Origin of the sequence: Pseudomonas graminis (assembly GCF_013201545.1) — a bacterium.
In the GTDB taxonomy this organism is placed as follows: domain Bacteria; phylum Pseudomonadota; class Gammaproteobacteria; order Pseudomonadales; family Pseudomonadaceae; genus Aquipseudomonas.
In genome coordinates this window covers 5,132,994-5,190,004 of the sequence record NZ_CP053746.1, presented here as the reverse complement: position 1 = coordinate 5,190,004, position 57,011 = coordinate 5,132,994, and the positions used below count along the sequence as shown (strand labels likewise).

Genomic DNA, 57,011 nt, shown 5'->3' with positions numbered 1-57,011 from the left:
AGCGGCACTTCGAGCTCTTCGGCGACCATCATGGCAATGCCGGTCTGCACGCCCTGGCCCATTTCGATCTTCGGCGAAATCAGCGTAACGGCGCCGCTGTGGTCAATGCGCACAAACGCGCCATAGCCTTGTTCGGCGTTGTCGCCCAGGCTCGCGCCTTGGACCAGGTCGGCGGCGAAGCTACGGGTGACTGACGCCGGCAGGTAGGTGCCGATGACCAGCCCGCCCAGCAGCGCACTGCCTTTGAGCAATCCACGACGCGAGAGCATCGCGGCAGATGATTGTGATTCGGACATGATGACTTCCTTCAGGCCTGGCTGACGCTTTTGATGGCGGCGCGAATGCGGGTGTAAGTGGCGCAGCGGCAGAGGTTGCCCGACATGGCGTTGACGATCTGTTCGTCGTTGGCTTTGGGGTGTTCCTGCAACAGCGCGACGGCGGACATGATCTGCCCCGACTGGCAGTAGCCGCATTGCACGACTTCATGGTCCAGCCAGGCTTTCTGTACCGCCTGACCCACGGCCTGCTCGCCGACTGCTTCGATGGTGGTGACCTTGCGGCCCGCCACGGCGCTGACCGGCAGCACGCATGAACGCACGGCCTGGCCATCCAGGTGCACGGTGCACACGCCGCACTGGGCAATGCCGCAACCGTATTTGGTGCCGGTCAGGCCCATCACGTCACGCAGGACCCACAACAATGGCATGTCGTCGGCGACATCCAGGTCGTGCTCCTGGCCGTTAATCATCAATTTCTGCATTGCAACCTCAGACGGTCATCACGGTTGACGCACTGCGCCACGATCAGGTCGTGAGGCGGCATCAAGGCTTCGGTTTGTTTTAACAATTAGCGCCGTGCCAGTGGCCAGCGCTTTTTAGAGGTCTGCTCGGACATCTTGGGGTTCGGGACGAGCCAGCGGGACGAATGGTAGTACGTTCGTCATTGGAAATGTTTGATTGCACTGAAAATATTTCTCGGGGACAGTTAAATACCCTCGCGACAACATGACGCGCTCCGTGAAAGTGCAGTCCCTCGATATGCCGCACCAAAAAGGGCGTTTACCTGGGTTTGGTAGATGCATGAAAAGTTGCGGGCTAACAGGATATACAACGGTCTATTACGAGAATTGATGTAATCAATTCGGGCATCGATGACGGTGATGGGCTTTATCGATTTTAAGTATTTATCATCTGCGCCGATCACGAACAGAATGGCCCCAGAAGCAAACGACAAGCGCTTTGCTCCCTTACTACTTGATGAACTTCTGGAGAACGACCATGAAAGTATTAGCCTTCGCTGCCCTGTCCCTCGTCAGTGTATTTGCCGCTGCAGGCGAACTCCCGGCCACCAGCCAACAGCACTCGACCCAGGTTGAACAATACAACCGTCACAAAGGTATCGACGTCGCTGAAGTGATCAGCATCAAAAATGCCCAGGACCCGCAGAAAGTTGATGGTCCGGTGCAATCCACCATGGTTTATGTTGACCATGCCGGCGTGACCCACACCCTCGACTACACCATCATGGGCTATGGCCGTCAAAATGGTTGATCGCCAGTGCCCTGGCGGCTTCAACTACAAACGCTACAAAAGAAACGCTGCATTGAATGCAGCGTTTTTTTTTGCCTGACTATTTTATTGGAACATCTCGCTGTTTGTGTCGGCATGAACTAGCGCTGGCGGCCGATTTATTTAAATGCCTCATTTATGCCTTGGCGTGGATAAGCATCATGCCTGCCGCTGGATGAAGTCCAGAAACGCTCTCAAGGGCGATGGCACATAGCGCCGCCCCGGGTAATACAGAAACGGTCCGCTGAAACTTGGCCACCATTTTTCGAGCACCGGCTCCAGCGCGCCGCTGTCCAGATGGGGGCGCAACCAGTCTTCGAACAACGAGACGATGCCCAGGCCGTCGATGGCGGTTTGCACGGCAAGATCGACTGCGCCACCAATCCGAACGGTCAATGGGCCGGTCGGGTCGACACGAAGGTTTTCGCCGTCCCGCTCGTATTCCCAGAGCGGTACCGACCCGCTGGGGAATTTGCCACGCAGGCAACTGTGATTGAGGAGATCCCGCGGATGCTCGGGTCGGCCCCGGGCATTGAGGTACGCCGGCGATGCAGCGGTCGCGAAACGCTGAACGCGCCGGCCGATGGGCACGGCGATCATGTCCTGTTCCAGGCGGTCGTCGTAGCGGATGCCAGCATCGCAACCGGCCGCGAGCATGTCGACGAAGCTTTCCTCAGTGACCACTTCCATGCGGATGTCCGGGTGCGCTTGCAAGAACGGGGTGATGATTGCCGGCAGTATCAGGCGAGCGGCGCTGACCGGTACGTTTAGCCGCAGGGTGCCGGAAGGGCGGTCGCGGAAATCATTGACCACGTCCAGCGCCGATTCGACTTCCCCAAGCGCCGGGACAATCCGTTCCATCAGCCGCGCGCCGGCTTCCGTCGGCACGACGCTGCGGGTGGTGCGGTTGAGCAGGCGCACGCCGAGGCGCGACTCCATGCGTCGAACGGCGTCGCTGAGGCTGGATGCCGACTTGCCACTCAACCGCGCCCCTTCACGAAAGCCGCCTGCGTTGACCACGGCCACGAAGGCCAGCAAATCCTGAATTTCTGTCGCCATTGTCCGCTCACTCGTACAACCCGTGCCGATTGCACCTGATTATCAGCGCATCGGTCAACGCCTATAGTCGCTGCACACACTTGATCAAGAGGCGTCACCCATGAGCCAGGCCAGCAAGGCAGGACAGTTTTCATTCGGCGGTCGCACCGTCAATCGCATGGGCTACGGCGCCATGCAGCTGGCGGGACCGGGCGTATACGGACCGGCGAAAGATCCCGCGACCGCGATTGCCGTGTTGCGCGAAGCGGTCGCTTCCGGGGTTAACCACATTGACACAGCCGACTTCTATGGCCCTCACGTCACCAATCGGCTGATCCGCGAAGCCCTGCACCCGTACGCTGATGAGCTGCTGATTGTCACCAAGGTCGGCGCGTCCCGAGGTTCCGACGCTTCATGGAATCCCGCCAACAGCCCGGCAGAACTGGTAAGCGCGGTGCACGACAACCTGCGCAATCTCGGCGTGGATGCGTTGCACGTGGTGAACTTCAGGGCGTGGGGCACCGGGCATTCACCGGATGAAGCGTCGATTGCCGAACCGTTCAGCGCGCTGGCCGAGTTGCAGCGACAGGGGCTGATTCAGCATCTGGGCCTGAGTAACGTCAGTGCAAAACAGGTCACCGAAGCGCAGCGCATTGCCGAGGTGGTCTGCGTGCAGAACCACTACAACCTGGCGCACCGGGATGACGAGCAGCTGATCGCCGAGCTTGGCAAACAGGGAATCGCTTACGTGCCGTTCTTTCCATTGGGTGGATTTACGCCTCTGCAGTCGCAGACCCTGTCAGATGTCGCCAAGCGCCTTGAAACTTCGCCGATGTGCGTCGCGCTGGCGTGGCTGCTGCAGCGTGCGCCCAACCTGCTGTTGATCCCGGGCACCTCGTCGGTGGCGCACTTGCACGAAAACCTCGCTGCCGCCGATCTGGTAATCCCGCAAGACATGCTTGCCGAACTCGACGGGCAGGGCGCCTGAAGCTGTCTCGGCATGCGCCGGCCCTACGTCTGGCGCATGGGGGGCCACTGGAGGAATGCATGCTTTCAGTGGGACCGGCTTTAGCCGGGAAGAGGCCGGAGTGAGCACCAACAATTTTGCGGTATGACGACCGACGCCTTCCCGGCTGAAGCCGGTCCCACAGGGGATCTGCGATGTGTCAGTGAGACTGGAGAGCCTCACTGACTGCCGGGGATTGCCTCAATCCAGGTCCGACGCATCATGCCGTTCCGGCACTTGCGTGGCTTCATCGCCCCAGGTGCGGTTGACGCGCATGCCCCGAATGACCGCCGGCCGTTGTGCAATGGTTTCGGCCCAGCGTTGCACGTGGGTGTATTCGTGGGCGGCGAGAAATTCGGCGGCGCCGTACACGGTGTTGCGCACCACTTGCCCGTACCACGACCACACGGCGATGTCCGCAATCGTGTAGCTGTCGCCGGCCAGATAGGCGCTTTCGCTCAGGCGCCGATTCAGCACGTCGAGCTGACGCTTGGCTTCCATGGTGAAGCGGTCGATCGCGTATTCGAACTTCTCCGGCGCGTACACATAAAAGTGCCCGAAGCCGCCGCCGAGATAGGGCGCAGCGCCCATCTGCCAGAACAGCCAGTTCAGGGTTTCGGTGCGGCCGGCCAGGTCCTTGGGCAGCAACTCGCCAAACTTCTCCGCCAGGTACAGCAGGATCGAGCCGGATTCGAACACGCGAATGCCCGGTTCAACGCTGCGGTCCAGCAGCGCGGGAATCTTGGAATTGGGGTTGATGTCGACGAAGCCGCTGCCGAACTGATCCCCCTCGCCAATGCGAATCAGCCAGGCGTCGTATTCGGCGCCGCTGTGGCCGAGGGCAAGCAGCTCCTCAAGCAGAATCGTCACCTTGACGCCGTTGGGCGTGGCCAGGGAATAAAGCTGCAGCGGATGCTTGCCGACCGGCAGGACCTTTTCGTGGGTCGGCCCGGCCGTCGGGCGGTTGATGCTGGCGAACTGGCCGCCGGAGGGCGCTTCGTGTTTCCACACGGTAGGCGGGACGTAAGGTGCCTTGCTCATTGAACACTTCTCCTGAGGGTCAGTTTTAGCGGGAGGGATCGAGGCGCGCTGGCCTCGACCCTTTAACACTGTTTATCGAGCAGAAGACAACGGCGGCGTGCGCGGCGGAATCTGGCGCCGGCTGCCGATGGCTTCGAACGCTGAAGCGAAACGCAGCAGGGCGGAATCGTCGTACGCCCGGCCGGCGAAGGTCAGGCCGACGGGCATGCCAATGTCGGCCATCACGCCCATTGGCACAGTGACAGTGGGGACGCCAAGGTGGCGGATCGCGAGGTTGCCGTTGGCCACCCAGACGCCGTTACTCCAGGCGATGTCCGCCGACACCGGGTTGACGTCGGCATCGGCCGGGGCCACGTCGGCCACGGTCGGGAACAGCACCGCATCCAGCCCAAGCTGCTGCATCCAGTCTTCGAGGTCAATGCGGCGTGTGTGTTCCAGTCCGCGCAAGCCGTCCGCCAGTGTGTCGATCCGGTCCCACGGCGTGATGCCGCGCTGGGCCATCTTCACGTATTCGTCCATGCCGGCGGCGAGATCGCCCTCGCGGTTGGGCAGGGTGCCGGGGTCGTGGGGGAAGATCAGCGGGCCGTTGACGTCGGCCAGGCGGTTCAGTTTCGGGTCGCCGTTGGCCTGCAGGAAATCATCGAAGGCCCAGGCAGTCAGGTCCCACAGTTCGTGGTGCAGAAACTCTTTGGAGACGATGCCGCGGTTGTACACCGTCGGCGCGCCGGGGCGATCGCCCTCGCAGTTGGACACCAGCGGGAAATCCACCTCGATGACTTCAGCGCCCTGGGCTTCGAGTGCCCGGCGCGCCTGTTCCCACAGGTCGATCACCGAAGCGCGGGTGATGATGCGCTGGCCGGTAGGGCCGCCAATGCCGGGCGCTTCGGACGTACCCGCTCCAGGGTCGGCATTGATGTACATCCGCGGCACGCCAAAGCGTTTACCGGCCAGTGTTTGCGGGCTGGCGGCGAGCTCGGCGTAGGACGCCGGGCGTACGGAGTCGACGGCGGGAATGGGCACCCACGGCTGCAAGCGCCACAGGTCGCCGCGAGTGTCGGGGTCTTCGGCGACCACCACGTCCAGCACTTCGAGCAGGTCGACCATGGTCCGGGCGAAGGGCACGACCACGTCCATGGTCGGCGTCAGCGGCCAGTTGCCGCGCACCGAAATCACCCCGCGCGACGGCGTGTAGGCGCACAGACCGTTGTTCGACGCAGGGCCACGGCCGCTCGACCAGGTTTCTTCAGCCAGCCCGAACGCCGCGAAACTCGCCGCTGTTGCAGTGCCGGCGCCGTTGGACGATCCAGAGGCAAACGGCGCTGTCAGGAAATCTGCGTTGTAGGGGCTTTCGGCGCGGCCGTACACGCCGCGCTGCATGCCGCCATTGGCCATCGGCGGCATGTTGGTCTTGCCCAGACAGATCGCGCCGGCGCCACGCAGCCGCTCGATGGTGAAGGCGTCGCGGTGGGCGACCAGTTCGGCAAACGCCGGGCTGCCCGACGCGGCCGTAAGGCCTTTGACCAGGTAGCTATCTTTGGCGGTGTAAGGAATGCCGTCGAGGGGGCCGAGGGTTTCGCCTCGCGCACGACGGTCATCGGAAGCCTGCGCTTCTTCCAAGGCCTGGGGATTGCGCACGACCACGGCGTTGAGGGCGGTGGCGGTGTCGGTGCCGTCATAGGCGTCGATTCTGGCGAGGTACGCCTGGACCAGTTCGACGGCGGTGGTCTGGCCCGCTTCAAGGGCTGAGCGCAACTGCGCGATGGAGACTTCGGTGACTTCGATCATGACTGCGACGACCGTAGGCCGGAGAGTAGAGAGCAGGGCGTGTGAACAAGAATTGGCATATCGCTTCCCGTTGCGCGGCAGGGCCGGACTGGTTTTGAGCCGACTGAGGCGTGGGTGGGCAACGCGGCTCAGGTCGGCAGGCGTATTCGTGTGACGCACATTATGCCTACGTCATGTGTTTGTCGCGAGGCGTGCGCCGGGGCTCATGACCCTACCCACGCAGGACGTGCGACGGTCGCCGGACACGCGCTATGGCGAAAGGCTTACACGTCGTCGGGCAATGTCGCCCTGTACAGCGAAGCGCCACAAGCGCAACCTTGGATCCATCAACCGAGGCGCTGGATGTGCTTCGAAGGTCATGGATGATCCACCATTTGCCGGGACGGCTACTGACAGGATGTTGGAATGGTGTTGATAGAAAAGAACCCGCTCAGGCGGGTTTTTTATTGGCCGCAGGAAAGTGCGCTGGCCGCTTGGCACGACTTCTGTGGTTAACTCCTGCGCATCATTTTTTCTGTGGCAGGTTTTGCAATGACTCCCCATCACGGCGCGCACCGGCAAGTCATCGGCATGTGGTTGATGGCGGGCGTGGCGCTGATGTTCGCCAGTCATGATGCGATTTCCAAGACGCTGATCTATTCCCTGCCGGTGATCTTCGTCGCGTGGGCCCGCTACCTCGTCCACTCGACGCTGGTGACCACTGTGCTGCTGCGCAATGGCGGCGCGAAAGTCTTCCACACCCGGCGGCCCTGGCTGCACCTGCTGCGCGCGGTGGTCCTGCTCGCCGACAGCCTCTCGTTCCTGTTCGGCCTGACCCACGTGCCGATTGCCGAGTCTACGGCGCTGGTTTTCCTTGCCCCGGCATTCGTCACGATCCTGTCGCCTCTGATGTTCGGCATCAAGGCCGATCGCTGGCAGTGGCTGTCGGTGGTGCTGGGCTTCATCGGCGTGCTGGTGATCATCAACCCGGCCAGCGATGCCTTCTCACTGTGGATGCTGTTTCCCCTCGCGACTGCGCTGTTCTTCGCGCTGTATCAGATGCTGACGCAACTGGCGGGGGAGACCGACAGCCCCTCGGTGTGCAGCTTCTACGTCGGCGTGTTCTGCACCCTGATTCTCAGCGCCATCGTGCCGTTCTACTGGGCCGATCCCGATTGGCTGCAGTTGGGCTTGTTGCTCGTGCTCGGCGGTCTGGGTTTGTGCGCGCACTTTCTGATGGCGAAGTCTTATCGCTACGCGTCCTCGTCCGTCCTTGCGCCGTTGGGCTATCTGCAGATCATCTTCGCGGTCGCTTACGGAATTCTGCTGTTCGGCAACTACCCGGGCACGGCGTCGATGTTCGGCATCGGGCTTATCTTCCTCAGCGGTCTGCTGGTATACGCCAGACGCCAACCCGTGGCGCCTGTCAGTCAGGTCTGATCAGGACCTATCTGAGTGTCAGGCGTTTTCATTGCCCGGACGGGTGAAGGAAAAACGGTGGATATCAACCCGCAACTGCCAGCCCTGATTCGCCCAATAGGTTGCTGCGGCCGGGTTGGTCTTGAGCACGTCGATATGGCATTTGTGAATGCCTTCCGCCTCCAGACTGACCAGACAGCGGTCGACCAGCGCCTTCCCGATTCCCTGCCGCCGATACTCAGGCAGCACCAGCAAATGCTGCAAATACCCGCGCCGGCCATCATGGCCCGACATCACACACCCGCAGATGAGTGAACCGTCCTCCGCCACAAAACTCAGTCCAGGGTTGCGCAGCAGATACCGCTCAGTGGACTCGCGGGAGTCCGCGTCACGCAAGGAAATACCCGGCGTGTCACGCATGAGTTGGGTGATGGCGTCGTAATCATCAACGGTCATGGGGCGGATGATGGGCATGGCTGGCGCCTGAAGTGGAGAGAGGGCAGGGAGCGTAGCAGCGCGATTGGTGGGGTGTCATGTCGGCCGCAGGGTGACGCGGAGCGTCACAGGATGTATTCCCATGCGGAGCATGGGAACGATCGGACATCTTGTGACGCTCATGCCGGCCTCTTCCCGGCTGAAGCGGGTCCCACTAACAGCAGCGGGTGCATCAGTGAAAGCGGTGGAGACCCCCTACCGTAGGACTGGCTTTAGCCGGGAAGCTCTTGATCTGCTCTAAAAGCGCTTTTGATCTTCATACGCAGATAGTTCAGACGACACAAATCGCGACTTGGGTGCAGGCTGAACGCAGACGGCGCGGGCCCACGGAGCGAGACCGGAGTGAAGGAACCCTGACGGAGGAAGGGCCCAACCAGGAGCACAAGCCCTTGGTTACTTGGGTTTTATCAAGTAACTCGCCGAAGGCAGAAACGATCTGCCGTTAGGCAGATGCTCTTGATCTAACCATCTGGCACCTCTCATCTGATCCGTATTTATAAGCCATACCTGAATCTGTACTGAAACAGATGCAACCCCCAAAATCACCTCACTCCCGGCAGACCGATCAAGCCCCACCGGTCCCCATCATCCGGCCCGAATCCTCAGTACTACTTACTTGCGTAGGAGAAACCCATGGCCAAGCTCGCCATTTTCCTGTTCGGCTTTCTCGCCCTGACCCTCATGATCGGTGCGCTCGCCACAATCTCCCCGACCTGATCCCCCCGCGCTCCCCCGCAACCTGACGGCAGACACTACTCTGCCGTTTCCGCGTTCCCCTGAAAAAAACGTTAAATCCAAAACCCTCAAACGCCATTCATCCGCCAACCCCAATCCTCACTCTTGACGCCTATTTGTAACGGGACAATACTCAGCGCAGATTCATATAGATGACTACATAACTACAACAGCGAAGCGCCTCCATGAACCGACTCTCCAGCGATGTCCGCTTGCCGCTCTATCAACGCCTGCGAGACCAGCTCGCCGAGCAGATTGCCCATAACCGCTGGCGGCCGGGCGAAGCCATCCCCACCGAAGCCGCGCTTTCCAGTGAGTACTGCCTGTCTACTGGCACCGTGCGCAAAGCCATCGACATGCTGGTCAACGAAAACATCCTCGAACGCCAACAGGGCCGCGGCACCTTCATTCGCCGGCCGCAGTTCCAGTCCTCGCTGTTCCGCTTCTTCCGCTTTCAAAGCGTCTCGGGCGAACGCCAGGTGCCGGAAAGCCGCATCCTCTCCATCGAAGCCGTCACCGCGCCCTCGGCCGTTTCCCACGCCCTCGGTCTGTCGCTGGACGCGCCGGTGATTCGCCTGATCCGCCTGCGTCTGCTCGACGCTCAGCCTGTGCTCGCCGAAGAAATCTGGTTGCCCCAGGTGCAGTTTCAGACCCTGCTGGAAATCGACCTCAGCCGCCAGGGCCCGCTGCTCTATCCGATCTACGAAGAGCAATGCGGCCAGGTCGTGGCCTACGCCGAAGAAACCCTGACTGCCGAAGCCATTAACGAGACCCACGCGCGGCTGCTGCAAGTGCCGGTCAATAGCCCGGTGGTGGTGATCGAGCGCCTGGCGCGCAATTACGCCGGCGAGCCGCTGGAATGGCGCCGCTCGCGCGGCCATGCCAGCCACTTCCGCTACAGCGTCGACATCCGCTGAACCCCGCCTGAGAAGCCCGAATTCTGCACCCAAGCCTGTCACTCAGAACGGGCTCTACACCACCTGCCGCGTCACTTCATAAGGACAAAAACATGTTCAATTGGTATCGCCAAGTCACTCCTCGGGAGCGCAAAACCTTCTGGGCCTGCTTCGGCGGATGGTCGCTGGACGCCCTCGAAGTTCAGATGTTCGGCCTGGCGATTCCGGCGCTGATCGCCGCCTTCGCGTTGACCAAGGGTGACGCCGGCCTGATCAGTGGCGTGACGCTGATCACCTCGGCGCTGGGTGGATGGGTCGGCGGCACGCTGTCCGACCGCTACGGCCGGGTGCGCACGCTGCAGTGGATGATCCTCTGGTTCTCGTTTTTCACCTTTCTGTCGGCGTTTGTCACCGGCTTCAGCTCGCTGCTGATCGTCAAGGCGCTGCAGGGCTTCGGCATCGGTGGCGAGTGGGCGGCAGGCGCGGTGCTGATGGCTGAGACCATCAACCCGAAATACCGTGGCAAGGTCATGGGCACCGTGCAGAGCGCGTGGGCGGTGGGCTGGGGCCTGGCGGTCGGCGTGTTTACCTTGATCTATTCGTTCGTGCCCCAGGACATGGCCTGGCGGGTGATGTTTCTGGTCGGGCTGCTGCCGTCGCTGCTGATCATCTGGGTGCGTCGCAACGTCGAGGAGCCCGACAGCTTCCAGCGCCTGCAAAAAGACAATGCCATCCCGCAGAGCTTTTTCAAATCACTGGCCGGCATCTTCCGCCCGGAACTGATCCGCGTGACGCTGCTCGGCGGCTTGCTCGGCCTCGGCGCCCACGGCGGCTACCACGCGGTGATGACCTGGCTGCCGACGTTCCTGAAAACCGAACGCAACCTGTCGGTGCTCAACTCCGGCGGCTACCTGGCGGTGATCATCGTCGCCTTCTGGTGCGGCTGTATTGCCAGCGGCTTTCTCATCGACCGCATCGGCCGCCGACTGAACATCGTGCTGTTCGCCCTGTGCTGCGTCATCACCGTGCAGTGCTACGTGTTCCTGCCGCTGACCAACACACAAATGCTGTTCCTCGGTTTCCCGCTGGGCTTCTTTGCCGCCGGCATTCCGGCCAGCCTCGGTGCGCTGTTCAACGAGCTCTATCCGGCTGACGTGCGCGGGGCAGGGGTGGGCTTCTGCTACAACTTCGGCCGTGTGCTGTCCTCGGTCTTCCCTTTCCTGGTGGGCCACATGAGCGAATCGATGTCGCTGGGTTCCGCCATCGGCATCGACGCCGGAATCGCCTACGGCGTCGCGGTGATTGCCGCATTGTGCCTGCCGGAAACCCGCGGTCGCAGCCTGGAAGCCGGCCCCACTGCAAGCGCCGCCGCAGACGCACCCAGCGAAACCGCCCGCGCCTGATTTCCCCTTCCGCGCGATGCCTTTTGCGTCGCGCATCTTCTGATAGATGAGATCCATGTCCGACCTCTTTTCCGTCTCCCCCCCGTCGATCCTTGGCATCGACGGCCACGCACACGTCTTCAGCAGGGAGCTGGACCAGACATCGGCACGACGCTATTCACCGGACTACGACGCCACGCTGGCGATGTACCAGGATCAACTTCATCGGCATGGCCTGACTCATGGCGTGCTGGTGCAACCGAGCTTCCTCGGGACCGATAACCGCTATTTGCTCGATGCCCTTCAGCAGGCGCCGGATCAACTGCGCGGCGTGGTGGTGGTTGAGCGCGACATCAGCCGGGCGGCCCTTGAGGAGATGGATCGGCTGGGCGTCGTCGGCGTGCGTCTGAACCTGATGGGCAAGGCGCTGCCGGACTTTTCCGAGCCGCAGTGGCAGGTGTTTTTCGACCACATCGCGGCGCTCGACTGGCATGTAGAAGTGCACCGCCAGGTCGCTGACATGCCGGCATTGCTGGCCGGTCTGATGCCGTTCGGCGTGAAGATCGTGATCGACCACTTCGGTCGGCCTGACGCCCGGCTGGGCCTAGAACAGCCCGGCTTTCTCCAGATGTTGGAGCTGGGCCGGAGCGGACAGCTGTGGATGAAGGTTTCGGGCATTTACCGTCTGGAAGGCAGTGCTCAGGAAAACCTCGATTTCGCCCGTGACGCGCTGTCGTTGCTGGTGGAAACGTTCGGCCCGCAGCGGCTGGTCTGGGGCAGTGATTGGCCCCATACCCAGCATGAAAGCAGTGTCAGCTACGGCTCGGTGGTCGAGCAGTTGCAGGCGCTGGGCTGCACCGCGCCATTGATGCGCTCGTTGCTCATCGACGCACCCCAGGTGCTGTTTGATTTCCCGCCGACCGAGGCCTGATCCGGCTTCAGGCGCGCGTTTCTCGCCGTTGATCAAGGCCGGCTGATGTGCGGCCGGTCGGGATCGTCCCCGGGGCTGTGAATGCTGATCCTGCGGGCCTTGGCCCCCTGGGGTTCGACCCGCAGCAGGAAGACAATCAGCAAACCATTCTTGAAGGTCGCGCCCTGCACCTCGATGTGATCGGCCAGATGGAAGACCAGCCGGAACGGCCCATGGGCGATGCCCTGATGCAGGTACGTCACGCCGCCATCGGTGTGGGCTTCAGCCCCGCAAACGGTGAGCACGTTTCTTTCCAGGGTCAGGTCGAGGTCAGCGGCCGCAAGCCCGGCTGTGGCGATCACGATTCGGTAATGATCGGTGCCGTATCGTTCGACGTTGTGAGGGGGGGCGCTGGCGTTTATTTCGCTGTGCAAGGCAGATTCAAAAAAATCGTTGAAGCGATCAAAGCCCACTGATTGCCGGAACAACGGGGCCAGTGAAGCGGTGGTGGCCATGCCTGAATCTCCTGGAGATTGCCACGGTGATCAAGACGCCGGTCGACGCCGGCTCTGCACTTGATGCTGTTGTTAGAGTTGAGCTCAAGCGCCAGAAAATACAAGCACCTCCGTTAAATACTCCGCCAACAGAACCACTCTATCGTCGCCCAAACATTTGCCTATTAGACGGCTGGCCTGAGTCGTCTAGTCTTGTGCGAGTGCTAGCCTGGGCTGTCTCGCTGATGGCCGAAAAAGTAAAAAGCAAACAAGAAGGTGAGTAGACCATGTCGACCGAATCGAAATGTCCGATCAACCACGCAGCCGGGGGCGGAACCACAAACCGTGACTGGTGGCCGAACCAGCTGAACCTCAAGATCCTGCACCAGCACTCGCCATTGACTGACCCGATGGGCGAGGGCTTCGACTACGCCAAAGAATTCAAGAGCCTCGATTTCGCAGCCGTCAAACGCGACCTGCTGGAAGTGATGACTCAATCCCAGGAATGGTGGCCGGCCGATTTCGGTCACTACGGTCCGCTGTTCATTCGCATGGCCTGGCACAGCGCCGGGACCTACCGCACTGCTGACGGCCGTGGCGGCGCAGGGGCCGGGCAGCAGCGTTTTGCACCGCTCAACAGCTGGCCTGACAACGTCAACCTCGACAAGGCTCGCCGCCTGATCTGGCCGGTGAAGCAAAAGTACGGCAGCAAGATTTCCTGGGCTGACCTGATCGTTCTGACCGGCAACGTCGCGCTGGAATCCATGGGCTTTAAAACGTTTGGCTTCTCTGGTGGACGCGCCGATGTCTGGGAACCGGACGAGGCTGTGTATTGGGGGGCCGAAACCACCTGGTTGGGGGGTGAAGACCGCTACGGCGCGCACAAGGACATGCAGCAGCCCGGCGAGGGCACGCTGGTTGCCGAACCCGAGCACCACAGCGAAGAACAGACCCGCACTGCCAATGGCGAGCGCAATCTCGAAAACCCGCTGGCCGCCGTGCAGATGGGCCTGATCTACGTGAACCCGGAAGGGCCGGAAGGTGTGCCTGACCCGGCGGCATCGGCGCGTGACATCCGCGAGACCTTCGGTCGCATGGCCATGAACGATGAAGAAACCGTTGCCCTGATTGCCGGCGGCCACGCTTTCGGCAAGACCCACGGTGCCGGTCCCGCTGACAACGTCGGGCCTGAGCCGGAAGCGGCCGGTCTGGAAGAGCAAGGACTGGGCTGGCGCAGCAGCTTCGGCTCCGGCAAGGCCGGCGATGCCATTACCAGCGGCCTTGAAGTGACCTGGACCTCGACGCCGACCCAGTGGAGCAACGAGTACCTGGAAAACCTGTTTGGCTTCGAGTGGGAACTGACCAAGAGCCCGGCTGGCGCCCATCAATGGAGACCGAAAGATGGCGCTGGCGCGGGCAAGATCCCCCATGCCTTCGACCCTGCCAAACGTCAGGAACCGCGCATGCTGACGTCCGATCTGGCGCTGCGCGTGGACCCGGCCTACGAGCAGGTCTCCCGACGCTTCCTGGAAAACCCTGACCAGTTGGCCGACGCTTTTGCCCGCGCCTGGTTCAAGTTGACCCACCGGGACATGGGGCCGCTGGCCCGTTACCTCGGCCCGGAAATGCCAGGCGAAGAACTGCTCTGGCAGGACCCGATTCCCGAGGTCAACCACCCGCTGGTGGACGACAACGACATTGCTGCGTTGAAGGACAAAATCGTCGCGTCCGGTCTGTCGGTTTCGCAACTGGTCTCCACTGCCTGGGCGGCGGCGTCCACCTTCCGTGGTTCCGACAAACGCGGCGGTGCCAATGGCGGCCGTCTGCGTCTGGCCCCGCAGAAAGACTGGGCGGTCAACCAGCCGGCCAATCTGGCTGGGGTGCTGCAAACCCTGGAGCGTGTCCGCGATGAATTCAACGGCGGCCAATCCGGCGGCAAGCAGATTTCGCTGGCTGATCTGATCGTTCTCGGCGGCAGCGCGGGTATCGAGCAGGCGGCGAAAAATGCCGGTCACTCCGTCACTGTGCCATTCACCCCGGGCCGTATGGACGCTTCCCAGGAGCAGACCGACGTCGAGTCGTTCGGCTTCCTAGAGCCCATCGCTGACGGTTTCCGTAATTATCTCAAGGGCCATTACCGCGTCTCGGCAGAGAAGCTGCTGGTCGATAAGGCGCAACTGCTGAACCTGACTGCGCCGCAGATGACGGTACTGATTGGCGGCTTGCGGGTCCTGAACATCAATGTCGGGCACAGCCAGCACGGCGTCCTGACCGACAGGCCGGGCACGCTGAGCAATGATTTCTTCAAAAACCTGTTGGACATGGGTGTCGAATGGAAAGGGGTGTCGGGCGGCGACCAGTTGTTCGAAGCCCGCGACCGCAACACCGGCGCCGTCAAATGGACCGGCACCCGGGTCGACCTGGTGTTCAGTTCACACGCCCAGTTGCGGGCGGTGTCTGAGGTGTATGCCAGTGCGGACGGGCAAGCGAAGTTCGTCGCGGACTTCGTTGCGGCCTGGACCAAAGTGATGGAGCTGGACCGCTTTGATCTTGCCTGAGGCGCGTGCCTCTTAGCCCTCAAGCTGCAATAGACAACGCCTCCCTTGTGGAGGCGTTGTCTATTGCGCAGGGGCTAGCTGCCACCCACCCGGTCCCGCACATCAAGAGACCTGGCAGAAACATCCAGGCGACCCACGATCCGTGGGAGCCGTCCCGCCGCTACGCGCCGCGCTGTCGCGCAGCAAACAGGGTGCTCGACTCATCCCTGTTGTGACGCTGACACTTTGAAAAGCACAGAGCGGCTGCCCCGTCAGGGGCAGCCGCTTTTTGCTTTGCTAGGATTGAGGAGCGCGGGACAGAGGCCGGTACTCACATTGGTGTGACAGCACCCGCGTGGGAGAGTGGCCCGCACGGTATCGGCGTAGAGTCCTTGTCGGCACGGCTAGCCGTGACCACGTATGAGAGAGTGAACCCTTTCGCCACCGTGTGCCCCGCGCGCCCATCATCCTGCGAGGAAACAGCATGGCGCGCAAGCAATCCAGACAGCGTTTTGAGCTGGTCCATCCCCATTGTGCCGGTATCGACATCGGCAGCCGTGAGCATTGGGTCGCCGTTGATCGTGACCACGAGCAACCGGTACGCAGCTTTTCCACCTTCACCGACGACCTCGTCAAGCTGGCCGATTGGCTTGAAGCGCTGAAGATCGAGGTCGTGGCCATGGAAGCCACTGGCGTCTACTGGATTCCACTGTTTGAGCTTCTTGATGCGCGTGGCTTCAAGGTCTATTTGGTCAACTCACGCGCAACGCGGCAGATTTCCGGCCGTAAATCCGATGTCCTCGATTGCCAGTGGATATGGCAACTGATGAGCCATGGCCTGTTGCGCGGAGCATTTCGCCCTGACGATGCGATTTGTTCTATGCGGGCGCTCATTCGCCAACGAGCCAGCAAAGTTCGTAACCAAGCTCAAACCTTGAACCGTATGCAGAAAGCGCTGAGCCAGATGAACATCCAACTCGCCAACGTGATCAGCGATATTTCGGGCGTGACCGGTATGAAAATCCTTCGCGCAATCATTGCCGGCGAGCGCGATCCGTCTGTTCTGGCCGACCTGATTGATCGGCGGATCAAGGCCAGCAAAGAGACTGTAGCCCGCAGCCTCCACGGTAATTGGCGTTTAGAGCACCTGCATGCGCTCGAACAAGAAGTGCAATGCTATGACTTCTTTGAACAGCAGATTGGGGCATGCGACAAGGCTATTACGGATGCGCTGAGTCAATTGCCCGAGCGCGAGGAGGCCCCGCAACCCTCACGAAAAATCCTGCGTAGCCCTCACCGCTGCGCAGCAGATCAGGCGGCCCTACATCAGTCACTTTGGCGCGTCATGGGCGTTGATCTCACCGCCATACCAACCATAGGCGTCGATACGGCCCTGATCATTGCCGGCGAAATTGGCCCGGATTTGTCCCGATTTCCTACGATGGAGCATTTCTGCTCATGGCTAGGTGTGGCGCCACCGACACGGATTTCGGGTGGTCGCCAACTGTCGGGTAAAAGTCAGAAAACCCTCAACAACGCAGCCCAGGCACTCAAGCAAGCGGCGTCCAACGCGCGAAATGACAAAAGCTTTATCGGCGCCAGCCACAGGGCTCGGCTGGCGCGGATGGATACCAGTTGCGCCATCAAGGCCACGGCTCACCAACTTGCACGCTTGATCTACGCCATGCTGACCAAGGGGCAGCCCTATGTTGAGCAGGGGATCGAAGCGTTTGAAGAACGGAGCAAGGAAAAGCAGTACCGGGCCTTGCTGCGCAAGGCCCGGAAACTGGGGCTGGACTTGGTAAAGGCTTCTTGAATTGTGTAACGAAATCAGAGACTTATTTTTTGTTTGATGAGAGCGAGCTTGCTCGCGAAGGCTGACTTTCAGTCCCCGAGCAAGTGGCTCAATGCCCCGGCCTCTTCGTCAGCAAGCTCACTCCCACAGGTCCTCCGAACTGGCCGAAATATCGAGGCAGCCCACGATCCGTGGGAGCGAGCTTGCTCGCGAAGGCTGACTTTCAGTCCCCGAGAAAGTGACTGAATGCCCCGGCCTTTTCGTGAGCAAGCTCACTCCCACAAGTGCTGCGACAGCTGAAAATCCCGAGCCGAACCACCTGCCGGTGGGAGGTGGGCTTGCTCACGAAGGCTGCCTGATGGGCAATGAGTCAGGCAGGTCATTGCTGGGTGTTGGCAGCACATCAAACGATTCATTTCCAGACGCCTCGAACTCTACCCCTGAACCCGATAACCAAGTCGCGTCCCACAGCGGATAATCTCCCGCCCGACTGGCTAACCCTGCCCGCAGTGGATTGGCCACGATGTAGCGGGCGAAGTGAATGAGATCATCCTCATGGCGTGCAGCTGCATCGTGATATCCAGACTGCCAAAGTCGACCCTGTTTGCCGGTGAGCCTATTCACTGAAATGGCGGTCTTGGACTTGACCCGCTGAACAATGCCCGCAAGCGAGCCATGTTGAAGCTGCATTAACCAGTGAAAATGGTCGGGCATCACCACCCATGCCAGCGTTCTTGTGAATCCGCACTTATCCATTTCTCGCATTTCCTTGACGAGCAGCCGGCCTACGCGCCAGTCCCTGAAGTCATTTCTCATACGGTCGAGCCGGGAGGTCACCAGATAGATCCTCCCTTTCTCTGAATACCGCCCTGTGCGCAAGCTATGGGAACGAGCTTTCGTGGCCATGCTGTTTACCTCGGGTTTGGGTGCACAAACCACGTTAGCCTCTTCATGAACCACACCGATGGGGGTGTATTACGCGGTGTGTTCTGTTGGCCCGCGAACACCCGAACGTGGGAGCGAGCTTGCTCGCGAAGGTTGACTTTCAGACCCCGAGCAAGTGGCTGAATGCCCCGCCTCTTCGTGAGTAAGCTCACTCCCACAGGTCTTCCGAACTGGCCGAGATATCGAGTCATCGCGTGTTCCCGCGGCCTCGTGTTTGTTGCGCGACATCGCGGTACGAATCCGCATCCGTGAATGCTCAGCAACGCATCCTGTTTCTCTTTGTGACGTCGGATAGGCGCAGTCGAAGCGCCCGTGAATACTGCGCGGCGCTTGATTGTCGAGACCTCATAAAAGGATGGTGACTTGGATACGGATGATCGACGGATATCAGACGAGGCAGTGGTGTTTGCCAAGGCGAACAGGAAGGAGATTGCGAAGAGGCTGACGGATCCTTCGGTATACCTATAAGAGGATTCGCCCGTATCGGTGTTTATGGCGGGCTCACCTGGGGCAGGTAAAACTGAAGCATCCCTGGAGTTTCTCGGCCGATTCGGCGGCTCTGTGTTGCGCATCGACCCAGACACCTATCGCGCCGAATTGCCCGGATACACGGGCAGCAATTCTTCGCTCTTTCAACGGGCGGTTTCAGTATTAGTGTCTGCCGTTCACGATGAAGCGCTGCGGATGCAGCAATCTTTTCTGCTGGATGGCACAGCATCGAATTTCGACACCGCTTCACTCAACATTCGGCGCTCGCTCAAGCGAGGTCGGTTCGTGCTGGTGCTTTATGTTTATCAGAATCCCGAGAGAGCCTGGGAGTTTGTTCAGGCGCGAGAAAAAGTGGAGGGCCGGAATATCCCAATGCATGGCTTCGTGAATCAATACTTTGCCGCTCGGGAAGTGGTGAATCGTTTGAAATACGAGTTCGGCCATGCAGTGACCGTTGATATTTTTATCAAGAATCATGACGGTTCTACCAAGTCTTACCACCAGAACATCCAGCAAATTGACACTCACATACCCGAAACCTATGATCGGGCTTCGCTTGAACGCAGGCTGAATTCCAGTAGGTTTGAATAATGGCTGCTCCGCAAAAACTCAAAACAGTGAAGTCGACGCCGTTTTCCGACTTCGTCCGCAACGCCACCTTCGAAGAGAAGGAGCGCGTTTATCTGGAGGTCATGGAGAAAGCCTGGGCGCGGCAGGAAAAGATCATAGAACAAGCCCGAAAAATGTAAGGCCCCCAATAGACAAAGCCGCCCTTGAGGCGGCTTTGTCGTCTTTGCTTGCAGCTTGCAGCTTGCAGCTTGCAGCTTGCAGCTTGCAGCTTGCAGCTTGCAGCTTGCAGCTTGCAGCTTGCAGCTTGCAGCTTGCAGCTTGCAGCTTGCAGCTTGCAGCTTGCAGCTTGCAGCTTGCAGCTTGCAGCTTGCAGCCCAAAGACCCCACCCCTTCACCCCAATGCCAGCACCCGTCGACACTCCAGCACCAGACTTGCGCCGCCGGACGGGCTGCTGCCGATGCGCAGTTTGAAGCCGTGCAGGTTGACGATCGCGGCGACGATGGACAATCCCAGGCCGAAGCCGCTTTGCTGATTACCGTTTTCGCTGCGATAGAAGCGCTTGAACACGGCTTCGCGTTCGGCATCGGGGATGCCGGGGCCGGTGTCCTGGACTTCGATGAACGTGGTGTTTCCTTCGGCGCGGGCGATGAGCAGCACTTGGCCGCCCGGTGGGGTGAATTTGATCGAGTTGCTGAGCAGATTCGACAGCGCCTCAAACAGCAGCGCGCGGTCACCCACCAGCGGCGGCAGGTGCTCGGCGACTTTCAGCTGCAACGAGACGCGGCCTTCTTCGGCCAGTGGCAGATAGAAATCGTGCAGCTCCTGCAATAGCGGCTGCGGATCGAGCTGACCGAAGGCCGAACGCCGCTGGTGATCTTCGAGTTCGGAGATCCGCAGCAGTCCGCGAAAGCGCGCCATCAGCGTGTCGGCGTCGGCGATCACCTGGGCCATCTGCTCGCCCAGCGCCGAATCTTCCGGCGACTGCTGCTGGATTCGATAGAGCTGGGCGCGCAGCCGGGTAAGCGGGGTGCGCAGGTCGTGGGCGATGTTGTCGCAGACGCCCTTGACCTCGTTCATCAGGCGCTCGATGCGGTCGAGCATGGCGTTGACGATGTCGGCGAGCATGTCCAACTCATCGCGACGGTCCGAGACCGGCAGGCGGCGGGCCAGGTCGCCGGTGACGATGGCCTCTGCGCTGGCCTGAATCGCCCGGATGCGTCGCAGCGGGCGGCGTCCCAGCAAGTGCCAGCCGGCGATACCCGGAATGATCGTCAGCGAAATGCCCCACAGCAGCGCGCGCAGAATCAGCGTGGTCACGGCGAACAGCGAACCGTTGTCGCGCACCAGGATCAGCCAGCGATCATCGAGCGTATGAATGGCCACGGCGTCGCAGCCCGAGCTGGGCAGGTCCGGGTCGTCGGAGTCGATGCAGGTGTCCAGCTCCTGGATCTCCCCGGTCAGCTTGAGGCCGTCGGGAACGGTCTGGATCGGGCCGCTGATGGGCTTCATGTCCTTGTCGAACAAGCCGTACGCGTCGACCGAGCGTATGTCGAATTTGTCGCTGGAGCGCAATGCGTCGTCCAGCTGCGCGCCTTCAAAGCGCGAGAACAGCTGCTGACGTTGCATCAGCGAGTGGCGGGCGAGGGTGTTGAGGTAACTGGTGACTTCCCAGTACAGCACCCCCATGAGGATGCTGCTCCAGGCCACAAACAGAAAACTGTACAGCGCCAGCAGCCGGCTGCTGGAGGAGCGCCAGCCCTTAGACGGGTTCGGCAATGACATAACCTGAGCCTCGAACGGTACGTATCAGCGGCGTCAGGGTAGGGGGATCGATTTTCTTGCGCAAGCGACCGATGTGTACGTCGATCAGGTTGGTGCCGGGGTCGAAGTGGTAGCCCCAGACTTCTTCGAAAATCATCATGCGGGTGATGATCTGCCCGCAGTTGCGCATCAGGAATTCGAGCAGCTTGTATTCGGTCGGCAGCAGGTTAAGCGGTTGACCGGCGCGGGTGGCTTCACGGGTGATCAGATTGAGTTCGAGGTCGGCAACCTTGAGCATGGTCTCGGCCTGGGTACCCGGGTTGCTGCGGCGCAGCAGGACTTCCACTCGCGCGGCCATTTCGTCGGAGGCAAAGGGCTTGGACAGATAGTCGTCCCCACCGGCCCGCAACCCGCGCACACGCTCATCGACGTCCGACAGCGCGCTGATCATCAGGATCGGCGTAGCGATGCCCAAGGCGCGCATGGTGGTGACAATCGCCAGACCGTCGACTTCCGGCAGCATGCGATCAAGGGTGATCAGGTCGTAATCGCCGCTGACCGCGCGGACCAGGCCCTCGCGACCGTTGTCGACCCAGTCCACCTGGAGACCGTGGCTGCTCAGTTCGGCAACGATCTCCTTCGCGGTGACGGCGTCGTCTTCGATTGTCAGAATTCGCGTCATGTGAGGTCAGGACCACGTGAGAGGACAGAAGCCTGCATTTTGCCTTTAAACGTAGTCGGGATTTCTTAAAAATAATTTAAGAAGGGCATGAGGGGCTTTTTGGTGCTAGCCAGCGCGCCGGGGGGAGGGGGCAGGAGCTCGATTCCTGATAGGTCAGCGATCAGTGTGGGAGCGACCGGGGTGGTGCTCCACCTCGCTCGCGAATGCGTTGTATCAGGCGACCCTTGACTGTCAGGTCCGACGCCTTCGTGAGCAAGCTCACTCCCACATGACCTGTGTCAGACTCAGGTACACCGGTCACTCCCACATGACCCGTGTCAGACTACAAGCACACCGGTCACTGCCACATTTCCTGCAGCTTCAAGCGCCTTTGCGTTCGGATTCAGCGTCTGGCTGACGCAGCTCTTGCTTCAGCTTTTCGTCCAGCGCTTTCTTTTTGCCCTTCTTTTCCGGCGTTTCGCCTTCGCTGCGGATCTGCGCATGGCTGATCAACGCGAAGATGAAGCTGCCCCCAATGATGTTGCCACCCAGGGTCGGGCCTGCAAATGTGAGCCAGAAATCTTTCCACGGCAGTTCGCCGGCGAACACCAGGTACGAGACTTCCGCCGATCCGACCACGATGTGGGTGAAATCCCCCAATGCCATCAGGTAGGTGATCATCACGATGATGGCGACCTTGGCCGATTCCATGGACGGGATCATCCACACCATGGTGGCGATCATCCAGCCGGAGATAATGCCCTTGGCGAACATCTGCCCGCTGTCGTTCTCCATCACTTTGCGGCCGATTTCGAGGAAGGCCTGGTCGGTCTTGGTGTCAAAGATCGGCAGGTGCAGCATCACGTAGGCCACCAGCAGCGTGCCGCACAGGTTACCTACCAGCACCACGGTCCACAGCCGCAACAGGCGGACGACGTTGTTCAGCGTCGGCTTGCTCATCACCGGCAACACGGCGGTCAGGGTGTTTTCGGTGAACAGTTGCTGACGGGCGAGAATCACCGCCAGAAAGCCTGCGCAGTAGCCGAAGCTGGCGATGACTTTGAAGCCTTCGGCATCGGGCAGGCGAGAGTTCAACAGCCCCATCGCCATCAATGACAGGCCCATGGTCAAGCCGGCTGCGAGGGCCGACCAGAACAGCGCAGCGACGTTGCGTTCCAGTTCCTGATCGCCCTGCATGCGGATCGTCTCGTGGAGGACGGCGGCGCGAGGTGGCTGATTTTCGTCGATATCGCGTTCTTCTTCCGGCGTCAGACCGGGGGTCTTGCCGTCTGGTTGGTTTTCCATGGTGATCCTTTGGATGATTCAGTGCTCTTTGGCAGAGCATTCTGTTTGAGATGTTCGAGGAAGGCGGCGGCTGGCTTGCACATGCTTGCTGCGCGACACTGCTGCTTGAGACACAATCCGTTACCCGTCGTTCGCCAACGGCGGCAGCCTTTTCATTGACGTGGGAGAACCTCTTTTGACCCTTCACATTCGCGACGCCACCCGTGCCGACGCCGCCGTCATCCTGGGCTTCATCACCGAGCTTGCGATCTATGAAAAAGCCGAGCACGAGGTCAAGGCCAGCGTCGCCGATATCGAGCGCAGCCTGTTCGACGAAGCCTCGCCGGCCAAGGCGCTGATCTGCCTGCTGGACGGCCAGCCTGTTGGTTTCGCGGTGTACTTCCTCAGCTACTCCACCTGGCTGGGCCGCAAGGGCCTGTACCTTGAGGATTTGTACGTGTCCGCCGGCCAACGGGGCGTCGGCGCCGGCAAGAAGCTGTTGCGCCATCTGGCGCGGATCGCCCATGACAGCGGCTGCGGTCGTCTGGAGTGGAGCGTGCTGGACTGGAACCAGCCGGCGATCGACTTCTACAAATCAATCGGCGCCGAGCCCCAGGATGAGTGGGTGCGCTACCGGATGGAGGGGGAAGGGTTGGAGCGCTTTGCACTGGCGCAGGATTGAGGCATCAGTCAGTCAGCTCGGCGCTCTCGATCCGGTTGACCCCCGCGAGGCTCATGTCTTTCCACGCCTGGTCCAGCGAGCCGTTCAGGTCGATGGCCTTGCAGGCATCGGCGATCACCCACGTGTTGAAACCCGCCGCCCTGGCGTCCAGCGCGGTCCAGGCCACGCAGTAATCCAGGGCCAGACCGACCACGAACACGCTGTCGATGCCACGCTCGCTCAGGTAACCGGCCAGCCCGGTGCGGGTCGTGCGGTCGGCTTCGACGAAGGCGGAGTAGCTATCGATGCCGGCGTTGCAGCCCTTTCGCAGGATCAACTGCGCGTGGGGGATGTGCAGATCGGCATGCAACTGAGCGCCGGGGCTGCCCTGAACGCAGTGATCGGGCCAGAGCGTCTGCGCGCCGTAGGGCAGGGTGATGCTGTCGAACGGCGCGCGCCCGGCGTGGCTCGACGCAAACGACACATGCCCGCGCGGGTGCCAGTCCTGGGCCATGACCACGTTGCGAAACTGCGCGCCGAGGCGGTTGATCAGTGGCACCAGCGCGTCGCCTTCGGCCACGGCCAGCGCGCCGCCGGGCATGAAGTCGTATTGCATGTCGATCACCAGCAACGCGGCGCGCGGGTCGGAGGGCAATCGGGAAAGCGGCGTGGTCATCATTTGAGTCCTTGTTGCAGTGAGTCCTGGGGCAATGAGTCGGTTCTCGATCAGGCAAACACGCGGATCGGCGCGCCAGCGTGCCAGGCCTGAATGTCCTCGATCATCTGGCTGAAGAACATCCGGTAGTTGTTCTCGGTCACGTAGCCCACGTGGGGCGTGGCCAGGACGTTCGGCAGCGTGCGGAACGGGTGATCGGCCGGCAACGGCTCGACGCTGTAAACATCCAGCGCGGCGCCGGCGATTTTCTTCTGCCTGAGCACCTCGATCAGCGCGTCTTCGTCGACGATCGGCCCGCGGGCGGTGTTCACCAGATACGCCGTCGACTTCATCCGGTTCAGCGACTCGGCATCCACCAGCCCGCGGCTGCGCTCGCTGAGCACCAGGTTCACTGAAACCACGTCCGATTGCTCGAACAGCTCCTGCTTGCTGACACAGGTCACGCCATGCTCGGCAGCGCGTTCAGCAGTGAGGTTCTCGCTCCAGGCAATCACGTTCATGTCGAAGGCCTTGCCGTAACGGGCGATCTTCTGGCCGATGCTGCCCAGCCCGACGATGCCCAGGGTCTTTCCGTACAAGTCGCTGCCGATGCCGATCTGCCAGTCGCCCGCGCGCAGGGAATTGGCTTCGTCCACCAGATTGCGGGTCACGCCCATGATCAGCGCCCAGGTCAGTTCCGGCGCCGCGTACTTGTAGCTGTCGGTGCCGACCACAGTGATGCCCAGGCGCGCGGCGGCCTTGAGGTCCAGCGCCGCGTTGCGCATGCCGCCGGTGACCAGCAGCTTCAGGTTTGGCAGCTGACTGAGCAGGGCGTCATCGAAAACCGTGCGCTCGCGCATCACGCAGAGGATCTGGAAGTCCTTGAGGCGGGCGACCATGGCGTCTGTGTCAGCAGGGTAATCATGCAGAAAACTGACCTCACCGATCGGTTGCAACACGGTCCAGTCCACAACCTTTTCGGCAACCGATTGCCAGTCGTCGAGTACGGCAATCTTCAGCCCGGAATCCTGGGTCATTAAGCGAGGCCTCGTTCAGCAGCGATGTTGGATTTTATGGCGCTCACAGTACGCCCGAGCGGGACTGTCTGGAAGTCCATTTGGCGCCGGATCAGGCGCCATACCTCAATTAAACAACCCTGCCGCGATATTGATCGAGAACCCCAGAATCGACGTATTGAATACAAAGCCGATCAGCGACTGCGCCAGCACCACTTTGCGCAGGCCGCGGGTGGCGACGCCGACGTCGGAAGTCTGCACGGCAACGCTCAAGGTGAAGGAGAAATACAGAAAGTCCCAGTAGTCCGGGTTCTCTTCGCCATCGGCAAAGCGCAGCGCCGGCTGGTCGCCGCGCCAGGTGTAGAACACCCGGGCGTAGTGCAGGCTGAAGACCACGCCGATCAGCAGCCATGAGCCAAGGATGGTGAAGCCGGTGAAGGCGTAATGCAGCGCTTTGTCGGCGTTCTTCATGTCCTGGATACCCGCGAGCTCCAGGATGATCGCCGCGAGGCTGGCAATCGCCGCCACACACACGACGAACAGCACCACGCCGGCGTTCTCGTCCTCGATTTCGGCCACCCGGCGCACGTCTTCCGCGCTGGATTTAAAGGTGCGGCGCATGATCATCGCCATGTACAGCCAGCCAGCGACGTTCCAGCCGATCAGGCATTTGCTGATCACTGAGATTTCGGGGGCAACAAAGGCGCTGACGATACCGGCGGCGACGCCGACAAGGGTGGCGATGGTCAGGCGAGGGTGGGTCTTGGCAAGGCGGGACATGGAGGACTTCACGGCAGTGAGATGCGCGAACAGTAGCACGCGGCCGCTACAGCAGATGATGAAGAAAAACGGCGCGCAAGGGGTTACGCGCCGGTCGCCATTTGGCAGTTAACGTGGACCTGTTTTGTCGGCGTGACCGGCCGCTTTTTACAGCGGCGGGCGTGACCGATTTGAATCGGTGGTTTCAGCGAACCAGACAAGGCTGCTTGTTGTTGAATTTCCAGTTCGGCACCAGGAACTGCATCGCGACGCTGTCATCCCGCGCGCCGAGCCCCATGCCCTTGTACAGCTCGTGGGCCTTGGCCACCTGATCCATGTCGATCTCGACACCCAGCCCGGGTTTTTTCGGCACCTGCACGCTGCCGCCGATGATCTGCAGCGGCGCCTTGGTCAGGCGCTGGCCGTCCTGCCAGATCCAGTGGGTGTCGATGGCGGTGATGTTGCCTGGCGCCGCGGCAGCCGCGTGGGTGAACATCGCCAGGGAAATATCGAAGTGGTTGTTGGAATGCGAGCCCCAGGTCAGGCCCCACTCGTTGCACATCTGCGCGACGCGCACCGAACCCTGCATGGTCCAGAAGTGCGGATCGGCCAGCGGGATGTCCACCGATTGCAGCTGGATGGCATGGCCCATTTCGCGCCAGTCGGTGGCGATCATGTTGGTGGCGGTGCGCAGGCCGGTGGCGCGACGGAATTCAGCCATGACTTCGCGGCCCGAGTAACCGTTCTCGGCGCCACACGGATCTTCGGCGTAGGCCAGCACCTTGTGCTGATCGCGGCACAGACGCACCGCTTCTTTCAGCGACCAGGCGCCGTTGGGGTCCAGGGTTATGCGCGCTTTCGGGAAGCGCTCGGCCAGCGCCGTGACCGCTTCGATTTCCGCATCGCCGCTGAGCACGCCGCCCTTGAGCTTGAAGTCTTCAAAACCATATTGCGCGTAGGCCGCCTCGGCCAGACGCACGACGGCTTCCGGGGTCAGCGCTTCCTCGTGACGGACGCGAAACCACTCGTTGTCCGCCTCGGTTTCGGTGCGATAGGGCAGGTTGGTTTTGCGCTGGTCACCGACGTAGAACAGGTAGCCGAGCATCTTCACTTCGTCACGCTGCTGGCCTTCACCGAGCAGCGCCGCGACCGGTACTTCCAGGTGCTGACCGAGCAAATCCAGCACCGCCGCTTCGATGCCGGTGACCGCGTGAATGGTGATGCGCAGGTCGAAGGTCTGCAGGCCGCGACCACCGGCATCGCGCTCGGCAAAGGTGCGGCGCACGTCGTTGAGAATCTTCTGGTAGTTGCCAATGCTGCTGCCGACCACCAGCCCACGGGCATCTTCGAGGGTCTGGCGGATTTTCTCGCCGCCGGGAATTTCACCCACGCCGGTACGCCCGGCGTTGTCCTTGAGGATGACGATGTTGCGGGTGAAATACGGGCCGTGGGCACCGCTGAGGTTGAGCAGCATGTCGTCGTGGCCGGCCACCGGAATGACCTGCATGTCGGTGATGACGGGGGTGCTGCCGGAAGTCTGTGTGTTCATGGCTAAATCCTTGTGAGTACCCAGCGCGGCGGGGGCGCTGTCTTTGAGGTCTTCATTGCTCAGAGCTCAGGGCCCAAGCGCCTGGCTCAAGTGTGGCTGGGTGTGACGTCGACCTTGGCCACCGGCACCGCGCCGGGCTTGGGCGTCGTGCGCACGGTGAACACCAGAATCGCGGCGATGATCGAGGTGACGGTCAGGCCATACAACCCGCCCTGGATCGAACCGGTCTGCTGTTCGAGGATGCCGAAGGTGGTCGGCGCAACAAAACCGCCCAGGTTGCCCACCGAGTTGATCAGGGCGATAACGCCCGCGGCGATCCTTGCATCCAGATAGCCCTGGGGGATCGGCCAGAACAGCGATGACGCCGATTTGAAGCCCATCGCCGCGAAGCAGATCGCAACAAAGGCAAACACCGGACCGCCCGTGGTCGACATGAACATCCCTGCTGCTGCGATCAACAACGCGACGGCGACCCACGCTTGCTGGTGCTTCCACTTCGCCGACAGCGAGGCAAAACCGTACATGCAAACGATGGCGATGAACCACGGGATCGAGTTGAACAGGCCGACCTGGAAGTCGGTGAGGTCGCCCATCTTCTTGATGATGCTCGGCAGCCAGAACGTCGCCGCGTAGATCGTCAGCTGGATGAAGAAGTACATCAGGCAGAACAGGATGATCTGCGGGTCTTTTAGCAACTTGCCGATGGAAAGCTTGACCGGATTGGCCGCCTCGCGAGCCTTTTGTTCGGCGTCGATGGCGTTGACCAGGGCGTCTTTCTCGGCCTCGGTCAGCCATTTGGCGTCGTGGGGCTTGGAGTCGAGCCAGAACCAGACGAAGAAGCACAGGCCGACGGAGAACATGCCTTCGATGAAGTACATCCACTGCCAGCCGTGGAAGCCCAACGCGTCAATCTGCAACAGCAGGCCGGAGAGCGGGCCGGAGATCACCGACGCAAAGGCCGAGCCGCTGAGGAAGATGGCGATAGCCTTGCCACGCTCGACCCCGGGCAACCAGCGAGTGAAGTAGTAGATGACGCCCGGGAAGAACCCGGCTTCGGCCACGCCCAGCAGGAAGCGCAGGATATAGAAGTGGGTTTCGGTCTGGATGAACGCCATGCAGGCGGCGACGATGCCCCAGGTCAGCATGATGCGGGTCAGCCAGATGCGCGCGCCGACTTTCTGCAGAAGGATGTTGGAGGGGACTTCGAACATCGCATACGCGATGAAGAACAGGCCGGCACCGAAGCCGTAGGCGGCTGCGCCGATACCCAGATCATGTTCCATGTGACTACGTACGAAGCCGATGTTGACCCGGTCGATGTAGTTGACGATGAACATGATGACGAAGAGCGGCAGGATGTGTCGTTTGACTTTCGAGACCGCCGATTGCAGAACGGAATCGGAGGCGTCATCCGCCCGTGTTGAGGATGTGTTCACTCTGGTAACTCCCACTGATTATTTTTATGCGGGTGGTTAAGCACGTTGTGTATGACAAGGTGTGTAGCCCTGTTGCCAGTCATCATACAAGTAACGATCGCTATGGCAACCGGATTTACAGGTGTTGCGGGAAGTATTTCGTCAGGATAGGCTCGCCTGTCTGACAAGTTGAATGAGTGGGGTGCACTGCTGGGTAGCTCTGTTTTCGGGGCTTTGGCCGGGGTTGGTTGTGCATCAAGCGGGTGAGTGGGGGTGTGCGTCGAGACTTCACCGTCAGGAAAATACAAGTGGAGGGCAGGCCTTGGCGGCCGCCGTTCTTTTCAGTACTTACAGGACAACCTTTTTGAACAGCACCGGACCCTTGCCACCCAAGCGACGCCAGCACAGCCTGGCGACGGACCTGGTCACCGACCTCAGCCAGCGAATCCTTATGGGCACCATTGCGCCCGGTGCGAAGTTGCCCTCGGAGAGCGAGATCGTCCGCGAGCATGGCGTGAGCCGCACGGTGGTGCGCGAGGCGATTTCCAAATTGCAGGCGTCCGGGCTGGTCGAAACCCATCAGGGCAAAGGCACCTACGTGCTGGCGCGCTCCGAGCAGAGCGGTCTGCACCTGAAGGTGGAAACCGCGTTCAGCGTGCGGCACATCATCGAACTGCGCATGGGCCTGGAAACCCAGGCCGTCGCCCTGGCCGCACAACGCCGTAGTCAGGCACAGCTGACGGCGATGCGCGCCGCGCTGGACGATTATCAGGACCTGCTGGCCAAGGAAGATAGCTGCGTCGAAGCCGACCGGCGCTTTCATCTGCTGATCGCTGAGGCCACCGGCAATCCTTACTTCGTGGAGATCCTGCAGAACCTCGGCATCGCCGTCATCCCCCGCAGCCGCATCGCCACCAGCGAACGGGCCGGGTCAAGTCTCACCCACAGTGCGTATCTGGCCAACCTCGAGCACGAAGCCATCCTCGCCGCCATCCGCCGCCAGGACCCCGACGCCGCCCGCGCCGCGATGTGGACTCACCTGAGCAACAGCCGAGAACGGCTGGCGCCGGTTGAGTGACGGCAGGGGATTGATGGGTCTGCACAAATGGGAACGACTGCGGCCAATGGTGGGACCGGCTTTAGCCGGGAATGCATCGGGTGTGACACCGCTAAATGTGTGTTGCTCACACGGGCCTCTTCCCGGCTGAAGCCGGTCCTACTGCGTGCGCGGTCCCATTATGGGTATGCCAGTACTCCCATCATCACCCCCGACTGCCACTCGAAATAGGGATTGAATGTCAGCCGTGCGAACACCTTGCCCGGTTCACGATGACCCCAATCCGAATACCATACCTGCTCGCCGTTCAGGCATTTCTGCATGTCGGCGGATTCTTGCCCGTTCCAGCAGATACGCTGGCTGCCATTCACCCCATACAACGGGTTTGCAGGCGAGAACATCAGCCCCATGTGCGAGAACTGGGCGATCCGGTATTCCGGCAGGAAATCGTTGCGCACCCGCACCCTCGGTTTTTTTTGCGCCGGCGCCGGTTCGTTGCCATACCAGATCAGCCGGCTGAGCGGGTGGGTGAAGCGCGAATTGAAGGTGTCCAGCACATAACCGGTATCCAGCACCGAATCGTGCTCGGTGATGGCGACAAACACCGGCTTGTCATAGACCCCTTTATCGAGGTGCTTCTGGGCCAACAAAGCGCTGCGATAAAACTGGGCGAAACCGTTGGTGGGCACGTTCAGGTAGCGGACCGGCGTCTGCATCGGGCGCACGCCATCGTCCGGTTTCGCCAGCCACGGGCGGAACCAGCCGATGTACTGAGTGACCCAGGCATAGGTGTTCGCCGGTTTGAAGGCCGGAGAGAACAGCACCAGGCCGGCGATATTCGGGTGCTCGTAGGCGTAATCCAGCACCAGGTTCGCCCCGGTCGAAAACCCGCCCAGATACACTGTCGGCACCTCCCGCTCAAGCATCTGCGTCTGCTCGCGCACCACTCGCTGCCACTGCTTGAGCGTCACACCAAGCATGTCCGCCGGCTTGCTGCCATGCCCCGGCAGCAACACCGTGCGCACCAGAAACCCCTGCGCGGCGAGCGCCTCGCCGACGTCATTGAACGACCAAGGAGAGTCGCCGAGGCCATGGACCAACAGAATCCCCCGTGTGGCTGGCCCGCTGGGTCGCCATTCCCGAGGTGCGTTCCACTCGATCTCGGCAGAGTGGTCAGGCGTCTGAAAGGTCCGGTTCTGCTCCATCCAGGCGATGGTCTGCTGGCGATACTCGGCAAAACTCGCCTGCCCTAAAGGCGCCTCGGTCGAGGCGCAGGCCTGAAGGGTCAGGGCGGAAAGGAGGAGGGTGAGACGGTGCAGCTTTTTGATGGCAGTTCTCAACATAAATAGGCATTACTCGATAGGGCCATGAACGTATGGTCGCACTCTGCCACGGCCTCTCGCTGTTGGATATCGATGCACCCAGGACTGGCGCGAGAAGTCTTGGGAAAATTCAGGCAGACTCCCTCCACCCACAAAAACAAGACCTGATGTGTATGAACCCTCATTCCCTTCGCAGTGCAGACACTCCTCATGTTCGCCCTTGATCACGCCCTGGCCCAGGACATCGTCGACCGGGCGATGGCGATTTTGCCGTGCAACGTCAATGTCATGGATTACCTGGGCATCATCATTGGCAGCGGCGAGGCCGAGCGGTTGTACACCCGGCACGAAGGGGCGCAACTGGTGCTTGCCAACAGCCGCGTGGTGGAGATCGATTCGCACACGGCCCGGCAGCTCGACGGCGTACGGCCCGGTGTGAATCTGCCGTTGATGCTGGATCAGAAACTCATCGGCGTGCTCGGCATCACGGGCGAGCCGGACGACGTGCGGGTCTACGCGGAGCTGGTGAAGATGACCGCCGAGATGCTCATGGAGCATCGACGTCAGCAGGCCGATCAGCAGTGGCGGCATCAGCGCAGTGAAGACCTGCTGTCGCGGCTATTGCTCGGCGACAGCGCTGCCCACTTGGTCGCTGAAGCTGAACAGCTGGGTTTGCAGCCGCAGTTGCCGCGCCAGGCGGTGTTGCTCGAACTGCCCGAAGGCGCGAGCTATGCCGCTGCGCTGAGTGCGTGGCTGATGGGCCGTTACGCCAATAGCTGGTGCCTGCCGTGCGAGCCGGGGTTGATTTACTGGTGCCGCGCGGTGGGCAAGGACCGCGACGACGCCTTGTTGCTGGCGCTTTTCGACGAGCAAGGCTGGCCCGTGCAACGCATGGCGACCGTCGAACCTTCGGCGGACCTGGCCTCCCTGCGCGCCGCCTGCACCGCCGCCCGCGACCTGCTCGATTACGCAAGCCACCTGCGCCCAACGCTCAAACTGCTGCGCCTGGCCAGCCATCGCGTCGCGCTGCTGTTCTGGCGCAACCGCCACGACTGGCTGGCGGAGGGCATCGCTGAACCGATCAAGCGCTTGCACGACAACACGCAGTTGCTCGACACCCTGCGCGCCTGGTTCGATTACAGCGGCGAAAGCCAGGCCTGCGCCGACGCGCTGGGCATCCATCGCAACAGCCTGCGCTACCGGCTGGAGAAAATCACCGAACTGACCGGTTGCGATCCTTATCGGACTGAAGACCTTTTGCGTCTGTACCTTGGCGCGCAGATGGTGGCCAGGTAAGGCGCTGGCCCAGCGTTGTTCGTATGAACAACCGAGCCAGCCGTCTGTTGTGCAAGCGTAAGGCGGTAAAGTTTCTTCAGGGTGCGAAGATCGTCCATCAGACAAGGAGAACACTATGAAAATCGTCATCGCCCCGGACTCGTTCAAAGACAGCCTCAGCGCCCAAAGTGTTGCCCACGCCATCGCCGCCGGGCTCATCGATGTCTGGCCTGATGCCCAGTTGGTCGAGTGCCCGATGGCCGATGGCGGGGAGGGCACCATCGAAGCGGTCTTGGCGGCGTGCGACGGTGAGTGGATGAGCAATCAGGTCCGCGGACCGCTTGCTCATCCCGTGCAGGCGCAGTGGGGCTGGCTGGCGGAGACGCGCACGGCGATCATCGAAATGGCCATGGCCAGCGGTCTGCAACTGCTGAGCCTGGACCAGCGCGACGCAACCATTACCAGTACGTTTGGTACCGGCGAGCTGATCAAAGCCGCGCTGGATGCCGGCGCCGAGCGGGTGATTCTGGCCATTGGCGGCAGCGCGACCAATGATGCCGGCACCGGCATGCTCTCGGCGCTGGGTGCGCGCTTCCTTGACCGCGACGACCAGCCTCTCCCGGCCGGTGGTCTGTCGCTGGCGCAACTGGCGCGCATCGACCTGACCGGGCTCGACCCGCGCTTGAACAGCGTGCAGTTCGAGGTCGCCGCCGACGTCAACAATCCCCTGTGCGGCCTGCAGGGTGCTTCGCACATCTTTGGCCCGCAGAAGGGCGCGTCCCCTGAGCAGGTGCTGGCGCTGGACGCGGCCCTGGGGCATTTCGCCGAGCATTCCGCTCAGGCACTGGGTCGGGACGACAGCGAATACCCGGGAAGCGGCGCGGCAGGCGGCATGGGTTTCGCCGCCAAGGCCTATCTGAATGCATCGTTCCGTCCCGGCGTGGAGGTGGTCGCCGACCTGACCGGGCTGGCCGACGCACTGGAGGGCGCCGACCTGGTGATCACGGGCGAAGGCCGTTTCGACGCCCAGACCCTGCGCGGCAAAACCCCCTTCGGCGTCGCCCGGATGGCTCAGCGCAACAACGTGCCGGTCATCGTGCTGGCCGGGACACTGGGGGAGGGCTACGCCGACCTCTATGCCCACGGCATCAGCGCCGCGTTCGCCGTGACCAGCGGGCCGATGACGCTGGAGTTCGCCTGCGCCAATGCGGCGGCGTTGCTCCATGACCGCGCGCGGGACCTGGCCCGGGTGTGGGCACTTGCTGCCCGCTGAATCTGGCCTGATCAGTCCCGTCGATCAGGCGGTTTTCAGGTGCATCAGTGGAATCGGCTTGCGCATTAACGTGCCCACCAGCACCGCCGCGAATAGGGCGATCAGGCCCGCCATCCACAGCACCGAGCCAAAGCCCGAGACGAAGGCATCCCGGGCCAGTGGCTGAATCATGCCCCGCGCGCTGGCATCGACGGTTTGCAGCGCAGCGTGCATGTCGCCGGCCACCACCCGTGAGGCGATGTGCTCGGCCTGGTCGAGGAGGTCGGGCGCAACGGTCGCCAGTGTGTCTTTCAACGAACCGAGCGTATGGCTGGCGAGCAGCGCGCCGTAGACGCCGATCGCCAGCATGATCGCGCTGAAACGCATGGTTGTGCTCATCCCCGACGCCATGCCGGTGCGTTCGCGGGGCACGCAGGCCATGATGTTTTTCTGCGTGTCGCCGTTGAGCAAACCTGCGCCCGCGCCGGTTACCGCCATTGCCGCGGCGAACGCCGGGTAGCCGCCAATCCCGGTGGCCCAGGCGCACAGCAGGTTGCCGATGCCTACGAGGGTCAGGCCGAGGGCCATCATGGCGGCCGGCGAGAGATGGCGTGACAGCGTCGGCCCGAAGCGCGGCAACAGCAGCATGGTGATCGCGAACGGCAGCATCCCCAGCCCCGAATCGATGGCGCTGAAGCCCAGGCCGTTCTGCAGATAAAACGGCAGCAGCGTCATCATCACCTGGGCGCAGCCGGCGTAGGCGAACATGCCGAGCAGAGCGCCGATGAAACGCGGGTAGTTGAACAGCTGCAAATCGACCATCGGCCGCCTTTGCAGGCGCTCGGCGATGACGAACAGCACGAGGAGCACGGCCCCCGCTGCCAGACGCATGGCCGTGAGCGGGTGGTCCCAGCCGATTCGGTTGGCTTCGATCAGGCCCCAGATCAGGCTCAGCAGGCTGGCACTGAAAAACAGGCTGCCCCACGGATCAAGCCGCGCTGACTGCTCGTTGCGCGATTCCTCGATGTTCCCCATGACCATCACCAGCAGCCCCAGACCCACCGGCAGGTTAAGGTAGAAAATCCAGCGCCAGCCGACCAGTTCGGCGATCAGCCCGCCGACCGTGGGCGCTGCAGTCATGGCCACGCCCATGCAGGCTCCCCAGAACGCCCAGGCTTTGGCGCGCTCGGCTTCATCATGGAAAACGTGGCCGATGGTCGCGAGCGCCGAGGTCAGCAGCAAGGCCGCGCCCACGCCCTTGAGCGCACGGGCAATGTCGAGGAACAGAATGTCCGGCGCCGCCCCGCAGCCCAGCGACGCCAGGATGAACAGCAATAGCCCGCTGATCAGCATGCGCTTGCGGCCAAAGCGATCGGCCAGGCTGCCCGCCGGCAGCAACAGCGCGGCGAAAGCCAGCATGTAGGCGCTGACCACCCACTCGATGTCGGCAAACCCGGCACCCAGATCACGCGCGATGCTCGGCAGGGTCACGGCGACAATGTTGGTGTCGAGCACGATCAATGCGCACACGCCGGAAGCCGTGAGCAGGGTCATGCGGGGGCTGGGTCGAGACATGTATAGGGCTCCGAAGGTTGTTAGGTGCTGGCTAACACGGGTGGTGACTACATTGGGTAGGGCGGTTCTTCGCTGCAACAGAGTAAGCGGATATGCCCTATGCTCTGTTACCCGCGCCCCTCGTTTTGATTACCTCCCAGGTAACGCTCTATGGAAATCCGTCACTTTCGCTACTTTCTGGCCGTCGCCCGTCATCGGCATTTCACTCGCGCCGCCGAGCAACTGGGCATCGCGCCGCCCACGCTGACGCGGCAGATCCAGGACCTGGAAAACGCGCTGGGCACCCGGTTGTTTCTCCGTGAACAGCGAGAGGTGAGGCTGACGGAAGCGGGACGCGCGTTGCAGATCGAGGCCGAACTGGCAGTGCGCCAGTTTGAGACCGCGCAGTACAACGTCCAGCGCGCCGGCCGTGGCGAGGCCGGCCGGATCGAGTTGGGCTACGTCGCCTCGGCGGTGTTCTCCGGCGTGTTGCAGCAGCACGTCAGTCAGTTTCGTCAGCGCTATGCGGACATTGAATTCAACATCAACGAGCACCTGATGCCGACGCTGCCGCGGCTGATCGAGGAGGGGCGGCTGGACGTGGGTTTCATCCGCTCGCCCATGCAGCTGCCCGATTCGGTCAGCGTCGTGCCGTTGCTGACCGAGGGTTTTGTTCTGGCGCTGGCGGACAGTTCGTGGCTGGGCAAGCTGAAGATCATCAACACGGTGAACCTGCAGAGCGAGGTGTTCATTCTTCCTGAGCAGATTTCCGGCACGCTGGAGGTGGCGGCCCATGGCGGTTTCGCGCCGACACTGGGTCCGCAGCCGGGAGGGCTGGTGTCGGTGATTGCGCTGGTGAGTCTTGGCCAGGGGGTGGCGGTGGTACCGGAGTCGGTGGTGGATCACATTCGGTTGCCGAATGTGGTGTATCGGCGGATTGAGGATTGTCAGCCGAGCTCGTCGTTGTCGCTGATCCACCGACGCCACGAAAAGGCCCCGGCGGTGATCAGGTTTGTTGAGTACGTCAAGGGCGCGCTGTAAAAAATCAAGAGCGTCTGCCCTTAGGCAGACGCTCTTGATTTTGACCTTCGTACGCAACACCGGGGGGCTAGCGGTGGACCTGCGAAACGCCTAAATCTTGGCTGCTTCAGGCACCCGCCCATAAACATCGGTAAACCGCACGATGTCGTCTTCTCCCAGATACTCCCCGCTCTGCACCTCGATCATCACCAGATCAATCACCCCCGGGTTGACCAGCCGATGGGTATGCCCCGGTTTTATGAACGTCGATTCATTGGTGTCGAGCATAAACTCGTCTTCCCCGTTGGTGACCCGAGCCATGCCGCTGACCACAATCCAGTGCTCGCTGCGGTGGTGATGCATCTGCAGCGACAAAGACGCCTGCGGTTTCACCACGATGCGCTTGATCTTGAAGCGCTTGCCTTCCTCCAGCACCGTGTAAGTGCCCCACGGTCTGGTCACGGTGTTGTGCAGCAGGTACGCCGGATGGCCCTGACGTTTGAGCTCCTGGGCGATGACCTTCACTTCCTGACTGCGATTTGCATCGGCGATCAACAAAGCGTCCGGGGTGTCGATGATGATCAGGTTGTCCAGACCCACCGCACCCACCAGTCGCTTCTTCGAGTCGATGTAGCAGTTGGTCACGTCGTGCAACACCACCTCGCCGTTGCATCGGTTGCCATTTTCATCGGCCGCACTCAGCTCGCGAATGGCCTGCCACGAACCGATGTCGCTCCAGCCCATCTCGCACGGCACCACCGCGACCTTCTGCGAACGCTCCATCAACGCGTAATCGATGGAAATGTCCGGCGCCAGGGCGAAGCTCGTGCTGTCCAGCTCGATCTGCAGTTCGTTGCGGCCTTCCTTGCTGGTGCACTGCGCCAGGCATTGGCGCACCGCGGCCAGAAGCGCCGGTGCGTGACTTTCCAGTTCGGCCAGCAGCACATCGACGCGCATGCAGAACATGCCGGCGTTCCACAAATGCAGCCCACCCTCGACATAGTTCTGGGCGGTGACAGCATCGGGTTTCTCGACGAAACGCGCCACCTGATAGGCCTCGCTGCTGAGGGCCTGGCCTTTCTCGATGTAGCCAAAGCCGGTTTCGGCGCGGGAGGGAACCAGCCCGAACGTCACCAGCCAGCCCTGGTCGGCCAGCTTGCGTGCGCTCTGCACGGCGGTCTCGAAGGCGGCAACGTCAGTGATCAATTGATCCGCCGGCAGAATCAACAGCTGCGCGTCATCGCCGTAGCGCGCCTGTACATGCAGCGCTGCGGCCGCGATGGCAGGGGCCGTGTTGCGGCCGAACGGTTCGAGCAGAAACTCCAGCGAACGCTGTCGTTTATTCAGCAGCCGGTAGTCATCCACGGTGCGGAAATACACGTCCCGGTTGGTGACGGTGAGCACGCTTTCGACACCGTCCAGCTGGCTGGCGCGGTTGAACGTCTTTTGCAGCAGGCTTTCGCCGTCCGGCAAGCGCATGAAGGGTTTGGGCATCGCCTCCCGTGAAACAGGCCACAGCCGGGTGCCGGCGCCGCCAGCAATAATGCAGGGAATAAGTTGCATGTGGGTTTTCGCCTTTTCGATCCGTGAATTAATGACAGGGCCGCAATCCAGGCGATCACATTGAAAGTCAATTTACTGACTTTTATGAGAGTCCTGTGCAAATTAGCCAATTATTTGTCGATTAAGCGCTTTCCGCCCGTGGTTTTCAAGAGGCTGTAACGCAGAAGTAACGCCTCTCGTCCCCTAATTACGGCACGCATGGCGGCAACCTCATGGGCATGGACGAAGATGAATGTCGCGTGCCGGCAAGGACCGCACACGTAAGTCCTCGCCGCTCAAGGCTTTTTGCCATCACCGGCTGCCATCACACCCCGTCCAATGCCTTCCAGGGATGGAGTTTGGCGAGATCTCAATCCAAAGACGTTGGTTTAAAAGATTTTCCTCCGACGGGCTTTTTTCGCAGCGCGCGCGGTCAACACATCACGCATCAATTCGAACACGCAAAAGGAAGGGATATGACAGCGCGCAGGGCATTACTGATTCTTCACGGCAAGCAGGCGCTCAATGAGGATGTCCGCGAGGCAGTGGAGCGCAAGCGCAAACACGGCTGGGAACTGGACGTTCGCGTGACCTGGGAAGCAGGGGATGCCCAGCGCCTGGTGCGCGAGGGTCTGGAGGCCGGTCATCGGCAGATCATCGCCGGCGGTGGCGACGGCACCCTGCGGGATGTCGCCGAGGCGTTGGCGCTGTCTGAAGTTGACGCCAGCCTGGTGATCATGCCCCTGGGGACGGCCAACGATTTTGCCCGTTCCGCAGGGGTGCCGCTGGAACCCGACCAGGCCCTTGACCTGCTGGACGTACCGGCGCGCGCCGTCGATATGGGGGCGGTGGGCGGCCAGATGTTCCTCAACATGGCGACCGGCGGGTTTGGCAGTCAGGTCACCGCCAATACTTCTGAAGACTTGAAGAAGATCCTCGGCGGTGCGGCGTATCTGTTCACCGGTCTCACACGCTTCAGCGAGTTGAAAGCCGCATACGGTGAATTCAACGGCCCGAATTTTCACTGGAAGGGCGAGATGCTGGCGCTGGGCATCGGCAACGGCCGTCAAGCTGGCGGGGGGCATCCGTTGTGCCCCGAAGCCCTGGCCGACGACGGTCTGCTGGACATCAGCATCTTGCCAGCGCCCCAGGAAGTGGTGAGCACCCTTAGGAGTCTGCTCGAAGGCGGGCTTGGTCTGGACAATATGTTCGTCCGCGCACGGTTGCCGTGGGTCGAACTCAAATCGGCGCAGGGGCTGACCATCAACCTCGACGGCGAACCTCTGAGCGGGGAGGCCACCCGTTTCGAAGCCCGAGCAGGGGCGCTGCGCGTGCACTTGCCATCGCATTCGCCGTTGCTGGGGCAGACGCGGCACATCGCCTGATCCCCCGCAAGCATTGCCCGGAGCTGAATGCGCTTCGCTCCGCTCGGCACATCAAGTCAGGGGCACGTCGCACTGCTCAGGGTTGACCTGCCAGCTCGGCGTGATGCCCCGGTTTTCTTTCCGGGCGCCGAGCCCGCACTGGCAAGCGAAGGCGTTCAGCAGGTCGCGCTCTTCGCTTTCGTCCAGCGTCAGCGAACCACTCCGCGGATCAATGAGTTCCAGTTGCCATGACATCAACACGAAGCAGCGTTTAAGAGCGGGCAGTGCCTTGGGCGGCAATTGTCGGGCGGCGGTGGCGGAGTCAAGAAGGTCATGCAGTTGCCGGGCGAACCCGCAAACAGTTGCAATGCCGTGGGTGTGGGCCTCACGGGCGAGGTGTTGCAATGTGGAGAGCAGGCATTCCATCGCGTCACGATCATCACTGATCAATTCCAGATGACTGAGGCATTCGTCGGCGCGGCACATCAGTGTCTGGCTGTTGCTGAGAAATGCTGCGTGCAACTGCTGCCATTCGTGGCCATTCAGCATGTGCAATCTCCACCTTCTCTCAATGAGATGTCGGGTCGCGTGGGGGCGAGTGGCCCAAAGTTAATGTTGAGCGCACTTGAAAGTCTGTAGGCCATTTCTGATTGTTGCGAATGGGGGGCAGAGGACGCTGATCGGCGGAACGGGTGAAACGTTCATCTGCGCCGTTATCCCGATTAAGGTCTGCCACGGCGCTGCCGATACAGGGTAGGCGGACTTACTTGAACCCTGCTCCAGGAGCAACAGATGGCTGGCATTCTCGACACAGTAGACCAACGTACACAGCTGGTAGGTGAGAACCGCCTGGAAATCCTTATGTTCCGCCTGGCTGGCCGACAGTTGTTCGCGATCAACGTATTCAAGGTTCAGGAAGTCCTGCAGCTGCCCAAGCTCACGCTGATGCCCCAGCGTCATCCGTTCGTCTGCGGCGTGGTCAACCTGCGCGGCCAGACCCTGCCGGTGATCGACCTGTCCCAGGCCATCGGCATGCGTCCGCTGGTGCCGGGGCCTTCGAGCACGATCATCGTCACCGAATACAACCGCTCGGTTCAGGCGTTCCTGGTGGGCGGCGTCGACCGCATCGTCAACATGAACTGGGAGGCGATCCTGCCGCCGCCGACCAGCGCCGGGCGGCAGCACTACCTGACCGCCATCAGCAAGGTCGATGACCAGTTGGTGGAGATCATCGACGTGGAGAAGGTCCTCGCCGAAATCGTGCCGTACAGCGCCAAGGTCTCCCGCGACAAGCTGGACGATCCGGTCCTCGCCCGGGCCATCGGCCGCGAAGTGCTGCTGGTGGACGATTCCAACGTGGCGCTTTCGCAGTTGCGCGACACCCTGGGTCAGCTCGGCGTGAAGATGCACGTCGCCCGTGACGGGCTGAAAGCCCTGAACATGCTCAAGGGCTGGGCAGACACCGGCGAGGTCATGACAGACAAACTGCTGATGGTCTTCACCGACGCCGAGATGCCGGAAATGGACGGCTACCGCCTTACCACGGAAATCCGTAACGACCCTCGTCTGCGCGGTCTTTACGTCGTGCTGCACACCTCGTTGTCCGGCAGCTTTAACGAGTCCATGGTCAAGAAGGTCGGGTGCGACAACTTCCTCTCCAAGTTCCAGCCGGACAAGCTGGTCGACGTGGTCCGCGAGCGGCTCATGCTCGATAACTGATCCGGTACTGTTTCAAGCCCCTTGCTGTATGGAGGGGCTTTTTTGCATCTGTATCGCTTGGTTTCCTGGCGTCTCGTATAGAGTGGTGGCTTTCCGCTCTGGCATAAGGACGCGTACATGTTTCGTCTCAGCGCACTGTATCGATACCCCCTCAAATCCTGCATGGGCGAGTCGTTGCAGCAGGCCCGTTTCGATGAGTTGGGCATGAGTGGCGATCGTCGCTGGATGCTGGTGGATGAAGCCAGCGGGCGCTTTTACAGCCAGCGTGCGCTGCCGCAGATGTCGCAGCTGTCGGTGCTGTGGAAGGGCGATGGCGTAACGCTGTCGGCCCCGGGTCTGGGCAGTCTGGATGTGCCGGTGCCGGTCGATGAAGAAGCCAATCTGCGCGGCATCACGATCTGGCGCGACACGTTTCGGGTGCCGGACGCGGGCGAGGAAGCGGCGCGGTGGGTCAGCGCCCTGGTGGGCAAGCCGACGCGGCTGGTGCATGTGCCGAAAGAGCGCGCTCGCTGGTTGCCTTCCGGCTATGGGGCGAGTGAAGACAGGGTCGGGTTTGCTGACGGTTTTCCGCTGTTGTTGATCGGGCAGTCGTCCCTGGATGACCTGTCGGGCAAGGTCGGGCGCCCTCTGGAGATGCTACGGTTTCGCCCCAACCTGGTGGTGACCGGCGCCGAAGCGTTTGCGGAGGATGGCTGGAAGCGGATTCGGATTGGCGGGGTTGAACTGCGGGTGTTGAAGCCCTGCTCGCGCTGCATTATGACGACAATCGACCCGGCAACCGGTGAGCGCAGCGCGGATCGCGAACCGATGACGACGCTCAAGACCTATCGCGAGCGGGAAGGGGATATCTGGTTCGGCCAGAATCTGGTGAGCGACGGGCCGGGGGTTGTCGAGGTGGGGATGGAGGTTGAAGTGCTGGAGTAGTCGAGTTCCTGCCATACGCCTACCCGCCTAAAGCCGGTCCTACGACCGCGCAGCCTCATAAATCATCAAAAAACCGTTCATGCCAGTCCACCAGCGGCTGCGGTGAATTGAGCTTCTGGCCGTAGATCACGGCATACGACAGCACGTTCTGCACATACTGGCGGGTTTCGTCGAACGGAATGCTCTCGACCCAGACGTCGAAGGCCAGGTGATTGGCGCCCCTCAGCCACTGCCGCACGCGTCCAGGACCTGCGTTATACGCGGCCGAAGCCAGCACCCGGTTGCCATTGAACTGAGCGTGGACCTGACTCAGATACGCCGCGCCGAGCTGGATGTTCTTGTCCGGATCGAGCACCTGCGCCGGTGAGGCCAGCGGGATGCTGAATTTGCGCGCGGTCTCTTTGGCGGTCGCAGGCATCAGTTGCATCAAGCCTGCAGCACCGACGCCGGAGCGGGCGTCGTCCATGAACGCGCTTTCCTGACGGGTGATCGCAAACACCCAGCTTGAGTGCAGCCCGCGAACCTGCGCTTCACGCACCAGCGTGTCGCGGTGGGCCATCGGGAAGCGGATGTCGAGGTCATCCCAGTACTGCGCCTGACTGATGGTGCGAATGGCCGGGAAGTACCAGTGCATGTCGTACGCCAGTTTGGCCTGGGCAACCATTTCGTCGCGGCTGAAGCGACGGGTGACGTGGTACCACTCGCGGCGACCGTCGACGATCTGACCGCGATCATAAAACTCCAGCGCGCGGCGCACGCCTGGCGTGTTGCGCACCTTGGTCATGAGCGCCTGACTCATCGCCAGCGGCTTGTTGTTGAGCATGTACGGCGTCTGGGTGCGGTCGGCGGCGAGGAAGCCGTAGAAATCACGCTCCTTCGCGACTGCCTTGTACAGCCCCGGCAGCAGCGGGCTGTTGGGCTGGGCCAGTTCCAGGGAACGGGCCTGCCAGTAACGCCAGCGATTCGTGGTCGCGAGGTCCTGGGGCAGGCGGCGGGTCAGCTCGTACGCGTCACTCCAGCGGCCCAGTCGCAGCAATAGGCGCAGGCGCCATTCGGTAACGGTGTTGTCGCGCAGGTCCGGGTCGTACTTGGTCATGACCTCAAGGGCACGGCCGTCGTAACTGCGGGCGAGGGTCAGGCCGATTTCCTTGGCGATCTGCACCTGTTCTTCATGGGAGAAATGCAGCACCGGCGCGTAACTGTCGAGCAGTTCCATGGCCCGCTGCGGGTCCTGCTTGGCCAGACGACGCAGGCCCAGCCCGACCACATCGGACATCGCCTCGTCGGCCGGCATGAACTGGCCCTGGTTGTTGACCATTTCGGGCTTCTGCGCCACGGCGATCAGCAAACGACCCTGGGGGGCGAGGGTGGTCATGCTGTTGACCAGTTGAGTGGCCAGCGCATAGTTGCGCCCTTGCGCGGCGAGCTTGGCACGCTGCCAGCGTTTCTGCTCGGTCAACTGACCTTCGACGGCCCACTGAGTGAAGAACGTATCGCAGGCCGCCGGCAGCGTTTTGCCGGTCATCCAGGTCTTCTCGGCGTTGGCATAGCCTTCCGAGCGCTGATTGTGGCTGAGCTGGTACGAGCCATACAAACAGTCGAGCTCGACGAAATTCAGCTTGGGGTCGTAATACTTGACGAAGGGCTGCCAGTCACCGCGCGAGGCGAGCAATCGTAGCCAGCGCAGCTTCATGTAGTTGGCTTGCGGCAGGTCGCCATGCTCGGCGAAGAACTTCTCGACTTCCTCGTCACTCGCGCTGTTCAGGCGTGCGGTGAGTTCGTCGTAGGCCAGGTAGGGTTCGAGGGGATAGTCCGCCAACGCGGCGGCATAGGTGCGATAAGGGCCACTGTCGCCCTTGGCCAAAGCCCGTTTGGCTTCATCGTAATACTGACGCTGGGTGGTGAGATCGACCGCTTGGACGGATTGGGCAGCGGTGGCCGACAGAAGCAGGCAGGACAAAAGGCTGAAGAAACGACTGCGCATGAGACTTCCGTGCAGATGCATCGTGAAAAGTGCGGCTAGCTTAGCCTGTTGCCCGCGCGGGTTGAAGCGCTGCCTTGCCCGTCGTGATAGATGGAAACATACCCCGGCCTACAATCGGCCGGCCACCGGGTCCGGACGACGTCCTGTCATCGATTAGCCGCCCCTCTGCCGGGTTATCTCAGGTAGAATGCGCGCCCGGTTTTTGGAGAAGCTCATGACCCTGCTCAAATTCAGCGATGTGTCCCTTGCGTTCGGCGCCATGCCGTTGTTGGACAAGGTGTCCTGGCAGATCGCCCGTGGTGAGCGGGTCTGCATCATTGGCCGCAACGGCACCGGCAAGTCCAGCATGTTGAAGCTCGTCAAGGGCATTCAGATGCCCGACGACGGCAATGTCTGGCGCGCGCCGGGCCTCAAGATCGGCGAGCTGCCCCAGGAGTTGCCGGTTGCTGACGGCCGTACTGTGTTCGACGTGGTTGCCGAAGGCCTGGATGGCGTGGGCGAACTGCTCGCTCAGTACCACCACCTCAGCCAGAACATCGTCACCGCCGAAGACCTCGACAAGCTGATGCACGTGCAGTCGGACCTCGAAGCCCGTGACGGCTGGCGCCTGCAGCAGTTGGTGGACAGCACCCTCAGCCGTCTGCAACTGCCGGCCGACAAGACTCTCGCCGAACTGTCCGGCGGCTGGCGTCGTCGCGTGTTGCTGGCCCAGGCGCTGGTCTCCGAGCCTGATCTGCTCATGCTCGACGAACCGACCAACCACCTGGACATCGGCGCGATCGCCTGGCTTGAAGAAGCATTGAAGGAATTCCAGGGCGCGGTGTTGTTCATCACCCACGACCGGTCCTTCCTGCAGAACCTCGCGACCCGCATTCTTGAGCTCGACCGTGGCGGCCTGATCGACTGGGACGGCGACTACGCCAGCTTCCTGGTGCACAAGGAAGCCATGCTCGCGGCGGAAGAAACCGCCAACGCGCTGTTCGACAAGCGTCTGGCCCAGGAAGAAGTGTGGATCCGTCAGGGCATCAAGGCCCGTCGTACCCGTAACGAAGGCCGCGTACGCGCCCTGAAGGCATTGCGCGTTGAGCGCAGCGACCGTCGCGAACGCACCGGCAAGGCCAACATCCAGCTCGACACCGCAGACAAATCCGGCAAGCAGGTGATGGTGCTCGACAACGTCAGCTTCGCTCACCCGGGCGGCCCGATGCTGATCAAGGACTTCTCCATGGTCCTGCAGCGCGAAGACCGCATCGGTCTGCTCGGCGCCAACGGTACCGGCAAGACGACGCTGCTCAAGCTGATGCTCGACAACCTCCAGCCCACCAGCGGCAAGGTGGAAGTCGGCACCCGTCTGGACGTCGCCTACTTCGACCAGTTGCGTCACCAGCTCGATCTGGAAAAGACCGTGATCGACAACGTGGCCGAAGGGCGCGACTTCATCGACATCGACGGCCAGAGCCGCCATGTCCTCAGCTACCTGGGCGATTTCCTGTTCAGCCCGCAGCGGGCGCGGACGCCAGTCAAGGCGTTGTCGGGCGGCGAGCGTGCGCGTCTGCTGCTTGCCAAACTGTTCAGCAAACCGGCCAACCTGCTGGTCCTCGACGAACCGACCAACGATCTGGACGTCGAGACCCTCGAGCTCCTTGAAGAAGTGCTGCTGACCTTCAAGGGCACCGTGCTGATGGTCAGCCACGACCGGGCATTTCTCGATAACGTCGTCACCAGTACCCTGGTGTTCGAAGGCGAGGGCAAGGTCCGCGAATTCGTCGGTGGCTATCAGGACTGGATTCGTCAGGGCGGCTCGCCGCGTCTGCTGGGCGTCACCGACAGCAAGTCCGGCAAGTCCGAGCTGGCCACTGCCGTGGTTCAGGCGGCACCCGTCGCGGCGGCCGAAATGCCCGTCGCCAAAAAGAAGCTCAGCTATAAGCTGCAACGCGAGCTGGAAGCGCTGCCTGCGCAGATCGACGCTGTTGAAGCGCAAATGGCTGCGCTCAGTGCCGAGATGGCCGAGGCCGGTTTCTATCAGCGCCCTGCGGAGCAAACGACAGCTGTCATGGCGCAGCTGGAAAGCCTGCAAGGCGAACTGGATGCTCTGCTTGAGCGTTGGGCCGAGCTGGACGAGTGATCGGCCACCTGCGGCACTAAAAAAGCCCGGCCCCTTTTCAGGGGCCGGGCTTTTGTTTGCGGGCCTGGATCAGTCGACGCGCTTGACCAGTCGTACGGCCAGCACGTCGCAGGGTGCGCCGTGCAGAACGTCGTTGGCGGTGGAACCGAGCAGCAGGGACAGGCCATGACGGCCGTGGCTGCCGACAACGATCAGGTCGACGTGATGCTCCTTCGCCAGGTTGTGGATTTCCTGACGCGGCTGGCCGTAGGTCAGATGGCTGTCGCCGGTTTTTACGTCAGGGTATTTGCGTTTCAGCGCTTCCAGCTTTTCCTTGGCCTGATCGAACTGCTGTTGTTGCAGCTGCGACAGGTCCATCGGGACATCGCCACCGAACGCCATGGCCATGGGTTCGACGATGTGCACCAGCGACAGCTTGGAGCCGCCGGCCAATGCCAGCGCCATGGCTTTTTTGATCACCGGATCGCACTCTTCAGTGAGGTCCACGGCTACCAGAATATGTACATAGGACATGGGGTTTTCCTTCTGAGGTTTGCGATGGTTTTGATTATGGCTCTTTTCACGCGCCTCTGGCACGCCGATGTGGTCCGCCCGCCGCTTGCTGCCGCGGGGGGCGTACAAATATGACGGTGTGGATCATCCTGTCAATCATTGCGGTGGTTTTAAGTCCGCTGGTCTGGCTGCGCCCGTCGCGCTCGCAGAGCGGCAGGATGGCCATGCGCATGCAGGCGCGACGTATGGGGCTGGCCATGCAGCTGATCCCCCAGGAGTGGCCGCACTGGCTGCCCACCGAGCCGCCGAGTCCGTGCCCGCAGTATCACCGGCCGCGTACTGCGCGGGAGCCTGATGTCTGGGTGTATTGGCAAAGGGAGCCGGGCGTGTGGGTCAACCAGTGGCGTGAGCCGTGTGAAGATCCGCGCCTTCTGGAGCAGTTCACGACGCTGCCGGCGGACGTCTACAAGGTGGAAGCGGGCAAGCAGCTGATTGCCCTGTACTGGGCCGAGCGTGGCGAGCCCGACGTATTGCAGCACATTGCAGCGGTGCTGAAGGCCTTGGCGTAACCCGCCCCGATGCCCGAATGACGGGCATTAAAAAGCCCGATAACAACATCGGGCCGGGGTTGGCCAGGCAGGCCGTAATTCAGGTGCGGTGCGGTAATGCCGCTCGCCGGGTCACATACCACTCGCTGGCGACCGGTTAAATGACCCGTCTTGATGCGCAGTGCGCTGAATGTAGACCTTAATGGTGCATTTGTCTGCTGCGCCGATGTTTATTTCATTCTTCATGTTGACGCCGTTTCCTGCCGCCTTCGTCGACTACCGACAGTTTGCTGCTCCTGTGATCATTGGTTTGAATGGCCCTGTATCAGGCGCGCCTTTTACCTGTGATTTGCCGGTTTTGCCCGCTGTCTGCTCAATTGACAATTGCCGGAATATGGCAGAAGGTAGCCGCACCCAAATCAAACGGGCGTATGAATTGAGCGTTTGCCGCAGGAACGCTCTGACAGACGCTCGAATCGCGTCGCCGGGGTGACTGGCGTCTGGTGTTACGCCTCGACGGCAACGTCGTGCACAGCGCCGGATCTCAGCGTCTGACGCGTAATGTTCAGCTTCCATATCGTGGAGATCAGTTGATGATTTACGAAGGTAAAGCCATCACGGTTAAGGCTCTTGAAAGTGGCATCGTCGAATTGCAGTTCGACCTCAAGGGTGAGTCCGTCAACAAGTTCAACCGTCTCACCCTCAACGACCTCAGTCAGGCCATCGAAGCCATCAAGGCCGACAGCTCGATCAAGGGCGTCATTGTCACCAGCGCCAAGGACGTGTTCATCGTCGGCGCCGACATCACCGAATTCGTCGATAACTTCAAGCTGCCGGACGCTGAACTCGTCGCCGGCAACCTCGAAGCCAACAAGATTTTCAGCGCCTTCGAAGACCTCAACGTACCGACCCTCGCCGCCATTAATGGCATCGCGCTGGGCGGCGGTCTGGAAATGTGCCTGGCCGCTGACTTTCGCGTCATGTCCGCCACCGCCAAGGTCGGCCTGCCGGAAGTCAAACTCGGCATCTACCCGGGCTTCGGCGGCACCGTCCGTCTGCCACGCCTGATCGGTGTCGATAACGCCGTTGAGTGGATCGCGTCCGGCAAAGACAACAGCGCTGAAGACGCACTGAAAGTGGGCGCCGTCGATGCAGTGGTCGCTCCGGGCAAGCTGCAGGAAGCCGCACTGGACCTGATCAAACGCGCCATCTCCGGCGAGTTCGATTTCAAGGCCAAGCGTCAGCCGAAGCTGGACAAGCTCAAGCTCAATGCCATCGAGCAGATGATGGCCTTCGAAACCGCCAAGGGTTTCGTGGCCGGCCAGGCCGGTCCGAACTACCCGGCGCCGGTCGAAGCCATCAAGACCATTCAGAAAGCCGCCAATTTCGGTCGCGACAAAGCGCTGGAAGTGGAAGCCGCCGGTTTCGTGAAGATGGCCAAGACCTCGGCCGCCGCGAGCCTGATCGGCCTGTTCCTGAACGATCAGGAGCTGAAAAAGAAAGCCAAGGTCTACGACGAAGTCGCCAAGGACGTGAAGCAGGCCGCTGTATTGGGCGCTGGCATCATGGGCGGCGGCATCGCCTATCAGTCGGCTGTCAAAGGCACGCCGATCCTGATGAAAGACATCCGCGAAGAAGCCATCGCGCTGGGCCTGGGCGAAGCATCGAAGCTGCTGGGCAAGCGCGTCGAAAAAGGCCGTCTGACATCCGCGAAGATGGCAGAAGCGCTTAACGCGATTCGTCCTACGCTGTCCTACGGCGATTTCGGCACCGTCGACCTCGTTGTCGAAGCCGTGGTCGAGAACCCGAAGGTCAAGCAAGCCGTGCTGGCCGAAGTGGAAGGGCAGGTGGGTGAAAACACCATTCTCGCTTCGAACACCTCAACGATTTCCATCAGCTTGCTGGCCAAGGCCCTCAAGCGTCCGGAGAACTTCGTCGGCATGCACTTCTTCAATCCGGTGCACATGATGCCGCTGGTTGAAGTCATCCGTGGCGAGAAGTCCAGCGAAGTCGCCGTGGCGACCACCGTGGCCTACGCCAAGAAGATGGGCAAGAACCCGATCGTGGTCAACGACTGCCCGGGCTTCCTGGTCAACCGCATCCTGTTCCCGTACTTCGGCGGTTTCGCCAAGCTGGTCAGCGCCGGTGTCGACTTCGTGCGCATCGACAAGGTCATGGAAAAATTCGGCTGGCCAATGGGCCCGGCGTACCTGATGGACGTGGTCGGCATCGACACCGGCCACCACGGTCGCGACGTCATGGCTGAAGGCTTCCCGGACCGCATGAAGGACGATCGCCGCACTGCCGTCGACGCCTTGTACGACGCCAATCGCCTCGGCCAGAAGAACGGCAAGGGCTTCTACGTTTACGAGACGGACAAGCAGGGCAAGCCGAAGAAGGTGGTCGACGCTTCCGTGCTGGAAGTGCTCAAGCCGGTGATTTACGAGCAGCGTGAAGTCAGCGACGAAGACATCATCAACTGGATGATGATCCCGCTCTGCCTCGAGACCGTTCGTTGCCTGGAAGACGGCATCGTCGACACGGCTGCCGAGGCCGACATGGGCCTGATCTACGGCATCGGCTTCCCTCCGTTCCGCGGTGGCGCGCTGCGCTACATCGACTCGATCGGTGTCGCTGAATTCGTGGCCCTGGCTGACCAATACGCTGATCTGGGCGCTCTGTACCACCCCACTGCGAAGCTGCGTGAAATGGCCAAGACCGGCCAACGCTTCTTCGGCTAAGTGCCCAACGAACAGGTGAAGATATGAGCTTGAATCCGAGAGACGTCGTGATTGTCGACTTCGGTCGCACACCGATGGGCCGCTCCAAGGGTGGCATGCACCGCAATACCCGCGCCGAAGACATGTCGGCGCACCTGATCAGCAAATTGCTGGAACGCAACGACAAGGTCGACCCGGCGGAAGTCGAGGACGTGATCTGGGGCTGCGTCAACCAGACCCTGGAGCAGGGCTGGAACATCGCGCGCATGGCGTCGCTGATGACCCAGATTCCGCACACCTCTGCGGCGCAGACGGTCAGCCGCCTGTGTGGCTCGTCGATGAGTGCATTGCACACTGCAGCGCAGGCGATCATGAGCAACAACGGTGACGTCTTCGTCATCGGCGGTGTCGAGCACATGGGTCACGTCGGCATGATGCACGGGGTCGACCCGAACCCGCACATGTCGCTGTACGCAGCGAAAGCCTCCGGCATGATGGGCCTGACCGCCGAAATGCTGGGCAAGATGCACGGCATCACCCGTGAGGCCCAGGATGCGTTCGGTGTACGCTCCCACAGGCTCGCTCAGAAGGCCACGCTGGAAGGGAAGTTCAAGGACGAAATCATCCCGATGCAGGGCTACGACGAGAACGGTTTCCTGAAAATGTTCGACTTCGACGAGACCATTCGTCCGGAGACGACGCTGGAAAGCCTGGCTGCCCTCAAGCCTGCGTTCAACCCGAAAGGCGGTACGGTCACGGCCGGCACCTCGTCGCAGATCACCGACGGTGCGTCGTGCATGATCGTCATGTCCGGCCAGCGCGCCATGGACCTCGGCATCCAGCCCCTGGCGGTGATCCGCTCCATGGCTGTGGCCGGTGTAGACCCTGCAATCATGGGTTACGGACCGGTTCCGGCGACCCAGAAAGCGCTCAAGCGCGCAGGGCTGAGCATCGCCGATATCGACTACTTCGAGCTCAACGAAGCTTTCGCTGCACAGGCCCTGCCGGTGCTGAAAGATTTGAAAGTGCTCGACAAGATGGACGAGAAGGTTAACCTGCACGGCGGCGCCATTGCCTTGGGTCACCCGTTCGGTTGCTCGGGGGCGCGGATTTCCGGCACCTTGCTCAACGTGATGAAGCAGAATGGCGGCACCCTGGGTGTTGCCACCATGTGCATCGGTCTGGGTCAGGGCATCACCACCGTATTCGAACGCGTCTAAACGGTGTCAGTGTGCGAGCCGGGGCCTGGTGCCCCGGCTTTTGTTTTTTCCGGAAATGTATTTTCGCCACTTTTTTTTCTGTCACACCCGAGGTCCCCCAGATGCCGCTACAACCTGGTCTCTACCGTCACTACAAAGGGCCCGAATACCGTGTTATCGGTGTCGCGCGGCATTCGGAGACCGAAGAAGAAGTGGTGTGCTACCAAGCGCTGTACGGCGAATTCGGCCTGTGGGTACGCCCTTTGAGCATGTTTCTGCAGTCAGTTGAGGTTGACGGCGAGCAAGTGCCGCGCTTTGCTTTGGTTCAGGCCGAACCGGATCTTTTTCCACGGCCCTGAGGCGGCACGTTGCAGCAGCCATTGCTTGACCTCACCTTTCAGCCACTATATATAGCGGGGCCTCGACGGCTCTGACGTCTTTTTTCTCGCATTAGGAATTTTCCGATCCATGGGCAAATCGCTGGTCATTGTGGAATCCCCGGCTAAGGCCAAGACCATCAACAAGTACCTGGGCAACCAGTACGTGGTGAAGTCGAGTATCGGCCATATCCGAGACCTGCCCACCAGCGGTTCGGCTAGCGCCTCCAAAGAGCCTGCTGCCAAGCGCGGCAAGGCCGTGGCCGAAGCGCCCGTGCTGTCGCCCAAGGAAAAGGCCAAGCGTCAGCTCGTGGCGCGCATGGGTGTCGATCCGGAGCACGGCTGGAAAGCCAAGTACGAAATCCTTCCCGGCAAAGAGAAGGTGATCGACGAGTTGCGCCGCCTGGCCAAAGACGCCGACACCATCTATCTCGCGACGGACTTGGACCGCGAAGGGGAAGCCATTGCCTGGCACCTGCGCGAAGCCATTGGTGGCGACGATGCGCGCTACAAGCGCGTGGTCTTCAACGAGATCACCAAGAAAGCCATCCAGGAAGCCTTCTCCAAACCGGGCGAGCTCGACATCGACCGCGTGAATGCCCAGCAGGCACGCCGTTTCCTCGACCGCGTCGTCGGCTACATGGTGTCGCCGCTGCTGTGGCAGAAGATCGCCCGCGGTCTGTCGGCCGGCCGTGTGCAGTCCGTGGCCGTGAAGCTGGTGGTGGAGCGCGAGCGTGAAATCCGTGCGTTCAACCCGGAAGAGTACTGGGAGATCCACGCGGACCTCGGCACCGCTAAGGGCGCCAACGTTCGCTTCGAAGTTGCCCGCGAAAAAGGCGAAGCCTTCAAGCCGCTGAACGAAGCGACCGCCATGGCGGCGCTGGAGAAGCTCAAGGCCTCGGCCTACAGCATCAGCAAGCGTGAAGACAAACCGACCAGCAGCAAGCCGTCGGCACCCTTCATCACGTCCACGCTGCAACAGGCCGCGAGCAATCGCCTGGGCTACGGCGTGAAGAAAACCATGATGATGGCCCAGCGTCTGTACGAAGCCGGTTACATCACCTACATGCGTACGGACTCGACCAACCTGTCGGCCGACGCAGTGGCCATGGCCCGCACCTACATCGAAACCGAGTTCGGCAAGAAGTACCTGCCGGAATCGCCGATCGTCTACAGCAGCAAGGAAGGGGCACAAGAGGCTCACGAAGCGATTCGTCCCTCCGACGTCAACACGCATCCGAGCAAGCTGACCGGCATGGAGCGAGACGCCGAGCGTCTGTACGAACTGATCTGGCGCCAGTTCGTGGCCTGCCAGATGCCGCCTGCGCAATACTTGTCGACCACTGTCAGCGTCGCGGCTGGCGATTTCGAGCTGCGCGCCAAGGGCCGCATCCTCAAGTTCGACGGCTACACCCGCGTGCTGCCGCAAATGAGCAAACCGGGCGATGACGACGTCCTGCCGGACATGGCTCAAGGCGACAAGCTAAAGCTGATCAAGCTTGATCCAAGTCAGCATTTCACCAAGCCGCCCGCGCGTTATTCGGAAGCGAGCCTGGTCAAGGAAATGGAAAAACGCGGCATCGGTCGTCCATCGACCTATGCGGCGATCATTTCGACGATTCAGGACCGTGGTTACGTGGCCCTGCACAACCGTCGTTTCTATTCGGAAAAGATGGGCGATATCGTCACGGAGCGTTTGTCCGAAAGCTTCTCGAACCTGATGGACTACGGCTTCACCGCCGGCATGGAAGAGAACCTCGATGACGTGGCCCACGGGCAGCGCGACTGGAAGAACGTCCTCGACGAGTTCTACGGTGACTTCAAGAAGAAACTCGAAGTGGCCGAAGCACCCGACAGCGGCATGCGCGCCAACCAGCCGGTGATGACTGACATACCCTGCAAGGTCTGCGGTCGCCCGATGCAGATTCGCACGGCGTCCACCGGCGTATTCCTTGGCTGCTCGGGCTACAGCCTGCCGCCGAAAGAGCGCTGCAAGGCCACCGTCAACCTCACGCCGGGCGACGAAATCGCCGACGACGATGAGGGCGAGTCTGAATCCCGCGTACTGCGTGGCAAGCACCGTTGCCCGATCTGCAGCACCGCGATGGACGCCTACCTGCTGGATGAGAAACATAAGCTGCATATCTGCGGCAACAACCCGGATTGCTCGGGTTACGAGATCGAAGAGGGCACGTACCGCATCAAGGGCTATGAAGGCCCGAGCGTGGAGTGCGACAAGTGCGGCGGCGAGATGCAGCTCAAGACCGGCCGTTTCGGCAAATTCTTCGGCTGCACCAACTGCAAAAACACCCGTAAATTGCTGAAGAGCGGTGAAGCGGCACCGCCGAAGATGGACCCGGTGAAAATGCCGGAGCTCAAATGCGAGAAGGTAGACGACACCTACATCCTGCGTGATGGTGCTTCGGGGCTGTTCCTGGCAGCCAGCCAGTTCCCGAAAAACCGCGAGACCCGTGCGCCCCTGGTCATGGAGATCGCGCCGCACAAGGACGAGATCGATCCGAAGTATCACTTCCTCTGTGAAGCGCCGAAGAAGGACCCCGACGGTCGTCCAGCGGTGATCCGCTACAGCCGCAAGTCCAAGGAGCAGTACGTGCAGACCGAAGTGGACGGCAAGCCCACCGGCTGGCGTGCGTTCTACGACGGCGGCAAGTGGAAGGTCGAGGACAAGCGTTGATCGTTTGATCTCGATCCGACTGGTCAGCCTCGACGCTTTGCGTTAAAAGAATCCCTCGGCGTGCATGTGCGCTCCGAGGGATTTTTTTGTCTGCGGCTAACCGCTGCGGGCAGGCTGGCGATTCACTCATCTCTACAGAGGCCACCGTTATGGCTCACGAACTCTATACCCGCACCAACCAAAAGCTCTTCTTCGCAGGCCTGGCACTGGAAGCGATGGCCAAGGCCAGGGACAGCCGCGCGATGAACGCCCAGGGGCTTGAGCAGGCGGAGCGTGAGTCGGCGATCTTTCATCTCTACGGCGCATTGCTCGGGCTGTGCCACGAGATTGCCGGATTCTACCGCCTGCCACAGGCCAGCACGCCCCGTGCAGAGGATCTGCTGTCGCCAAAAGTATTGGAAGCCATCGCCATTCCGGAAATGGCGGAACTGGTGGAACTGGCCCAACACCGCGAGACCTGGCTGGCGCAGCTGCTGGCTTCGTACCATAAGTTGTATTTGCCTCCGAGCGCGCCGCGCAAACCCAAGGGTGACGTCACCCAGCCATTGATCATCGCAGTGGGGGCGGACGAAGAGCCTGAGCAGGCATTGACGCGCGAAGAGATGGAAGCCTGGCGCCAGCAGCTCAAAGGCCTGGCAATCCGGTTCAGGGAAGGGCTGAGCGAGTGCTGATGCAGAGTGATCGATGGGCTAGGGACTGAGTCCTCTGGCTGTTACAATGCCGGCCTTTCGTGGAGAACTGCACTGATGCCAACTTCGTTTCTGGAAATTGTTGAACTGCCTGACGGCCGCATCGAATTGCGCCGCGCCGAAGACGAAGGCTCACTCGTCACGCTTAACTTCTCCGAAGACGCCAAGGCGTTCCTGCAGGGTCAGCACGTCGAAGTCGCCAAGGCGATGCTCAGCGTCGGTGTGCAGATGGCAGGCCGTCTGGCCGAAGGTGAATTGACCAAGGATGAAGAAGGGCCGCGCGTGCTGCATTGATTCTCGGGATCTGCAGCTCGCCCACATGCCGTCCCGCTTCTCGATTCGCAAGAAGCGCCTGTACGCTCTACATACCCTGAATAGTTTTGCCGACGTGCTCAGCCCAGACGAATGTTGAGGCTCTGCGCATCGCCGATGCGTGCTGCGCTTGCTAGTTGCTGGCGCGCACTGCCTGACAGGGAATTGATCCAGCTGACCACCGTGTGGCTCCGGCCCAGTCGCAAGACCTCACGGGTGAGTTCCAGGGCGCTCTGAGTCCCGCGCGGGTGCATCAGAATAATACCTTCCCGATTCAGACCCGCGTCACGCAGCCATGCCTGGGTCACGCTGGCGGGGGGAGCTATCAGCGTCAGCCAACGATCGTTGGTGTCCTGGCTCAACTCGCGCAGGATCGGCGCCAGCAGGTTGAGGCAGTTCCCGGCAGCGCCGCGCAATGACAATTCACTAAAGGCTTCTGGTTCGTTGCTCCAGGGCGACTCTGCAATCTCTGCCAGCGTCGGGACCTGCAACAGCGGAACGTCGAGCATGGGCACGCCGGGCGCCATGAATGCTTCGAACAGTGGCAGTTGTGCATGTTGTTGCGGTGTCTGTGGGAACTGCATCTACGTTCTCCTTATCGACGAATCACGCCGACGCTCAAGCCTTCAATGACAAGATCCTGATCTTTGAGATTCACTTCGATCGGTGCGAAGTCGGCGTTCTCGGCCAGCAACCAGACCTTGTTACCCTCACGCTTGAAGCGTTTAACCGTCACTTCGTCACCGATACGCGCCACAACGATCTGGCCGTTGCGTGCTTCGCGGGTGGTGTGAACGGCCAGCAGGTCGCCGTCGAGAATCCCGACGTCCTTCATGCTCATTCCGTGTACCCGCAGCAGGTAATCTGCACTCGGATGAAAGAAGGCCGGGTTGATGGCGAGGGATTCTTCGATGTGCTGCTGGGCCAGGATCGGCGCGCCGGCTGCAACGCGGCCGATGATTGGCAGACCGCTGTCATCGGGTTTGGCTTCGAAGCCCGGAATACGAATGCCGCGGGAGGCACCCGGGGTCATTTCGATGGCGCCTTTGCGGGCAAGTGCTTTCAAGTGTTCTTCGGCGGCGTTGGGCGACTTGAACCCCAACTCCTGAGCGATTTCAGCGCGGGTGGGCGGGTAGCCGTTGTCTTCGAGGCAGCGCTTGATGAAGTCCAGAATCTCGGCTTGGCGTGACGTCAGTTTGATCATGTGCATCGCTCTGGCTTTTTATACAGTGACTGGGATTATATACAGTGCTTGGGTCTTGGCAATGGGCCTTTTCGCCACGCCTGCATTGCGCCTCATCCATGGATGGCTACAGGCCCCGGTTTATATGGTTAAATGCCCGTGACTGCCGGGACACAAAGCAGGTGCTCAGGGTTGACAGTGCCGTGTATGAAACGTATGTTTCAAACACTTGTTTGTCAGGCGTTGAACCATGGCTCAGTCGGAAACAGTTGAACGAATCCTCGATGCAGCGGAGCAGCTGTTTGCCGAGAAGGGTTTTGCCGAAACCTCGTTGCGGCTGATCACCAGCAAGGCGTCAGTCAATCTGGCCGCGGTGAATTACCACTTCGGCTCAAAGAAGGCCCTCATTCAGGCGGTATTCTCGCGCTTCCTCGGGCCGTTCTGCGTCAGTCTCGATCGCGAGCTGGAGCGCCGCCAGGCCAAGCCTGAAAACAAACCCACCCTCGAAGAGCTGCTCGAGATTCTCGTCGAGCAGGCGTTAGTCGTTCAGCCGCGCAGCGGCAATGATCTGTCCATCTTCATGCGCCTGCTTGGCCTTGCATTCAGCCAGAGCCAGGGCCACTTGCGGCGTTATCTCGAAGACATGTACGGCAAGGTGTTCCGTCGTTACATGCTGCTGGTCAACGAAGCGGCGCCGCGCATTCCTCCCATCGAGTTGTTCTGGCGGGTCCATTTCATGTTGGGCGCTGCCGCGTTCAGCATGTCCGGTATCAAGGCCCTGCGCGCCATCGCCGAGACCGATTTCGGTGTCA

51 protein-coding genes and 1 pseudogene (2 of these 52 cut by a window edge) are annotated in these 57,011 nt (G+C 61.3%); 27 read left to right on the top strand and 25 right to left on the bottom strand.

What is annotated here, in order from left to right:
• Both FX982_RS23060 and FX982_RS23055 read right to left on the bottom strand, forming a co-directional pair.
• On the bottom strand, window positions 1–296 hold the start of the coding sequence (locus tag FX982_RS23060) for a xanthine dehydrogenase family protein molybdopterin-binding subunit (RefSeq protein WP_172612740.1). It extends 1,897 nt beyond the left edge of the window; only the first 296 of its 2,193 coding nucleotides appear in the window; its start codon is at window positions 294–296; the stop codon falls past the left edge of the window.
• Between the two features lie 11 nt (window positions 297–307).
• Window positions 308–760 (bottom strand): (2Fe-2S)-binding protein, encoded by a 453-nt coding sequence (locus tag FX982_RS23055; RefSeq protein WP_074893339.1) that lies wholly within the window; start codon window positions 758–760, stop codon window positions 308–310.
• Window positions 761–1,277: 517 nt separating this feature from the next.
• Here FX982_RS23055 and FX982_RS23050 point away from each other — a divergent pair.
• Window positions 1,278–1,550: a DUF2790 domain-containing protein gene (locus tag FX982_RS23050; RefSeq protein WP_172612739.1), complete on the top strand. Its 273-nt coding sequence runs from the start codon at window positions 1,278–1,280 to the stop codon at window positions 1,548–1,550.
• Window positions 1,551–1,727: 177 nt separating this feature from the next.
• Here the strand turns inward: FX982_RS23050 and FX982_RS23045 are convergent, their stop codons facing one another.
• Window positions 1,728–2,627: a LysR family transcriptional regulator gene (locus tag FX982_RS23045; protein WP_172612738.1), complete on the bottom strand. Its 900-nt coding sequence runs from the start codon at window positions 2,625–2,627 to the stop codon at window positions 1,728–1,730.
• A gap of 100 nt (window positions 2,628–2,727) precedes the next feature.
• Between FX982_RS23045 and FX982_RS23040 the strand changes: the two genes are divergently transcribed.
• The gene (locus tag FX982_RS23040; RefSeq protein ID WP_172612737.1) at window positions 2,728–3,594 is read left to right on the top strand and encodes an aldo/keto reductase family oxidoreductase; all 867 of its coding nucleotides are present in this window, start codon (window positions 2,728–2,730) and stop codon (window positions 3,592–3,594) included.
• A gap of 219 nt (window positions 3,595–3,813) precedes the next feature.
• On the opposite strand, the gene yghU is transcribed toward FX982_RS23040, so the two are convergent.
• Window positions 3,814–4,653 carry a glutathione-dependent disulfide-bond oxidoreductase gene (gene yghU, locus FX982_RS23035; protein WP_122534464.1) on the bottom strand — a complete coding sequence of 280 codons (840 nt, stop codon included), beginning with the start codon at window positions 4,651–4,653 and terminating at the stop codon, window positions 3,814–3,816.
• Window positions 4,654–4,725: 72 nt separating this feature from the next.
• Window positions 4,726–6,438, bottom strand: coding sequence for an amidase (locus tag FX982_RS23030; protein ID WP_172612736.1), 1,713 nt, complete (start codon window positions 6,436–6,438; stop codon window positions 4,726–4,728).
• Between the two features lie 531 nt (window positions 6,439–6,969).
• Between FX982_RS23030 and FX982_RS23025 the strand changes: the two genes are divergently transcribed.
• A complete protein-coding gene (locus FX982_RS23025; RefSeq protein WP_172612735.1) occupies window positions 6,970–7,857 on the top strand; it encodes a DMT family transporter in 888 nt (295 codons plus the stop codon).
• Between the two features lie 18 nt (window positions 7,858–7,875).
• Here the strand turns inward: FX982_RS23025 and FX982_RS23020 are convergent, their stop codons facing one another.
• Window positions 7,876–8,310, bottom strand: a complete 435-nt coding sequence (locus tag FX982_RS23020) for a GNAT family N-acetyltransferase (RefSeq protein ID WP_172612734.1) — start codon at window positions 8,308–8,310, stop codon at window positions 7,876–7,878.
• 941 nt (window positions 8,311–9,251) lie between these two features.
• Here FX982_RS23020 and FX982_RS23015 point away from each other — a divergent pair.
• The 3 genes from FX982_RS23015 to FX982_RS23005 all read left to right on the top strand — a co-directional run bounded on the left by FX982_RS23015 (window position 9,252) and on the right by FX982_RS23005 (window position 12,275).
• Complete coding sequence (locus tag FX982_RS23015; protein ID WP_172612733.1) at window positions 9,252–9,983, top strand: GntR family transcriptional regulator; 732 nt, start codon at window positions 9,252–9,254, stop codon at window positions 9,981–9,983.
• A gap of 92 nt (window positions 9,984–10,075) precedes the next feature.
• Entirely contained in the window at window positions 10,076–11,365 is a 1,290-nt protein-coding gene (locus tag FX982_RS23010) for an MFS transporter (protein WP_172612732.1), read from the top strand.
• A gap of 55 nt (window positions 11,366–11,420) precedes the next feature.
• Complete coding sequence (locus FX982_RS23005; RefSeq protein ID WP_172612731.1) at window positions 11,421–12,275, top strand: amidohydrolase family protein; 855 nt, start codon at window positions 11,421–11,423, stop codon at window positions 12,273–12,275.
• A 32-nt stretch (window positions 12,276–12,307) separates the two neighbouring features.
• Here FX982_RS23005 and FX982_RS23000 read toward each other — a convergent pair whose 3' ends face one another.
• Window positions 12,308–12,769, bottom strand: coding sequence for an Hsp20 family protein (locus FX982_RS23000; RefSeq protein WP_172612730.1), 462 nt, complete (start codon window positions 12,767–12,769; stop codon window positions 12,308–12,310).
• Window positions 12,770–13,035: 266 nt separating this feature from the next.
• Between FX982_RS23000 and katG the strand changes: the two genes are divergently transcribed.
• Both katG and FX982_RS22990 read left to right on the top strand, forming a co-directional pair.
• Window positions 13,036–15,306: a catalase/peroxidase HPI gene (gene katG, locus FX982_RS22995; protein ID WP_172612729.1), complete on the top strand. Its 2,271-nt coding sequence runs from the start codon at window positions 13,036–13,038 to the stop codon at window positions 15,304–15,306.
• 463 nt (window positions 15,307–15,769) lie between these two features.
• The gene (locus tag FX982_RS22990; RefSeq protein ID WP_172612728.1) at window positions 15,770–17,101 is read left to right on the top strand and encodes an IS110 family transposase; all 1,332 of its coding nucleotides are present in this window, start codon (window positions 15,770–15,772) and stop codon (window positions 17,099–17,101) included.
• Between the two features lie 429 nt (window positions 17,102–17,530).
• Here FX982_RS22990 and FX982_RS22985 read toward each other — a convergent pair.
• Window positions 17,531–17,986 (bottom strand): annotated as a pseudogene (locus tag FX982_RS22985) (REP-associated tyrosine transposase); the annotation flags it as partial.
• 531 nt (window positions 17,987–18,517) lie between these two features.
• Here FX982_RS22985 and FX982_RS22980 point away from each other — a divergent pair.
• Complete coding sequence (locus FX982_RS22980) at window positions 18,518–19,105, top strand: zeta toxin family protein (protein ID WP_367948778.1); 588 nt, start codon at window positions 18,518–18,520, stop codon at window positions 19,103–19,105.
• Complete coding sequence (locus tag FX982_RS22975; RefSeq protein WP_172612727.1) at window positions 19,105–19,263, top strand: hypothetical protein; 159 nt, start codon at window positions 19,105–19,107, stop codon at window positions 19,261–19,263. The genes FX982_RS22980 and FX982_RS22975 overlap by 1 nt, the downstream gene beginning before the upstream one ends.
• Here FX982_RS22975 and FX982_RS24685 read toward each other — a convergent pair.
• From FX982_RS24685 to FX982_RS22955, 4 genes are all read right to left on the bottom strand, one after another.
• A complete protein-coding gene (locus tag FX982_RS24685; RefSeq protein ID WP_367948777.1) occupies window positions 19,194–19,352 on the bottom strand; it encodes a hypothetical protein in 159 nt (52 codons plus the stop codon). The two genes, FX982_RS22975 and FX982_RS24685, sit on opposite strands and share 70 nt — an antisense overlap.
• 123 nt (window positions 19,353–19,475) lie before the next feature.
• Window positions 19,476–20,867: a sensor histidine kinase gene (locus tag FX982_RS22965; protein ID WP_172612726.1), complete on the bottom strand. Its 1,392-nt coding sequence runs from the start codon at window positions 20,865–20,867 to the stop codon at window positions 19,476–19,478.
• Window positions 20,845–21,528: a response regulator transcription factor gene (locus FX982_RS22960; RefSeq protein WP_122534474.1), complete on the bottom strand. Its 684-nt coding sequence runs from the start codon at window positions 21,526–21,528 to the stop codon at window positions 20,845–20,847. The genes FX982_RS22965 and FX982_RS22960 overlap by 23 nt, the downstream gene beginning before the upstream one ends.
• A gap of 360 nt (window positions 21,529–21,888) precedes the next feature.
• On the bottom strand, window positions 21,889–22,812 hold the full coding sequence (locus FX982_RS22955; RefSeq protein WP_172612725.1) for a formate/nitrite transporter family protein: 924 nt from the start codon (window positions 22,810–22,812) through the stop codon (window positions 21,889–21,891).
• Window positions 22,813–22,987: 175 nt separating this feature from the next.
• On the opposite strand from FX982_RS22955, the gene FX982_RS22950 reads away from it, so the two are divergent.
• Window positions 22,988–23,473 carry a GNAT family N-acetyltransferase gene (locus FX982_RS22950; RefSeq protein WP_172612724.1) on the top strand — a complete coding sequence of 162 codons (486 nt, stop codon included), beginning with the start codon at window positions 22,988–22,990 and terminating at the stop codon, window positions 23,471–23,473.
• Window positions 23,474–23,477: 4 nt separating this feature from the next.
• On the opposite strand, the gene pncA is transcribed toward FX982_RS22950, so the two are convergent.
• The 5 genes from pncA to FX982_RS22925 all read right to left on the bottom strand — a co-directional run bounded on the left by pncA (window position 23,478) and on the right by FX982_RS22925 (window position 28,867).
• Complete coding sequence (gene pncA / locus FX982_RS22945) at window positions 23,478–24,128, bottom strand: bifunctional nicotinamidase/pyrazinamidase (protein WP_172612723.1); 651 nt, start codon at window positions 24,126–24,128, stop codon at window positions 23,478–23,480.
• Between the two features lie 50 nt (window positions 24,129–24,178).
• Entirely contained in the window at window positions 24,179–25,144 is a 966-nt protein-coding gene (locus tag FX982_RS22940; RefSeq protein ID WP_172612722.1) for a D-2-hydroxyacid dehydrogenase family protein, read from the bottom strand.
• A gap of 105 nt (window positions 25,145–25,249) precedes the next feature.
• A complete protein-coding gene (locus FX982_RS22935) occupies window positions 25,250–25,903 on the bottom strand; it encodes a DUF1345 domain-containing protein (RefSeq protein ID WP_172612721.1) in 654 nt (217 codons plus the stop codon).
• A 184-nt stretch (window positions 25,904–26,087) separates the two neighbouring features.
• The gene (gudD, locus tag FX982_RS22930) at window positions 26,088–27,431 is read right to left on the bottom strand and encodes a glucarate dehydratase (protein ID WP_172612720.1); all 1,344 of its coding nucleotides are present in this window, start codon (window positions 27,429–27,431) and stop codon (window positions 26,088–26,090) included.
• Window positions 27,432–27,517: 86 nt separating this feature from the next.
• Entirely contained in the window at window positions 27,518–28,867 is a 1,350-nt protein-coding gene (locus FX982_RS22925; RefSeq protein WP_172612719.1) for an MFS transporter, read from the bottom strand.
• A gap of 343 nt (window positions 28,868–29,210) precedes the next feature.
• On the opposite strand from FX982_RS22925, the gene FX982_RS22920 reads away from it, so the two are divergent.
• Window positions 29,211–29,924 (top strand): FadR/GntR family transcriptional regulator, encoded by a 714-nt coding sequence (locus FX982_RS22920; protein ID WP_122534482.1) that lies wholly within the window; start codon window positions 29,211–29,213, stop codon window positions 29,922–29,924.
• 158 nt (window positions 29,925–30,082) lie between these two features.
• On the opposite strand, the gene FX982_RS22915 is transcribed toward FX982_RS22920, so the two are convergent.
• Window positions 30,083–31,246 carry an alpha/beta fold hydrolase gene (locus FX982_RS22915; RefSeq protein ID WP_172612718.1) on the bottom strand — a complete coding sequence of 388 codons (1,164 nt, stop codon included), beginning with the start codon at window positions 31,244–31,246 and terminating at the stop codon, window positions 30,083–30,085.
• 189 nt (window positions 31,247–31,435) lie between these two features.
• Here FX982_RS22915 and FX982_RS22910 point away from each other — a divergent pair, with 189 nt between their 5' ends.
• Complete coding sequence (locus tag FX982_RS22910; protein WP_172612717.1) at window positions 31,436–32,521, top strand: CdaR family transcriptional regulator; 1,086 nt, start codon at window positions 31,436–31,438, stop codon at window positions 32,519–32,521.
• A gap of 115 nt (window positions 32,522–32,636) precedes the next feature.
• On the top strand, window positions 32,637–33,773 hold the full coding sequence (locus FX982_RS22905; RefSeq protein WP_172612716.1) for a glycerate kinase: 1,137 nt from the start codon (window positions 32,637–32,639) through the stop codon (window positions 33,771–33,773).
• 24 nt (window positions 33,774–33,797) lie between these two features.
• Here FX982_RS22905 and FX982_RS22900 read toward each other — a convergent pair whose 3' ends face one another.
• The gene (locus tag FX982_RS22900) at window positions 33,798–35,327 is read right to left on the bottom strand and encodes an MFS transporter (protein WP_172612715.1); all 1,530 of its coding nucleotides are present in this window, start codon (window positions 35,325–35,327) and stop codon (window positions 33,798–33,800) included.
• Window positions 35,328–35,477: 150 nt separating this feature from the next.
• Here FX982_RS22900 and FX982_RS22895 point away from each other — a divergent pair, with 150 nt between their 5' ends.
• A complete protein-coding gene (locus FX982_RS22895; RefSeq protein WP_172612714.1) occupies window positions 35,478–36,347 on the top strand; it encodes a LysR family transcriptional regulator in 870 nt (289 codons plus the stop codon).
• A gap of 90 nt (window positions 36,348–36,437) precedes the next feature.
• On the opposite strand, the gene FX982_RS22890 is transcribed toward FX982_RS22895, so the two are convergent.
• A complete protein-coding gene (locus tag FX982_RS22890; protein WP_172612713.1) occupies window positions 36,438–37,889 on the bottom strand; it encodes a mannose-1-phosphate guanylyltransferase/mannose-6-phosphate isomerase in 1,452 nt (483 codons plus the stop codon).
• Between the two features lie 455 nt (window positions 37,890–38,344).
• On the opposite strand from FX982_RS22890, the gene yegS reads away from it, so the two are divergent.
• The gene (gene yegS / locus FX982_RS22885) at window positions 38,345–39,253 is read left to right on the top strand and encodes a lipid kinase YegS (RefSeq protein ID WP_172612712.1); all 909 of its coding nucleotides are present in this window, start codon (window positions 38,345–38,347) and stop codon (window positions 39,251–39,253) included.
• Window positions 39,254–39,304: 51 nt separating this feature from the next.
• Here yegS and FX982_RS22880 read toward each other — a convergent pair whose 3' ends face one another.
• Entirely contained in the window at window positions 39,305–39,781 is a 477-nt protein-coding gene (locus FX982_RS22880; RefSeq protein WP_172612711.1) for a hypothetical protein, read from the bottom strand.
• A gap of 243 nt (window positions 39,782–40,024) precedes the next feature.
• On the opposite strand from FX982_RS22880, the gene FX982_RS22875 reads away from it, so the two are divergent.
• Both FX982_RS22875 and FX982_RS22870 read left to right on the top strand, forming a co-directional pair.
• Window positions 40,025–40,951, top strand: a complete 927-nt coding sequence (locus FX982_RS22875) for a chemotaxis protein CheV (protein WP_122534492.1) — start codon at window positions 40,025–40,027, stop codon at window positions 40,949–40,951.
• A gap of 117 nt (window positions 40,952–41,068) precedes the next feature.
• The gene (locus FX982_RS22870) at window positions 41,069–41,875 is read left to right on the top strand and encodes an MOSC domain-containing protein (protein ID WP_172612710.1); all 807 of its coding nucleotides are present in this window, start codon (window positions 41,069–41,071) and stop codon (window positions 41,873–41,875) included.
• A gap of 55 nt (window positions 41,876–41,930) precedes the next feature.
• On the opposite strand, the gene FX982_RS22865 is transcribed toward FX982_RS22870, so the two are convergent.
• Window positions 41,931–43,859, bottom strand: coding sequence for a transglycosylase SLT domain-containing protein (locus tag FX982_RS22865; RefSeq protein ID WP_172612709.1), 1,929 nt, complete (start codon window positions 43,857–43,859; stop codon window positions 41,931–41,933).
• Between the two features lie 214 nt (window positions 43,860–44,073).
• Between FX982_RS22865 and FX982_RS22860 the strand changes: the two genes are divergently transcribed.
• On the top strand, window positions 44,074–45,984 hold the full coding sequence (locus tag FX982_RS22860; RefSeq protein WP_172612708.1) for an ATP-binding cassette domain-containing protein: 1,911 nt from the start codon (window positions 44,074–44,076) through the stop codon (window positions 45,982–45,984).
• 69 nt (window positions 45,985–46,053) lie between these two features.
• Here FX982_RS22860 and FX982_RS22855 read toward each other — a convergent pair whose 3' ends face one another.
• Window positions 46,054–46,497, bottom strand: coding sequence for a universal stress protein (locus FX982_RS22855; RefSeq protein WP_172612707.1), 444 nt, complete (start codon window positions 46,495–46,497; stop codon window positions 46,054–46,056).
• 110 nt (window positions 46,498–46,607) lie between these two features.
• Here FX982_RS22855 and FX982_RS22850 point away from each other — a divergent pair, with 110 nt between their 5' ends.
• The 7 genes from FX982_RS22850 (at window position 46,608) to FX982_RS22820 (ending at window position 54,998) form a co-directional block, all read left to right on the top strand.
• Window positions 46,608–47,045, top strand: a complete 438-nt coding sequence (locus tag FX982_RS22850; RefSeq protein ID WP_122625380.1) for a hypothetical protein — start codon at window positions 46,608–46,610, stop codon at window positions 47,043–47,045.
• A 572-nt stretch (window positions 47,046–47,617) separates the two neighbouring features.
• Window positions 47,618–49,765 carry a fatty acid oxidation complex subunit alpha FadB gene (fadB, locus tag FX982_RS22845; protein WP_172612706.1) on the top strand — a complete coding sequence of 716 codons (2,148 nt, stop codon included), beginning with the start codon at window positions 47,618–47,620 and terminating at the stop codon, window positions 49,763–49,765.
• 23 nt (window positions 49,766–49,788) lie between these two features.
• Window positions 49,789–50,964 carry an acetyl-CoA C-acyltransferase FadA gene (fadA, locus tag FX982_RS22840; protein ID WP_172612705.1) on the top strand — a complete coding sequence of 392 codons (1,176 nt, stop codon included), beginning with the start codon at window positions 49,789–49,791 and terminating at the stop codon, window positions 50,962–50,964.
• A gap of 101 nt (window positions 50,965–51,065) precedes the next feature.
• Window positions 51,066–51,302, top strand: coding sequence for a DUF1653 domain-containing protein (locus FX982_RS22835; protein WP_122534789.1), 237 nt, complete (start codon window positions 51,066–51,068; stop codon window positions 51,300–51,302).
• A 109-nt stretch (window positions 51,303–51,411) separates the two neighbouring features.
• Window positions 51,412–54,015 (top strand): type I DNA topoisomerase, encoded by a 2,604-nt coding sequence (topA, locus tag FX982_RS22830; RefSeq protein WP_122625378.1) that lies wholly within the window; start codon window positions 51,412–51,414, stop codon window positions 54,013–54,015.
• Between the two features lie 149 nt (window positions 54,016–54,164).
• Window positions 54,165–54,686: a DUF6586 family protein gene (locus FX982_RS22825; RefSeq protein WP_172612704.1), complete on the top strand. Its 522-nt coding sequence runs from the start codon at window positions 54,165–54,167 to the stop codon at window positions 54,684–54,686.
• A gap of 75 nt (window positions 54,687–54,761) precedes the next feature.
• Window positions 54,762–54,998 carry a hypothetical protein gene (locus FX982_RS22820; protein ID WP_037011193.1) on the top strand — a complete coding sequence of 79 codons (237 nt, stop codon included), beginning with the start codon at window positions 54,762–54,764 and terminating at the stop codon, window positions 54,996–54,998.
• 98 nt (window positions 54,999–55,096) lie between these two features.
• Here FX982_RS22820 and sulA read toward each other — a convergent pair whose 3' ends face one another.
• Window positions 55,097–55,600 carry an SOS-induced cell division inhibitor SulA gene (gene sulA, locus FX982_RS22815; RefSeq protein ID WP_172612703.1) on the bottom strand — a complete coding sequence of 168 codons (504 nt, stop codon included), beginning with the start codon at window positions 55,598–55,600 and terminating at the stop codon, window positions 55,097–55,099.
• Between the two features lie 11 nt (window positions 55,601–55,611).
• Window positions 55,612–56,220: a transcriptional repressor LexA gene (gene lexA, locus FX982_RS22810; protein WP_065988571.1), complete on the bottom strand. Its 609-nt coding sequence runs from the start codon at window positions 56,218–56,220 to the stop codon at window positions 55,612–55,614.
• Between the two features lie 229 nt (window positions 56,221–56,449).
• Here lexA and FX982_RS22805 point away from each other — a divergent pair, with 229 nt between their 5' ends.
• Window positions 56,450–57,011: the 5' portion of a TetR/AcrR family transcriptional regulator gene (locus FX982_RS22805; protein WP_172612702.1), read on the top strand. Its footprint extends 149 nt past the window's final position; 562 of the gene's 711 nt are visible here — the first part of the coding sequence; its start codon is at window positions 56,450–56,452; its stop codon lies beyond the right edge, outside the window.

Coding starts and splice junctions, on each gene's coding strand:
- lexA (WP_065988571.1), bottom strand. CDS start 56,220: ATGATCAAACTGACGTCACGCCAAGCCGAGATTCTGGACTTCATCAAG.
- FX982_RS22935 (WP_172612721.1), bottom strand. CDS start 25,903: ATGTCCCGCCTTGCCAAGACCCACCCTCGCCTGACCATCGCCACCCTT.
- FX982_RS22980 (WP_367948778.1), top strand. CDS start 18,518: ATGGCGGGCTCACCTGGGGCAGGTAAAACTGAAGCATCCCTGGAGTTT.
- FX982_RS23055 (WP_074893339.1), bottom strand. CDS start 760: ATGCAGAAATTGATGATTAACGGCCAGGAGCACGACCTGGATGTCGCC.
- FX982_RS23040 (WP_172612737.1), top strand. CDS start 2,728: ATGAGCCAGGCCAGCAAGGCAGGACAGTTTTCATTCGGCGGTCGCACC.
- fadA (WP_172612705.1), top strand. CDS start 49,789: ATGAGCTTGAATCCGAGAGACGTCGTGATTGTCGACTTCGGTCGCACA.
- FX982_RS22940 (WP_172612722.1), bottom strand. CDS start 25,144: ATGACCCAGGATTCCGGGCTGAAGATTGCCGTACTCGACGACTGGCAA.
- FX982_RS23005 (WP_172612731.1), top strand. CDS start 11,421: ATGTCCGACCTCTTTTCCGTCTCCCCCCCGTCGATCCTTGGCATCGAC.
- FX982_RS22895 (WP_172612714.1), top strand. CDS start 35,478: ATGGAAATCCGTCACTTTCGCTACTTTCTGGCCGTCGCCCGTCATCGG.
- yegS (WP_172612712.1), top strand. CDS start 38,345: ATGACAGCGCGCAGGGCATTACTGATTCTTCACGGCAAGCAGGCGCTC.
- FX982_RS23045 (WP_172612738.1), bottom strand. CDS start 2,627: ATGGCGACAGAAATTCAGGATTTGCTGGCCTTCGTGGCCGTGGTCAAC.
- gudD (WP_172612720.1), bottom strand. CDS start 27,431: ATGAACACACAGACTTCCGGCAGCACCCCCGTCATCACCGACATGCAG.
- FX982_RS22880 (WP_172612711.1), bottom strand. CDS start 39,781: ATGCTGAATGGCCACGAATGGCAGCAGTTGCACGCAGCATTTCTCAGC.
- FX982_RS22865 (WP_172612709.1), bottom strand. CDS start 43,859: ATGCGCAGTCGTTTCTTCAGCCTTTTGTCCTGCCTGCTTCTGTCGGCC.
- FX982_RS23015 (WP_172612733.1), top strand. CDS start 9,252: ATGAACCGACTCTCCAGCGATGTCCGCTTGCCGCTCTATCAACGCCTG.
- FX982_RS22905 (WP_172612716.1), top strand. CDS start 32,637: ATGAAAATCGTCATCGCCCCGGACTCGTTCAAAGACAGCCTCAGCGCC.
- FX982_RS23025 (WP_172612735.1), top strand. CDS start 6,970: ATGACTCCCCATCACGGCGCGCACCGGCAAGTCATCGGCATGTGGTTG.
- topA (WP_122625378.1), top strand. CDS start 51,412: ATGGGCAAATCGCTGGTCATTGTGGAATCCCCGGCTAAGGCCAAGACC.
- FX982_RS23030 (WP_172612736.1), bottom strand. CDS start 6,438: ATGATCGAAGTCACCGAAGTCTCCATCGCGCAGTTGCGCTCAGCCCTT.
- sulA (WP_172612703.1), bottom strand. CDS start 55,600: ATGCAGTTCCCACAGACACCGCAACAACATGCACAACTGCCACTGTTC.
- FX982_RS22860 (WP_172612708.1), top strand. CDS start 44,074: ATGACCCTGCTCAAATTCAGCGATGTGTCCCTTGCGTTCGGCGCCATG.
- pncA (WP_172612723.1), bottom strand. CDS start 24,128: ATGACCACGCCGCTTTCCCGATTGCCCTCCGACCCGCGCGCCGCGTTG.
- FX982_RS22910 (WP_172612717.1), top strand. CDS start 31,436: ATGTTCGCCCTTGATCACGCCCTGGCCCAGGACATCGTCGACCGGGCG.
- FX982_RS23000 (WP_172612730.1), bottom strand. CDS start 12,769: ATGGCCACCACCGCTTCACTGGCCCCGTTGTTCCGGCAATCAGTGGGC.
- katG (WP_172612729.1), top strand. CDS start 13,036: ATGTCGACCGAATCGAAATGTCCGATCAACCACGCAGCCGGGGGCGGA.
- FX982_RS23020 (WP_172612734.1), bottom strand. CDS start 8,310: ATGCCCATCATCCGCCCCATGACCGTTGATGATTACGACGCCATCACC.
- fadB (WP_172612706.1), top strand. CDS start 47,618: ATGATTTACGAAGGTAAAGCCATCACGGTTAAGGCTCTTGAAAGTGGC.
- FX982_RS22900 (WP_172612715.1), bottom strand. CDS start 35,327: ATGTCTCGACCCAGCCCCCGCATGACCCTGCTCACGGCTTCCGGCGTG.
- FX982_RS22850 (WP_122625380.1), top strand. CDS start 46,608: ATGACGGTGTGGATCATCCTGTCAATCATTGCGGTGGTTTTAAGTCCG.
- FX982_RS22965 (WP_172612726.1), bottom strand. CDS start 20,867: ATGTCATTGCCGAACCCGTCTAAGGGCTGGCGCTCCTCCAGCAGCCGG.
- FX982_RS22975 (WP_172612727.1), top strand. CDS start 19,105: ATGGCTGCTCCGCAAAAACTCAAAACAGTGAAGTCGACGCCGTTTTCC.
- FX982_RS22990 (WP_172612728.1), top strand. CDS start 15,770: ATGGCGCGCAAGCAATCCAGACAGCGTTTTGAGCTGGTCCATCCCCAT.
- FX982_RS22875 (WP_122534492.1), top strand. CDS start 40,025: ATGGCTGGCATTCTCGACACAGTAGACCAACGTACACAGCTGGTAGGT.
- FX982_RS22915 (WP_172612718.1), bottom strand. CDS start 31,246: ATGTTGAGAACTGCCATCAAAAAGCTGCACCGTCTCACCCTCCTCCTT.
- FX982_RS22855 (WP_172612707.1), bottom strand. CDS start 46,497: ATGTCCTATGTACATATTCTGGTAGCCGTGGACCTCACTGAAGAGTGC.
- yghU (WP_122534464.1), bottom strand. CDS start 4,653: ATGAGCAAGGCACCTTACGTCCCGCCTACCGTGTGGAAACACGAAGCG.
- FX982_RS22960 (WP_122534474.1), bottom strand. CDS start 21,528: ATGACGCGAATTCTGACAATCGAAGACGACGCCGTCACCGCGAAGGAG.
- FX982_RS22825 (WP_172612704.1), top strand. CDS start 54,165: ATGGCTCACGAACTCTATACCCGCACCAACCAAAAGCTCTTCTTCGCA.
- FX982_RS22890 (WP_172612713.1), bottom strand. CDS start 37,889: ATGCAACTTATTCCCTGCATTATTGCTGGCGGCGCCGGCACCCGGCTG.
- FX982_RS22835 (WP_122534789.1), top strand. CDS start 51,066: ATGCCGCTACAACCTGGTCTCTACCGTCACTACAAAGGGCCCGAATAC.
- FX982_RS22870 (WP_172612710.1), top strand. CDS start 41,069: ATGTTTCGTCTCAGCGCACTGTATCGATACCCCCTCAAATCCTGCATG.
- FX982_RS23010 (WP_172612732.1), top strand. CDS start 10,076: ATGTTCAATTGGTATCGCCAAGTCACTCCTCGGGAGCGCAAAACCTTC.
- FX982_RS23050 (WP_172612739.1), top strand. CDS start 1,278: ATGAAAGTATTAGCCTTCGCTGCCCTGTCCCTCGTCAGTGTATTTGCC.
- FX982_RS22820 (WP_037011193.1), top strand. CDS start 54,762: ATGCCAACTTCGTTTCTGGAAATTGTTGAACTGCCTGACGGCCGCATC.
- FX982_RS22955 (WP_172612725.1), bottom strand. CDS start 22,812: ATGGAAAACCAACCAGACGGCAAGACCCCCGGTCTGACGCCGGAAGAA.